Here is a 43756-nt window from a genome sequence, read left to right as displayed (position 1 = left end):
CATGCTAACGGTAAAATAACCCCCAGTTCTTTTCCCGTTAAGGTAAGAAGAACATGCTAAAGGGAGAATAACCCCTAGTTGTTTTCCCATTAAAGTAAGAAGAACATGCTAAAGGGAAAATAACCCTCAGTTGTTTTCCCATTAAAGTAAGAAGTACATGCTAACGGTAAAATAACCCTCAGTTGTTTTCCCATTAAGGTAAGAAGAACATGCTGATGGGAAAATAACCCCCAGTTGTTTTCCCATTAAGGTAAGAAGTACATGCTAAAGGTAAAATAACCCCCAGTTGTTTTCCCATTAAGGTAAGAAGAACATGCTGATGGTAAAATAACCCCCAGTTGTTTTCCCATTAAAGTAAGAAGAACATGCTAAAGGTAAAATAACCCCCAGTTCTTTTCCCGTTAAGGTAAGACGAACATGCTAAAGGGAAAACAAAATCCCATTATTCACAAAGATACGCAGGAACAATGGGATAATTTTATCCGCAAAAGGATACAATATTTTCTAGGGAGTAGTAACTCCTAATTTTATTTTTCCGCAAACAAACGTGATGAGGATGAATGGGATATGAAAGCAGCTCGATCTTTACGAAAACCAGTTATTTTATTAAATATCGATTCGTTGATGAGTGGGCCATTGGAGGTAGCTGCCCAAACAGGGCGCGCTCCCGCTTTACAGTTTTTAATGGAAAACGGTAATTACATATCCAATATGGTAACCTCGTTTCCAACGATGTCTGTAACCATAGACAGTAGCCTTTTGACAGGTACATATGCGGATAAACATCATATACCGGGGTTGAACTGGTTCGATGATTCGGAAAAGCAGTTCATTAATTACGGTACGGGCTTTCGGGAAACATTTCGGATGGGAATGCGAAAATCTGTTCATAATATGCTGTATCGCTTGAACCATGATCATTTGAGTGATGAAGTCACCACCATTTACGAAGAATTGGCTGCGCTGGGAATTCCCTCGGCTTCTATTAATTCTTTTGTCTATCGTGGAAATACCCCTAAACGTTTGCGTGTGCCACGGCTGCTTAGCACGTTGACTCATTTTGAAGATGGCAAGTGGACAGCTGAAGGCCCTTCTATTTTCTCGTTAGGGACTTTTTCAAAATTAAGGTCATGGAGTTTTCCAACCCAGATAGCTGCAGGAAATCGTAAATATACAGCAAGGGAACTTCGGTATTTAATTCGTAAAAATAAACTTCCTTTGTTTACTTTCTGTATTTTTCAGGATATGGACGCCCGTATTCATTTTAAAGGTCCGCTGGATATAAAGGGCATTACGAAAATAGATAAAGAAATACAAAAAACATTGAATTTATATTCAAGTTGGGAAGAAGCGCTTAATCAGAATGTATGGCTGATTATTGGGGATAACGGTCATGCTGCAACAGGTACCAAACATCGAGATGTTGTTATTGACTTACGTAAACTGCTGAAAAGTTACCGCATAGCGCGGATTGAACGTCCAGTACATAAAAAAGATCAGCTAGCTTTTAGTGTGAATCAGCGTATGGCTTATATTTATGTGCTGAATGAGAATCTCTTATTGGCTCCTATTATCGAAAGGTTAAAAAAGGATCACCGTATCGATATCATTGCTTGGAAGAACGACGATGGGGCTTCCGTAAACATTGAATCGGGAATGAGAAAAGGTTCCTTGCGATATAGCCGGGATGGGGAGTATAGAGATGTATATAATCAAACATGGAACGTGCACGGAAATCATGAGCTTCTTCAATTGACGTTGTCGAATGATAAAGTATTGTCCTATGGAGATTATCCGGATGCGTTAGCACGTTTATATGGTGCTTTACACTCTCATAAGGGAAGATTTATTGTGGTAAATGCGAAACCGGGCTGTGAATTTAAAGCCCAATCTACACCAGCTCATCTTTCAGGTGCAGCACATGGTTCCTTACACAGACAAGAATCGCTGGTACCATTGGTAATTGCAGGTACAAACGAAAAACCTGTCTTTCCGCGCTTTGTGGATATGAAGGAGTTTGTGCTCGGGTTAATTGTTCAATAAATTAGATAATTGGTTTCAAAGCAGCCTTGCTCCCATGTAAATATTGGGAATAAGGCTTACAGGTAATAATAACAAATGAAAACTTAAGACCGAGGGCGTGAATGATTTGGAGTTTTTTGGTGAACAAGAGTCTCTTAATTTTATACAATGGGTCCTAAGAGCAATTGTTGCGTTTTTCTTTCTGTTAATCGTGGCTAAAATAATGGGGCAACGATCCATATCCCAGTTAAGATTAATTGATTTTATGATGGCTTTATTAATTGGGAATATTATTGCACACCCTTTATCTGATGAGCAACTAGGGTTAAAAGGTTCGATGATCACGATATCTGTATTAGTAATACTGTATACGGTGGGTGTATATTTAAGTTTAAAATGGAGAGCGCTGCGGAAGTTCCTTGAACCAACCCCAATTTCGCTTATTAAAAACGGACAAATTATTTATAAAGGTTTATTAAAAGCAAGAATCTCACTCGATGTTTTATTATCAGAATTAAGAAAGCAAAAAATAGATGATATTAATAAAGTTTCTCTTGCATTATGGGAACCAGGCGGCAGTTTATCCGTGTTTTTATTTTCGCAGTATAACACAGTTACTCCAACGGACATGCAAATTGCTGTTAAACCATTATTTTTTCCCATGCCAATTGTTAAAGAAGGACAGATTGATGTTGAAACACTTAATCAATTTGGAAAAGATGAGATCTGGTTGAAGAAAAAATTCATGCATTGTTTGCAGTTGATTTAAAGGAAATTCTATTAGCAACGATCGACAGTAATGATGAGGTGAAAATTTTTACATACAAATAATATAGTGAAAGAAACTAAACTCCTAAAGGTTAGAGCAATCTCTCCTTGAGGAGTTTTTTTAAGATAAATGAAAAATGTTGTTGGATAATAGGTAATAGTTCTATATACTAGATACATAAGTTTACTTTTTTTAGAAAATTAAAAGGGAAAAAATATGAAGTGAGGGGGTTTGTAATGAATTTTATTAAACGGGGATTTTTAGGTATTACTAGAAACAAGGGGAAATCATTAATTTTATTGGCTGTTATCTTTATATTGGGAAATTTAATATCGGGGGCAATTTCCATCCAGCAAGCAACTAGTAATGTGGAGTCGAGTATCAAAGAGAGACTTGGTGCTGCTGCAACGGTTGAGATTGATTATGAAAAGCTTGATGCTCTCAGTGAAGCGGAATTGATGGAGACGGAAATTAAAGACATTGACATCGATTTGATAAAACAAATTGGTGAGCTCTCCTATGTGAAATATTATGATTATAATATGTCCACTTCTCTAGGGTCAGAGAGTATTGAGAGTTATCAGGGTGAAGATATGGAAGATTTAGTTCAATTTGGCCCGAGTATGGACTTTATGGTGAAAGGAATTAACTATGCTCCTGTTCTTGATTTTGAAGAAGAGAAGGCGAAATTAGTTGATGGACGCGTCTTTAACGAGGAAGAAGTGGAAAACGGTACTTCTGTCGCCATTATTTCGCAAAAATTAGCAGAATTAAATAATCTGCATGTGGGCGATACCTTTACGTTATCCAATATGGTCTTTACTTATGATGATGAGACCGGTGAAGAGGAAATAGTTACTTCCCGTGATGTAGTATTGGAAGTAATCGGCCTATTTGAATCTCAAACACTGAAGGAAGATGCAGGGGAAGATTCAGAAGATGGAATGTTCGATTTCATGGATATGGATTACCAAAATACAATCTACGTCCCAAATGAGATTGTCCGTAGTGAAACCGAATATTATTGGGAAGAGCTATTGAAGTCAGATGAAGAATTTGCGGAGATGATGGAGGCGGAAGGGGAAGATAGTTCCTTTGAATATTACACTCCAATGTTCGTCTTAAATAATCCGGAAGATAGTGAAGCATTTGAAGAAGAGGTAGCTCCATTACTGCCGAAGCTTTATACAGTAGTCAGTGCTACGGATCAGTATGATAGTATTGCCGGTCCGGTAGAGTCGATGTCGAAACTAGCAAAATATGTACTAGCGGCTGCCGTCATTGCAACGGTGCTGATTATTGGTTTAGTAGTTCTACTATTCTTGAGAGACCGGAAACGTGAACTAGGAATCTATTTATCTTTAGGGGAACGACGGGGTCGCGTTGTCGGGCAAATACTGATCGAAGTAATGGTTGTTGCTTTAATTGGGATTACGCTATCCCTATTCAGCGGTAACTTCATAGCCGGACAGGTATCCGATACGATGATGAAAGCTGATCATAATACATCTCAAGATGAAATGATGTATTTTAGTGAAATCCAGACGAATCTAACAACAGAAGATGTCTTGGATTCATATGAGGTAAGCCTTAATTCAAGCTATATTCTTATCTTCTATGGAATTGGACTGTTAACGATTTTAATTTCAACGGTTATTCCGCTTGTTTATATTTTACGGTTGAATCCAAAGAAAATACTGATGTAATGGAGGGGTGAAATGATGATATTAGAAGCGAAAGATTTAAATTATTATTATCAAGATGGTGACAAGCGTCGTTATATATTGAAAGACACATCTGTTTCTTTTGAAAAGGGGAAGTTCTACACGATTTTAGGGCAATCCGGTTCAGGGAAAACGACTCTTTTATCCCTACTCAGTGCTTTGGATTCACCGCATGGCGGGACCGTTTTGTTTAATGATGAAGATATTAAGAAAATAGGCTATGAAAAGTATCGCCGTAATAATGTCGGTATTATTTTTCAAAGCTATAATTTAATCCCGACCTTCACTGCGGTGGAAAATGTGTTGATTCCGATGTCAATTACAGAAAATGACATTCCGGAAGATGTAAAAACAGTTGCATATAATTTACTAGATTATATCGGGATTGTACAAAGTAAAGCCGATCGTCCGGTTAACAAGCTTTCCGGGGGAGAGCAGCAACGTGTGGCGATTGCCCGCGCGCTGGCGACGAACGTAGAGTTGATTCTTGCCGATGAACCGACGGGGAACTTGGATGAAGAGATGGAGCAGGAAATCATTGATATCTTTAAGAAAATGGCACACGAACATGATAAATGTGTCGTTGTCGTAACGCACTCCAATGAAATTGCAGTGCAATCGGATCAGGCTTACTTGCTAAGGAAAGGTGTACTATCTTCTTATGAGTGATTTTTTATCAAAATTTAATAAAGATAAGTATCAAGATATGCTGAATGAGCAAGAGGAAGATAAAGATAAACAAGTAAAAGAGGAGCAAGATAGGCAAACAGAGAATCAAGAAGAAACAGAGTTGCCGGAAAAACGAGAAAACCAGGAAAACCAAGCGCCTGCTTCGGAAATAGAAGATAACAAATCTGAACTTGAGACCGATCCTCCGCGGGCGCCTTCCCCTACACGGAACAGCCGACAGCGGGATGCCGAAGAAGAAGTGGAAATTGATCTGGACTACCGAAGAAAAAAGAGACGTCGGATGTGGCTGATTATTTCAGGATCCGTTTTAGCTTGTGGTTTGATTTTCTTCATCTATTATCTGCTTGTCCATGTGAAGGTTGAAGACTTTGTAGGAGAGTCTGTATCCGTGGCCCGGGAATGGGCAGGTGAGAATGATGTCGAAATTGAATTAAACCAGGAGTATAATATGGAATATGATGCCAATCAGGTTTTTGAGCAAAGTGTAGCTGCTGGGGATAAAATACGGAAAGGGAAGACTCTAGAGTTAACGAGCAGCTTGGGACCAGATCCAGAAGAGGTTATACCGCTCCCAGACTTTTCGGAAATGAGCCAGGAGGAAGCACGGAATTGGATTGACGAAAATAAAGCGGAAAACCTGCAATTGGTTACAGAGTATAGTGATGACCTTGAAGAAGGGGAATATATTAAGACTACGATCCGGGATAGTGGGGTCGATGAGGCGGAATATCAACGTAAACACAGTGCAGCCGTCTATTATTCAAAAGGAAAGGAAGTTTTTGAAAAGAATATAACGGTACCTGACTTTACAGGAAAGCCCAAAGAAGAAGTGGAAAAGTGGGCAGAAACGAATGAAATTGACATGACTTATGAAGAAGCTGACTCTGACAGTATCGAGCCAGAACATATTATTAGTCAAAGTGAAGCTGCAGATGAAAAGGTAGCAAAACGAGATAAGATGAAAGTGAAGGTATCTGTAGGTAAAGCTACGGTCGTTCCAAACTTTTGGGGACTGACTGCGGAGGAAGCAGTTAGCAATTACCCGGATTTAGATGTGACGGTAAAAGAGAGATACAATACAGACATACCTTATGGAAGATTCATTTCCCAATCCGTTGAGGCGGAAACCAAATTAACGGACCAAGATGATAAGGGTGTTACTGTTACGTATTCATTAGGTAAGCCGTATTTAGCTGATTTCCGTGGTCAAATGGAAGGAGATCTGCCACGGTTATTCTTTGATGAATATCAATCAAAAGGCGCTGATATTAAGTATATAGTCAAGTATGTCTATTCTCCAGAAGTAAAGGGAACAGTGGTGAATATGAGTAAATTCAATGAATTCGTACCAATGACGTATACCGTTGAAATCAGTATTAGTAATAATGCCTCCGCACCACCTAATCCGCCAGACTTTTTTGATGATGAACCGGAGGCCCCTGTAGTCGATGAAGATATTGAAGTGGACGAAGAATAAATATAATCATCATGTTTAAAAGCACTACGAAATTTAAAATGAGGAGAGAGCTTACCCTACCCGAAAGAAATGTGCTGGCTGTAGCAAATACATTTCGGTATGGTAAGCTTTTTTATTTAAATCGATTGATTGTTAACTTGTTTCATTTCTTATTATCTTCTGTACAGTGATGTAGAGCATTTTTATGAATTTAACAGTGCTAAAGTTGGGTTACTCATTAAAAAACAGTCATCTTATTATGCCTTTGTACGATATTCCGTGTTGTGCTTTTTAAGTGTTTCATCATTACCAAATAAAAAGTGTTTCTCCATGTTCGGGGAGAATTTTGAATTTATTGTTTCAACTCCGACAGCTTCTGCAACTTCTCTTAGCATTGCAGGTGAAGCACCGCAACATAAGCCGATATAATTAATACCAATTTCTTTTGCCTCTTTTGCCCATTCCGCTAATTCGAAACGATTATGGTAAAGCGGATCAAGTGCAGTCGGGAAAGTTGTTTCCGTAGGCAATGTGCAATTGCATCCGGCATCAGGCAAATTAAAGAATGTCGGATTTTCTTCCGTTGTCCGATATGGAAGTGGTAGAGCGCCCACATAGCCATCTACATTTTTTCGGATGTCCACTAAGTATGAATGCATTGTATCAGGTCCGCGGAAGCAGTTCAGACCAACTACTAATGCCCCCTTTTCAGAAAGGATTTTACATGATTCATCTGCCGTATATCCATCTCTTAAAATGTTCTCCGCAAATAAGGCTAACGTAATCACTGCAGGTAAACCTTGTTTTTGAATTTCTTCCAAGGCGATTAATGCTTCTTCATGATAATAAAATGTTTCACCAACAATGTAGTCAACGCCCTCTTCCTTACACCATTTCACCATTTCTGCAAAAATACTTCTCACTTCTTCCTTGGAAGCTGGATTATTTGGATCAAAAATATTTGTATTCGAAATATTTCCCGCAACAAGTGCTTCCTCTGTCGGGTGTTCCTTGGCTACTTCTTTTGCCAACCGAATTGCACTCCGATTTAGCGGCTCTAATAAATCTTCTTTACCAATAATGCGAAGCTTCTCTCGATGACCATTATACGTAAACGCTAAGATCACATCAGATCCAGCATTCATAAAATCTCTATAGGTTTGTTTAAGTGCTTCTGGGTTTTCTAGTGCCACTTCCGGTACAAATGACCCTGCTTGTAAATAACCCCTTCGTTCCAATTCAAACAAATACCCTTCTCCAACAATAACTGTTCCTTCTTTTAACCTTTGTTCTAGAGTACGTTTCATTTCTTCTCCTCCTGTTTTATATGTAATAAAATAATAAAAACCCCTTCTTAATATAAGAAGAGGTTTAAATCGCATTACTAGTTTCTCTTCTTATCTTCAAGCTTAACGCTACTGGAATTGGCACAGTGCTTCAAAAAGTCTGTTGCCGAGGTATCAAAGGGCCAGTCCCTCCACCTCTCTAGATAAGAAAATTACATATTTAATTTTGATAATTTTTACTCTACATAGGTTTCGTATAAATGTCAAGAGAAAATTTAATAATTATTTTAAAATTTAGTTAATGCTATTCGTGTTTTAAACCGACAATATCCGGTTCTAATTTTTCGGGTATTCGTTTTCAATTGTTATTATAATAATCTTATGAAGGAGGGAATAAGCGATGCTGAAAAATATGAATTGTTTCTGAGTGGCTCCCTTCATCAGATTATGAATTGGTTGAGGCTCCTGAAATGAAATTTCATTTACGGGGGATTTATTTGTTTATAGCGAAATTTGGATTGCTGTACAAAAGAAAAATTAACATGTAACAAAAAATGCCTTTAGTATTGGACTGGGTTGATCGCAATCCAGTCCTCTAACTGTTTAAGATTAATTCCATTAATAACTAGGAATTTAGTTTTGAAATATATGGTAAGATTAATTGAGTTAGAATAATTAATAAATATAGAATTAAGGGGAGAAAGTGATGATTATTAGAAAAGCTAGTACAACTGATGCAAAAAAATTAGCTAATCTTATAAAGGAAGTCGAAAAAAATTCAAAATATATGCTCTGGGAATCTGGTGAAAGAGAAGTTCAGGCAGAGAGCCAAGTGGAAATGATCAAAAGCATACAAGCAAGTGAAAATTCTACGATATTTGTAGCAGAAAAGGAGCAGGATTTAGTGGGTTATCTTTTTGCAATAGGTGGAAAGGCACGAAGAAATAAGCATTCCGTTTATATCGTTGTCGGCATATTACAAGCCAAGAGAGGACAAGGAATTGGTACAAAACTATTTTATCGGTTGGATCGTTGGGCACGGGATAGGAATATTCGAAGGTTGGAATTAACTGTGGTTACGAAGAATGATACAGCTCTTTCATTATATAGAAAAGCAGGGTTTGAAATAGAAGGGACCAAAAGGCATTCCTTGCTTATAGGTGATGAGTTCATGGATGAATATTATATGGCAAAATTATTATAGACAAGCTCGATTCTGCATATGTGGGATCGAGCCTTTTTAAGCTTAATTTTAGAAAATGGGATTGACATTTATCTGAAGGTGTTATATGGTTAATTACATAAGTAATTAACCAACTAAGGAATGAACTTAAATGAAGAAAAAACTAGATGACAGCAAGCCAATTTTCATGCAGATAAAGGATTTAATTGAGGATTCGATTATGGATGAATCCTATCAGACGGGGACCAGGGTACCATCAACGAATGAATTTGCTGCCTTTTATCAAATTAATCCTGCAACCGCTGGAAAAGGGATTAATGAGTTGGTCGGAGAAGGAATATTGGTTAAAAAGAGAGGGGTGGGCATGTTTGTTACCGAAACAGCAAAAGAGATTGTTATGGAGAAAAGGAAACAGACTTTTTATGACAATTACATGCTACCACTCAAAGAGGAAGCAAAAAAGCTTCAGATTAAAGATGAAGAACTTATAGAAATGCTGCAAAGGAAGGATGAAGGATATGAAGATTGAAGTGAATAATTTGAGTAAGAAGTATGGAGAAAAGTATGCATTAAATCATGTATCTTTTGCACTCGAGAAAAATAAAATCTACGGTCTGCTTGGGAGAAACGGTGCCGGGAAAACGACATTCATGAATATTCTTAGTGGCCAAATTATGCCATCGAGTGGAGAAATAAAAATTGCTGGTGAAAATCCATTCGATCAGCAAGAATTGACGGAATCGATTTGTCTGATTAAGGAATCCAATAACTTCCCCAAAGAACTGAAAATCAAAGATGTGTTAAAGATATTTTCTTACTTTTATCCGAATTGGGATTACTCCTTTGCAGAAGATTTATTAAAAGAATTTAATCTAACACCTCGATTAAAAGTAAAAGCATTATCCAAAGGGATGGAGTCTGCTTTAGGTATCACGGTTGGCTTAGCGAGCAGGGCTCCGATTACCGTTTTTGATGAACCATATATTGGAATGGACGCGCCGTCACGGAAACGATTTTATGAATTATTGTTAGAGGATTACGAGGATTATCCAAGAACAATCATCTTTTCCACCCATTTAATTGATGAGGTGAGTTTAATGTTTGAAGAGGTAATTATCTTGCAGGAAGGCTTGGTCGTTTTGCAGGAGGATTCAGAGGTGTTAAGACAACAAACGGTAGCCGTGTCTGGACCGACGGAAAAAGTAGATCAATTTTTACAAGGTAAAGATGTGATTGAACTCAAAAGTCTTGCAGGAAATTCAATGGCCTATGCCTTTGGTACTAGCGAAGAAGCGAAAGATTTCGGATTAGATGCAGAAGCGGTTCCGGTACAGGAATTAATGATTCATTTGACAGAAAAGAAAGGAGCGCACGCATGAATAATCAAGTGAAAGGACTTATTTATTATTATACACAAGACATGAAGTATCATGTGAAGATCTTTTGGACGATTCTAATTGCGATTACCGTTGCTACTAGTATTATGGCTTATTTCTTGATGGGCGTAGAAGGGAGCAGATTTTATTGGGCGTTCCCGTTTGCAACGTATACGAATGTCGCAATTATTGCTTTTCAAAGTGTTAAAAAGGACATTCCTTTTGGATTGAAAATGGGAGCGATTCGGAAAAACATTTTTCTGAGCTATGCCTATTTCTTCTTTTGCTATTCCCTATTAATGGCGATAGCGGCTAATACCTTGCAGACAATTTTAGAAGGGTTGCTTAACGTCTTCGGTGTTACAAACTATATTTTTGGACATCCGGCTATGCTGCTGACAGATACATGGTTGACAAGAACAGTTATTGATACATTCATTATGTTCTTTCTTATGGCCTTACTATTATTAGTCGGATTAATATTTTACCAATCTGGTTTACTAGGTGGAGGAATTACATTAGGAGCAATACTAGTCGTAATCTTGTATGGTCTTTTTGAGGGCTGGTTAATTGAAGCATTTGCGAATATTTTATCTGATGCATCCATGCTGACTTTTGCAACGATTTTCGTAATCGGTATTGGTTTATATCTTTTTAGTTATCTGTTTATACAGAGGGTGACTGTTGTGAGGAAGGTGTAAAGTAGAGCACAGAAACTTTAGTTTTTGGAACGCTCGAAAATTAAATGAAGGGGAACAATGAAATTATGGAGTATTTGTAAATTATAACTTGACATTTATACAATAATAAGATATTGTTTACAACAATTTAATATCCAATTTGATGACGAAAACGAGTAATTATGGAATCTTATCTACAGAGAGTTGACGAATTGCTGAGAGTCAATGGTAAGTCCGTAATGAAAATCCTTTCCGAGAAGCAAAGTTGAATGGAATTAAACTTTGACGGCATCCTACCGATAACCAGGACACGTATGATAGTACGTAGTGTATTTAGCAAGTAAAAAAACCACCACTGCGATGGTTTTTTATTTTGTTTAAAGGCGAGTTAAATAGGAGCTCGATTCTACGTAGGTGGAATCGGGCTTTTTTAATATTAAATGAGGTGATATTTTGAAGGAAACAAATGTCGAGAGGGAATTAAGAATACGTAAAAAATGGGAGCGGGAGAAAACTTTTCAACATTCAATCTCTAATCGCGAGGGGAAAGAGACGTATGTTTTTTATGAAGGGCCGCCGACAGCTAACGGATTACCCCATGCAGGTCACGCACTTGGCAGAACCATCAAAGATTTTGTAGCAAGATATAAGACGATGTCAGGATATCAAGTATTAAGAAAGGCGGGATGGGATACACATGGTTTACCTGTCGAGTTAGAAGTTGAAAAGCAGTTAAACATTCGTGGGAAGGATCAGATTGAAGCGTACGGGATTGAAAATTTTATCCAAAAGTGTAAAGAGAGTGTTTTCACTTATGAAAATGAGTGGAGAGAATTCACCGAAGAACTTGGGTATTGGGTAGATATGGATGCCCCTTATGTAACGTTGAACAATGAATATATTGAGTCTGTTTGGAATATCTTATCGATTATCCATCAGAAAGAATTGTTGTATAAAGGACACCGGGTTGTTCCGTATTGCCCAAACTGTGAGACTTCTCTAAGCTCACATGAAGTTGCACAGGGGTATAAAGATGTATCAGATCTATCTGTAACCGCAAAATTTCGTTTGAAAGGGAAGGAAAACGAATATTTTCTAGGTTGGACAACAACGCCATGGACGTTACCAGGTAATGTTGCACTTGCTGTGAATCCGAATATGAACTATGTAAGAGTCAGAGTTGAAGAAGATATATATATTTTGGCAGAGTCTTTGGCACCTATGGTTTTAAAGGGAAATTATGAGATATTGGATGTGTTAAAAGGAAAAGAATTGATTGGTCTTTCATATGAAGCCATTTTTAATTATGTCACAGTAGATAAAGGATATCGTATTATTGGAGCGGATTTTGTAACGGAAAATAGTGGAACTGGTATTGTTCATTTGGCTCCTGCACACGGGGAAGATGACTATGAGGCAATCAAGGATTATGGATTTGACTTTGTAAATGTTGTTGATACAAAGGGGCGGTATAAGGATTATGTCACTCCGCTTGCAGGGCAATTTGTGAAAGATTGTGATGTCGAGATTATAAAAATGCTTGCCAAAGAAAATCTTTTATTCGATAAGAAAAAATATGAACACAGCTATCCTCATTGTTGGCGGTGTGATAGCCCACTTCTTTATTATGCCATGGAAGGCTGGTTTATTAAAACAACTGCTGTAAAAGAAAAAATGAAAGCAAATAACCAAGAAGTGGCTTGGCACCCGCCCCATATGAGAAATGGAAGGTTTGGGAACTTTTTGGATAACATGGTTGATTGGAATATCGGACGCAACAGATACTGGGGAACTCCGTTAAACGTATGGACTTGTGAGGGTTGTGGCGCTGAAAAAGCCCCACACTCTATAAATGAATTAAGAGACCTTTCTACCGAGGAGTTACCTGAACATATTGAGTTGCATAAACCATACGTGGACCGGATATACCTCAGATGTTCTTGCGGAGGTGTAATGATTAGAACGAGCGAGGTAATCGATGTGTGGTTTGATAGTGGTTCGATGCCATTTGCTCAATATCATTATCCATTTGAAAACGAAGCATTATTTCAGAAACAATTCCCAGCGGATGTAGTTATTGAAGGAGTTGATCAAACAAGAGGCTGGTTCTACAGTCTATTAGCAGTTTCCACTTTATTTACCGGCCAGTCACCATATAAACGAGTTCTTTCTTTAGGCCATATTTTAGATGAACATGGGCAAAAGATGTCTAAAAGCAAAGGGAATGCATTGAACCCTGCTGAGCTGATACATGAATTCGGCGCTGATTCATTAAGATGGGCGTTATTAGCCGACAGTTCGCCTTGGAATAATAAACGCTTTTCTAAACAAACAGTGAGTCAGGCAAAATCTAAAGTTATCGATACACTACAAAACGTATATTCGTTTTATTCCATGTATGCCAAGATAGATCAATTTGATGCCCGAAAAGATTTCGGCGGCAAACAGAACGTGCTTGATAAGTGGATTCTTTCACGCTTAAATACGGTAATAAAGGAAGTTACTCAAAGCTTAGAAGAATATGAAATTACGAGGGGTGCAACATCGATAGCATTATTTATCGATGAGGTAAGTAATTGGTATGTGAGAAATTCCAGACAGCGTTTCTGGAGCAGTGGAATGAGTGATGATAAACGAGCGGCTTTTAGCACTTTATTTGAAGTGTTAACGAAGCTCATGCAACTCATGGCTCCTTACACTCCATTTATTACAGAAGATATTTATTCCGAGTTAGTAGAAGATAGCGTTCATTTATCTGACTATCCTTCACCAGACGGGACAAAGATCGATCAACAATTAGAGAAAGATATGGATGCGGTATTACAAATAGTTGAACTTACAAGATCGATCAGAAATACAACAGGGATAAAAACGAAATTACCTCTGGCCCAACTGGTTATCATTTTAAAAGAAGAATTTGCTTCATTACAATTGGAAAAGTACGCTTCTATTATACGGGATGAATTGAATGTGAAGGACGTCATATTTAATGTAGATGAGCGTGCATATCTACAATACAATCTAAAATTAAACTTTTCCGTGGTTGGTCCAAAGTTAGGTAAGTACGTTGGTGAGGTAAAAAATAAGGTCGAGGCGCTAACTGATAAACAGAAAGAAAAAGTTGTTGAAGAAAAAGAACTGAAGTTACCGTTAAGTACAGGAGAAATGGTAACACTTACTTTAGGTGATTTAATAATCGAGAAAAAAGGCAGATCCAGTTTTGAATTATTAGAACGAAATAATATTACTGTTTTATTAGATACGGAACTGACGCAAGCATTAAAAGAAGAAGGATTGGTTAGGGAATTTATTCGTGCTGTTCAATCGTATCGGAAAGAGTTGAATCTTCCTGTTGAGTTAAGAATAGATCTTTTTATCCAAGCTAATCCGGAACTTCAAAAAGTATTAGTTAAGTTTGATGACTTGCTGCATGAAAATCTAATCGTTCAATCGATTAATTTTGAAGAAAAGCCAAAAATGAGGCGTTTTGAAGTGGAAGGAAATGAAATTCATCTGTATATTGAATCATAATTAAAAAATATCAAAGAGACAATGCTGCTTCGTTTCTTTGGTATTTTTGTTGAAAAGAAAGATAAATTTCCTCTAAATTTAACTTTCGTAGTCTGAAACATTGAGCTATCCCTTGGTATAATCAGTGCAACCAGTAATTCATTATAGTTATGGAACGATCCCAAAACTTCAATTGAGTGATTAGAGGATTCTAATGACTCGTTTGAAGGTGATTCGAGTTCATTCGAGTGAATAGCGGGGCTCTAATCGATCGAATGCAGCAGATTCCAGTCCGCTCGGGTAAATAGAGGAGCCCCATTCCCGTTTGAACAAGATCCTAGTTCACTCGGGCTGAAAATCTTATCAGCATCTGAAAACACTTACTTTGCTTGAATTCACTACTAAAGCTGTCCGTTTATGGTATTGAACTCTTCGTACAGTGGTTAAGAGCAATTTTATGAAGTTTATCAGTGCAAAAATTGAGTTTATAATAGAATGTTGAGGGAGAAAAATGGTGAACAGATTAAATCTCATCACATTCGGCACAAAGGATATCATCAAATCCCACAATTTTTTCAAACATCCTTATATATAGACTATAAAAATGTCCTAATCTTCTTCAAGCAGTCTTCAACAATCTCTTCTGGTGCATTTTCAATAGTTTCAGAATTTCTAGCTTTGAAATCTAAATTTTTTAGTTGATCCGTTTTAACGACACCATTTACCTTTAAATCATCAGGCAATCTAACATGAAATCCCCATTTATTTACATCCTATTGAAGAGCGATAAATCCTTTGAAATCCTTCGATATATGTTGTATTTAAGTATACATTCTTTAAAGGATTGTTTATGCTCCTTAAAACCCTCTGAAGATTTTTTATAACCCGCTATGTCTAGAAACTAACTTTAAACTTATCCTCAAAACTTGACGCGTGTCAATTACTCCCTTTGGATTCTTCGATATGATAAAGGCAGAAGATAACGCAATACTAAATATACCAAAAAGGAGAGATGAAGATGTTTATACGCTGGATTAATAAAGCTAAAAAACAAATTACGTTTCTATCAGGAGCATCGTTAATTCTCGCGCTTATTATTCATTATTTTGGTCCCTACGAGCTGAGGCAAGCAATCTTAGTGTTCGCTACAGTTTTAGCAGGAATTCCAATTTTCATTAAAGCGTACCAGGCCGTAAGAATGCGGGTGTTCAGCATTGAACTTCTTGTCACGATTGCCGTCATCGGCGCTCTATTCATTGGTGAGTTTGTTGAGTCAGCTGTCGTGACGTTCTTATTTTTATTCGGGGATTACTTGGAAACACGTACACTGGAGAAGACCCGCCGCTCATTGAAAGACCTTGTCGATATGGCACCACAGGAAGCAACGGTTATCCGTAACGGCGAGACAGAGACAATTCCAGTGGAAAATGTCGTGGCAGGTGATCGCATCATCATTCGTTCCGGGGGAAAAGTGCCAGTAGACGGAAAGGTCGTTTCTGGGCAAGCCTTTCTGAATGAAGCTGCAGTCACCGGGGAATCTGTACCGGTATCAAAGCGTAACGATGATCAAGTGTTCAGTGGAACGATTGTTGATAATGGATATATTGAAATGATTGCGGAACGAGTCGGGGATGACACGACGTTTGCGAAAATCATTGAGTTAGTTGAAGAAGCTCAGGAGTCCAAATCAAAAACACAAAAATTCTTGGATAGATTCGCCAATATTTATACACCGGCAGTTGTTGTTTTATCGATACTCGTTTACCTGATAACAAGGGATCTGCATATCGCGATTACATTCTTAGTTGTCGCTTGTCCTGGTGCCCTCGTAATCGGTGCCCCGGTATCGAGCGTAGCGGGGATTGGTAATGGTGCAAGAAACGGCGTTCTCGTAAAAGGTGGAGAAATGATGGATAACCTCTCCAAAGTAGACACCCTTGTCTTTGATAAAACGGGTACACTAACGAAAGGAAAGCCGGAAGTTACGGATATTAAAACGTTCGGTAATTATGATGAAGTGACATTATTACAGCTTGTAGCTGAAGCGGAAACAATCTCTGAACATCACTTGGGTCAAACGATTGTGAAGGAGGCTCAAGCAAGAAATCTTGAATTAACAAGAGAGCCGGAAAGTAGTGAAGTCATTAAAGGGGGCGGAATCAAAGCTACCGTTGGCGATTATGGGCTTGCAATTGGTAATCGTAAATTGATGAATGCAGAAGGAATCCACATACCAGAAGAAGTGGCAATTTATCAAATTAACCAAGAAAAGGCAGGAAATACCGCTATTTTCGTAAGCATCGATGGTGCGATAGCAGGAATATTCTCCATTGCAGACCAGATTAGAGAGGATGCTAAAGCTGCACTAGCTGAAATGAGACGTAATGGTGTGAAGAAAATTATCATGCTGACGGGTGACAACAAACATGCAGCAGAACTTGTCTCCAACGAGTTGGGCATTGATGTGTTTTATGCAGAATTGTTACCAGAAGACAAAGTAAAGTATGTGAAAAAGTTGAAGGAATCCGGTCACGTTGTCGCCATGGCCGGGGACGGAATCAACGACGCACCGGCGATTGCTACTGCAGATATCGGGCTTGCGATGGGAGAAGGAGGGACGGATATATCAATGGAAACAGCAGATGTCGTCTTGATGGCAGATAAATTGTCGCAGTACTCCCACGCTTATTCTTTATCAAAAGCGACAATTCGTAATATGAAGCAAAACACATTCCTTGCTGTCGGAGTCGTGTTCCTTCTCTTAATAGGAGTACTTGCAGGAGTAATCAATCTAGCGTCAGGAATGTTCATCCATGAAGCAAGCGTACTTGCGGTAATTTTAAATGCGATGCGACTAATCCGTTTCAACAAGAAGAATCAAGAAGTCAAAGAAAGTCTTAAAGCAAAACTTGTTTAATGGGGTCAGCGAATAGAAACGATTCCCTGCGAGCACAAAATATCAAAGAAAAAATTTAAAAACTTGACGTAGGTCAAAGAAAGAATATGGGATACAGGATATGATAAAGGTAGAAAATAACAAAGGAGAGATGAATAATGACAACAGTTAAATTTCAATTGGAGCCCCTCACTTGCCCAACATGTATTAAAAAGATTGAAACAGGTTTAAGCAGAATCGATGGTATTGAAGAAGCGAAAGTGATGTTCAACTCAAGTAAAGTAAAGGCAACGTTTAATGAAGAACAGGTTAGTGCTGATGACATAAAGGAAACAATAGAAAAATTAGGTTACGCTGTACTGTAATAAAGTAAAATACAAGCAACTCACCTGGTTTCGTTAGGTGGGTTGCTATTTTAGTTGCTGGAAAACCTTTCTAATGGTATAGTTAAATTATAATTACTATAAAGTAATAACGTATATAGTTTGTTTTATTAAATTCTCCTCAAGAAAGGATACTTAATATGTTCAACTATCTAATCAAAAGCCGTCCTGGCCAGTTTCTTCTCGTTGGTATTTTCTTTATTATTCTTGGATTTATATTCGCGCCGTTTATTGAAATCGTGAGTCGACTATCATTTTATGCAGCGATATTCTTTTTAGGATTCTTTGCTGCGAAAAGTGCAGTAGTAGATACCATTCAATCGAAATCTCCCAATGTTGACTTACTTATGATTTTAGCTGCGCTTGGTGCGGTTCTTATTAATTATGAATCGGAAGGAGCGATTCTTTTACTCATTTTCGCCGGAGCAGAGGCGCTTGAAGATTATGCATCAGCTAAATCGACCAATGCTATTTCCGAGCTTATGTCACAAGTTCCATCAACTGCGCAAGTTTTAAGAGATAATGGGGAAGTTGTTGAGATTCCGACAGACGATTTAAACATAGGAGATATGGTTGTTGTATCAAAAGGAGAGCTTATTCCCATTGATGGCATCACGGACCGGCAAACAATGGTGAACGAAGCTGCGTTGACTGGAGAATCTGTTCCTGTTAGTAAAGAAAAAGGAGATGAAGTATTTGCAGGAACAATTAATGAAGGTCATGCTTTTCATCTTGAAGTGAACAAATTAAGTAATGAGACAGTATTTTCCAATATTATACGGATGGTTGAAGAAGCACAAAATCGGCCGTCTAATGTATCCAAATTTATTGACCGGATTGAATCGAAATATGTGATCAGTGTGTTGGTTGGGGTTCCAATTTTTATTTTTATCCTTTACGCATTTAATGATTTTACCTTCCAAGAAGCATTTTATCGTGGGATGGTTATGTTGACGGTAGCAAGTCCATGTGCACTTGTAGCATCCGCCACTCCGGCTACCCTCAGTGCGATCAGTAATGGGGCAAGGAATGGTGTGTTATTTAAAGGTGGAGCGGCAATGGAAGCACTGAGCACGATGGATGTGCTCTATAGTGATAAAACTGGTACGCTTACACATGGCGAATTTGAAGTTGTTGATTATGCAGCACAAGAGGATATATTAAGTGAAGTCGTATATATGGAGCAACAGTCCAGTCACCCGATTGCACGGGCGATTGTAGACACGTTCAATTATTTGGATTTAGACCAGATTGATCGGAATGAACCGGTTGAAGAAGTAGCTGGTTCCGGAATGAAAAAAGGTGAAATTCAAATCGGAAAGCCTTCTGTATTTGATCAGTATGAAGATATTCATAATTACCGGAAGAAAGCGATTGACGGAAATACGAATATTTTTGTAGGAAAAAATAACAAAATCGTCGGCTACTTCTCTCTTGCTGATCGCGTGCGGAAAGAATCTGCCGAAGCGGTGGCGGGATTCCAAAAGGAAGGGATCCGTGTTGCCTTGCTTACAGGAGATAACGAAACGGTTGCGAAGAAAGTCGCAGATGAAGTTGGTGGAGTTGATTATGTTGCATCGTGTCTACCGGAAGACAAAATTAAATACATTCATGAGAGCCAGCAAGCAGGTAAGATTGTCGGAATGATTGGGGATGGGATCAACGATGCGCCAGCACTTGCGAATGCAGATATTGGTATCGCGATGGGAAACGGTTCATCTGTTGCAATGGAATCATCCGATGTCGTTATTGTAAAAAATAACTTAGCCAAACTATTTTATAGCTTCAAGCTAAGTCACAGACTAAATCGAATTATTGTTGGGAACGTTGCTTTTTCCATTGGGGTGATTCTCGCCTTGGTTATCTTGAATTTATTTGGATTATTGAATTTACCAATGGCAGTGTTATTCCATGAAGGTTCCACTATTCTAGTAATCTTAAATGGATTACGCTTATTAAGACAAGGAAAGCAGAAAAAATAGAGCTGGAAGCACGGCTTGCTTATTAGTATGAAATAGGGTTAAGGAATTAATTTTTCTTGACTCTTTTTTCTTGCTTTCCAGTATGAATTCCAAGTTGATAAAGTGAAACTTCATTCAGTGGGGGTTTCCTTACCTCCGCCACTGAATGTTAGTTGAACAGAATCAGGGATTTACGGACTATCTATCCCCCACCTTCACATGTTGGGCTTCCCTCCTGTTTAGAGGTGGGGGTATTATAGACCGTTAATGCGTGATAAACATCATAATAAAAAAGAAAGCAGAATGGTTTCTTCTGACCATCCGCTTTCTTATATTATTGTAATACCCAATGTCCGTCCGATACTTCTTTTAAAACACCCCCCTTAATATGGAAATTGCGTCGTTCAATATTTCTGTTCAATCTAACCGATTCGATTGCAGGATTCGGAACAGGGACAGCGTCTAAAAGAGATTTCGTATATGGATGGATAGGATTACTGTATAACTCCTCACTCTCGGCAAGTTCGATAATTTTTCCAGCATTCATGACTGCTATTCGGTCACTTATATGTTTAACAACTGACAAGTCGTGGGCGATAAATACATAAGTAAGTCCGAATTTTTTCTGTAAATCCTTCAGCAAGCTGACAATTTGAGCTTGGATCGATACATCAAGCGCAGATAAGGGTTCATCACATACAATGAATTTGGGCTCAACTGCCAGTGCACGGGCAATCCCGATTCTTTGTCGCTGTCCGCCGGAGAACTCATGTGGATAACGCATCGCATGTTCCTTTTGTAACCCTACGAGCTGTAATAATTCCTCCACACGTTCTCTCCGTTCTTTTTTTGTGTTATATAATTTATGGATATCCATTGGTTGACCGATAATATCCAATATCTTCATTCTTGGATTGAGAGACGCATATGGATCCTGAAAAATAATCTGAATTTCCTTTCGAAGCTGTTTCATTTCTTTCGTGTTCATCCGATTAAGTGACATGCCCCTGTATAAAATATCGCCGCCAATCCCTTTTTGTAATTGTAATAAAAGTCTACCTGTAGTCGATTTACCTGAACCGGATTCTCCTACCAAACCTAGTGTTTCACCGGGATGAATCGAAAAGCTAATAGAATCAACCGCTTTTATTGAGCGACCTGCTCCCATGGGAAATTCTTGTGTTAAATCCTGCACTTCGATTAGTGGTTGATCGGGCTGGATATCTTTAGGTAACGTAATATGTCCTTTAGGTTCTTTTTTAGCATTAATTTGTGGTAATGCATTTAAAAGCTTTTTCGTATATGGATGCTTCGGAGCGGAAAATACTTTCTCAATCGTATTTTGCTCCACAACTTCTCCATCTTTCATAACGATGACCCTGTCACACATTCCAGCGACAACCCCAAGGTCATGTGTAATCAATATAATAGAAGTGTCAAATTGCTGTTGCATTCTTTTCATTAATCGTAAAATCTGCGCTTGAATTGTCACATCAAGTGCTGTTGTCGGTTCGTCAGCGATTAGTAACTTTGGCTGACAAGAGAGTGCCATTGCTATCATGACACGTTGTCTCATCCCGCCGGAAAATTCATGAGGATATTGATTGTAGCGTTCCTCTGCATTGGTAATGCCAACCATTTTCAGCATATCAATCGTTCTTTTCTTTGCTTCAGCAGATGAAAGTTTTTGGTGCTTCCGAAGGGTTTCATCAATCTGTTTTCCAATCCTTATCGTTGGGTTCAAGGAAGTCATTGGGTCTTGGTAAATCATGCTAATATCATTTCCTCTAATGGTGTCCATCTGCTGAACTGTATACTCGGAAATTGGCTTATCGAAAAATTGAATATTACCAGCGGTCATTAGAGAAGGAGGAGATGGCAATAGCTTCATAATTGAACGGGCAGTAACACTTTTACCAGACCCTGATTCTCCAACGATTCCTAGAGTCTCTCCCTTATGTACATCAAATGTTATTCCTTTAACAGCCTCCGTTACTTTATTTTGGGTTATAAAGGAAACGTGTAAATCATCTACCTGTAAAATTTTCTCCATTATGATTACCCTCATTTTTAAATAATTATAATTGAAATTATGTAGTCTTAATATATTGACTTCTTGTAGATTACATTTTATGCTATTGAATAGTATACTAAATCTCTAGGGATAATCAAGATTAATGCAAAGAGGGTGATTTGACTGCCTAAACTTAAAGAGAACGGCATTGCTGTAACTTACCGCAATTTGAGTGAAAGTACTTTCTTTAGTAGTTTGCTATTTTTGTCAGGTTTGCTTATTCATATATTTACCGGGATTGCTTATTTGACAGGGGCAAGAAATAAGGAGTATGAACAAGCCCTGCAAAAGAAAATTAACATAAAGAAAGAATCTTCTACATATCTTAGTTTGTTGGAACGTTATAAACAACAATATAAAAATAAACAACAATTTTTCCATCGCCCGGTGAATGAAAAAGAAATGGACGATGAAGCGGCTAATTTGGCAAATGAACGGATCCAAGAGATGGCGGAAAAAGAATTAGCTACTGAAAATCTAACGAGAGAAAATTACGCTACCTTTTTTGGAAAATGTCTTGAAAAACCACTTTTCGTTATAGTTACTTTCATCCCGGGAATTTTAATGTATTTATTGTTATTGGTTTATCCGAGACCAATGATTCGATACATTGCGGAACGACTCGTACAAACCCTTTTTGTAATTATTTCTGTGATTATTTTTGTGTTTACCATCTTACACTTTTCACCAACGGATCCGGCCGCGAACATATTGGGAGAAGCAGCAACAATGGAACAACGTGAGGCTTTTAATCAACAATACGGATTGGATCAACCATACATTGTGCAACTGTGGGATGCAATAAAAGGAATTCTTACATTTGATTTGGGCAGTTCTTATACCGGAAATGAAAATGTCATAAAAACCATTAGTGATCGTTTTCCGATCACGCTAACTATTGCAACATGGTCACTATTAATGTCAGTCATTATAGCTTTACCGGTTGGAATAATATCTGCAGCCAAACGGAATTCATTTTGGGATTATAGCTTTATGTTTATTGCCTTGATAGGTTTATCGATTCCAAACTTTTGGCAAGGACTTATTTTCATCTTAACGTTTGCTATAAAGTGGAATATACTACCTGCAACCTATTATCCAGGTGATATGGCTTCGATTATCATGCCAGTTATTGTACTTGGTACAGGATTGACTGCTTCCGTTGCGCGGATGACTCGTTCATCTATTTTAGAGGTCATTAGTGAGGACTATATTGTGACAGCAAAGTCAAAGGGACTATTGCCGAGAAGTATTTTTATGAACCACGCTCTTCGAAATGCGATGATTCCGATCATAACAATTATCGGTCTTCAGTTTGGTGGGATGCTTGGGGGGGCGGCAGTCACAGAGAAGGTCTTCAATATTAGTGGGTTAGGTAGTTATATTGTGGATAAACAATTCATCCCGGACATTCCTTCTGTTCTTGGAGGAGTCGTCTATATTGCGATTGTTATATCGATCGTGAATTTAGTTGTTGATATTTTATATGCTTTCCTGGATCCAAGAATCCGTTCGGAAATGAAGAAAACGTAACGAGGTGGAAAAAGTGACATTGCCAAAAACTTTTATACTTAAAAACTCACAAGAATACAAGCATGCTCATTTTGCCTTTGTTCTCTCTCTAGCATTGACAATCGTTTTCTTCTTTAATGCGTATGATTATCAGGAAGGGAGTGTGTCTTGGAGTATTGTTACACTTGCCTATTTAATTGGAACAGTCTTGCAAGGTGTACTTATTCAATTGTTAAAGAAAGATTTGCGGGACAAAGGCGAAATTCAAAAAAGGACGAGGGTTCTGAGTACCCTTCAGTTGCTGGGGATAACAGTTGGAAATGTTTTTATCACTGCATTTGCTTTTAGAGTGCTAAGAAAGGAAGAATCTATTGAATATACATTGGCATATTATATGCTCTTGACGAACATTTTAATATTTACTGTGTCACTATTCAATATTTTTAAACCTTATGTATCTAATACATTTTTGCCATCGATGAGTATTTTGGCGCTCTTCATTATATTTTCTTTAATTACAGTAATCATTTTTGGGAAAATTGATTTGATTCAAGGTGGTTATTCGAAATTAAAATGGTTAGGTGGTGTGATATTATTAGCCGGGTTTACAGGAAATTTGTTTGGTTTTGTTTTAGGTTATAGCATTCTATTAAAAACAGTGATTAGAGATGATTCAAAAATTGATAGGTGGAATAAATTCTGGTTAAGTATTACTAAAAACTTCACAGCCATGCTTGGATTATTGTTTGTTATTTTTACATTTTCCATTTCAGTAATAAGTTATGGAACATTTGTAGACAGATTTGCCACGGAAAATAACTACGCATCCATGCTAATGGAGCCAAGTTTAGCCTATCCATTTGGAACAGATGACTTTGGCAGGGATGTATTCTCAAGAATTATCTATGGGGCTAGAATTTCATTAACCGTAGGAGTCATAACGACGATTATTCCGTTAGTTATTGGCGGATTCCTAGGAGCCCTGGCCGGATATTATAAAAATACACTCGACAATGTACTAATGCGTATTTTGGATGTAATTTATGCAGTTCCAGGTATTCTGCTTGCTATTGCGATTATTGCAGCATTTGGTTCAAGCACGACTAATTTAATCATTGCGTTAAGTGTGGGATCGATTCCGACCTATGCCAGAACAATGCGTGCTAATGTGCTATCGGTTTCCAACCTGGAATTTGTAGAGGCATCTAAGGCATTAGGAGAATCAGAGTGGAAGATTATTTTTAAGCAGGTCGTTCCTAATTCTTTTGCTCCTATGATTGTGAAGGCATCTTTAACGATTGGAACTGCAGTGATTGCGACAAGTAGTTTGAGCTTCCTCGGCTTAGGGGTTGAACCGCATATTCCAGAGTGGGGGAATATATTAAAAGTAGGAAGCATGTATCTGGAGACAAATCCCTATTTAGCTATTTTTCCGGGTATCGCGATAATTTTACTCGTCTTGTCCTTTAACTTTTTAGGTGATGGGTTAAGGGATGCATTAGATCCAAAGCTAGATTAATATATTTACTAAATTTGGGGGGTTAATACATTGAAAAGATTATATGTCTTGTTAGGCGCTTTTTTGCTCATTTTAACGGGTTGCCTAAATACGGAGTCAGATGTAAATGAGGGTGGAAGCGGAGAAATAGATTCAGGGGATAATACGGTTGAAATTTTAGGAATGGGTTCAAATGAGGATGATTTAAATATTCTGCGTGATCAGCTGACGAAAAATGGATTCAATGTTAAGCTGAATATACAACCAGATTACGGTAGCTTTACAACGCAGAAAGAAGCAGGAAATTATGATTTAGCATTAAACAGCTGGACGACAGTAACTGGCAATCCGGATTATGCGGTACGCTCGTTATTTACTTCAGAAGGAGATAACAGCTTGTTTGCGGATGAACGGGCAGATGAGTTGATCAATCAAGCAAGTACAGAGTTAGCAGACGAATATGTGGAAACATATAAAGAATTAGAGCAGCATATTGTATTTGACCAGGCGTATATCGTACCGCTTTACACATCTTACAAAGCACAAGGGGTAAATCACGAAATAATTGATGAGTCTTCTGTGCGCCTGCCAAAATCAAGGGCAGCAGTTTGGGAGGCCATAGATTTTACAGATACTTCTAAGCGGGATACAGAGCCTCTGATTTTACAACAAGCAATTGGAACGCTGACGTCATTGGATCCTATTAAAGGAAACGATGGTTCTATCAATACATTAAATACGAATCTGTACGTGCGTCTTGTTAATTTAACTGATGATGATGAAATTGTTTCAGACGGTTCATTGTCTTTAAACCATACAATTGCAGAGGGAAATGAGGAGTATTATTTCTTATTGCGTGACGATATTGAATTTGCTGCAGTAGAAGACGGCACAGCTGTAAATACAGGGGAACTTGTTGGGGCTGAAGATGTTGTATTCTCGCTAGAACGTGCAAAAAACCCAAATTCAGTTCCAGACCATCGGACATACAGCCTTCATGAAAATATGGAAGAGATTTCGATTGTCAGTGATTTAAGTGAGCTTGATGGCGATACAGCTGATGGTAGAACGATCCGAGAAGCATTAGAAGACGGAATCGATCAAGAGATTGAAGCATTAACGTCGGATAAAACTGAAGTTGATAACTCATCGGGAGTTTATCAAGTTGTGAAAGTAACAACAACGAATCCTTTCCCGCAAGTTCTTAATTATCTCGCTCATCAATCTGGCGGAATTGTCTCTAAAGAGCAAGTTGAAAAGATCAATACGTATGAAGTAGAAGATTATGATGTGAATACACATATTGCTTACGGTGATCAATCTACTGTTCTAGAAGACAGTGATCAAGAGAATACCCTCTATGCAAGCGGGCCTTATATAATGACCTATAAAAATGATTATGAAGCCCATTTTGTGGAAAATCCGGGGTATATGCCTGGTACGGATTATGAGCCTAACATATCAGAAGTTATTGTAAGATTTATAGAAGACTCTGATAGTGCTCTATCGGCGCTGCGGAATGGGGAAATTCATATCTTAAACGGTGTTCCGGAAAACAAATACGATATTGTTGAAGAGGATGCTAAATTAACACTTCAGCAAAATGAAAGTAATGGCGTTACCTATCTTGCTTTCAATATGGAAGACAAAGACCGTGAAATAGCTACAAATACAGAATTACGCCAAGCTGTACTTTATTCTATTAATCAAGACGATATAATTGAGTATTACCATGGTAATAAAATGCCTGCAGTTTCTACTATTAGTCCATTAGTTGATACTGGATTGAAACTAGAAGCTGATAGTGATAAAGTCAAAGAATTATTACAATAAAGTGAAACTTCATTCAGTGGGGCATCCTTACCCCCCACTGAATGTTAGTTGAACAGAATCAGGGATTTACGGACTGTTTATCCCCGGCCTTCACATATTGGTTTTCCCTCATGTTTAGAGGAGGGGTATTACAGACCGTTAATACGTGAAAAGTTTGAGTAAACAAAGACAGTTCTAAGTGTTTAACATCTAAAGAACTGTCTTTGCTGTGCATATTATCAGGATGTTAATAGCTGGACTTATGATTGGGATACTTACTGGTACGATTATTCCGCTTATTTTGTATATGTTTAAAAAAGACATTGAGATGCTAAAACATGTTACATATGAATTTGGTATGGAAAATGGAAGTGAAGATGTGAAGCAGCTCGCCGATTATATTGCCCCAGCGAATAATCAAAATGGGGTGTTAAAGATAATCGATCAATACTTTGCAAAGGAAGGACCATTTAATAGTATTTGCTAAAAGGAATGAGTAAATGAATTTACAAAAAGAATTAACGATACAACATAACCCGACCGGCGCAACCCGGTTGGGCTTAGCTTTGCTGCTAGGAATGCTAGCGTTTTTAGGACCGCTTAACATTGATATGTATTTGCCGAGTTTTCCTGGGATTGCTGCGGATTTCAATACAAGTGCTTCGCTTGTACAAGCAAGTTTAACTGCATGTTTATTAGGGCTTGCTGTCGGTCAATTAGTTGTTGGCCCGATTAGTGATGCCCAAGGGAGACGGAAGCCTTTACTAATTGCTACAGCGCTGTTTGCTTTCGCTTCGCTTCTCTGTGCGCTCGCGCCGAATATAATAATATTGATTAGTGCTCGATTTATACAAGGGCTCACTGCTTCAGCGGGTGTTGTTCTTTCGCGTGCCGTTGTGCGCGATGTATTCAGTGGCCCAGAGCTTACAAAGTTCTTTTCATTGCTAATGGTGATAAACGCTGTTGCTCCGATGATGGCTCCAATGATTGGCGGCTTTATTTTATCGTTTGAGTCAACAAATTGGAAGAGTATTTTTTATTCTTTAGCTTTAATTGGCCTTATCATGGTTGTAATTGTGGCTTTCAACCTTAGAGAAACCTTGCCGCCTGAAAATCGAATCCCAAGCTCAGTAGGTGCCTCGTTAAAAACGATGGGGAGTTTATTTACGGATCGCTCGTTTATCGGTTATGCTTTAGTTGTTGGATTTATCCATGGTGGGAGTTTTGCTTATGTGTCGGGGACTCCATTTGTCTACCAGGGAATTTATGGGGTCTCTCCACAAGTATTTAGTGTGCTATTTGGAATCAATGGATTGGCAATCATTACGGGGAGCTTTCTTATCGGACGCTTTAGCGGGATTATTCCCGTGAAAAAGATGCTCCAGACTGCAGTCATCGTTGCGCTTTCTGCAACATCATTATTGCTCGTCATGACGATTATTGAAGGTCCTTTAGCTGCCATTGTCATTTTGATTTTTGTTTATATGATTACAATGGGAATGATTACGACAAGTACATTCACATTAGGGATGGCGAAACAAGGACATCGTGCGGGAAGTGCGAGCGCTGTTCTTGGTATGCTGCCGTTACTTCTCGGATCTCTTTGTTCCCCGCTTGCGGGTATTAATGAAGCGTCGGCAGTTCCAATGGGAACGATTATGTTTACAACGACTCTGATTGGTTTTACAGTATTTTTTACAGTTGCGAGAAAAGATAAGGCAGATGAATAAAAATTAGCGCTCAATAACAGGAGATTAATTGTAAATGAGATATGAAGTAGCGCGCCGATACTGATGTATGTTTTTATGTGAAAAAACGTCCACGATTTTTTAAAAATCGTGGAAATGAAATAATGGAACAGAGACTATACAAAAAAGGAAATGATCGAATGAAAACAGAAAAAGAGAAAATGATAGCTGGAGAAATATACAATCCTGAAGATCCATTGTTAGTAAAAGAGCGGAAGGAAGCAAGGCGAAGGGTTAGAAAATATAATCAAACTTTAGAAACGGATGAGGAAAAACGAGTTGAAATTTTAAAGGAATTACTTGGCTCTACAGGGGAAAATATATATATGGAACCGAATATACGGTTTGACTACGGATATAACACCCATGTAGGTGAAAATTTCTATGCGAACTTTGATTGTACAATTTTGGATGTATGTGAAGTGAGAATTGGTGATCATTGTATGCTCGGGCCGGGTGTGCAACTTTATACAGCGACACACCCACTTGATCCGGTAAAACGCAATTCGGGTATAGAATATGCGAAACCGATTAAGATTGGAAATAATGTCTGGATTGGTGGTAGTGCAATAGTAAATCCGGGTGTAACGATTGGTCATAATGTTGTTGTGGCTTCAGGAGCAGTAGTGACGAGAGATGTGCCAGATAATGTTGTAGTCGGAGGTAATCCAGCTAGAATTATTAAACATATTGAGGTAAATGGGTAATCGGATGTAAAAGAAATGATGTCTAATAATTCAAATATAGAAGGGATTTGCAAGATTTTCGACCATAAGCCCACTGAACTTTACGGATTCATTAATATGGCGGAAAATCACGATATAAGCACTTTGCGGTAAACGATAATCTAGTATACTATCGCCTTGTTAAATGAAATAAATCTAAAAAGAGAGAGGGCTTGCCGAAACGATGAAATGGATAGGAAAGAAAAGTATTATTTTTATAAGCATACTTACTTTACTTTTATTAGTAGCTTGTCAGGGAGGATCTGATGATAGTGACTCTGCTTCCGGGGAAAAAGAGGAAAACGATGCATCTGAACTGACAGAAATTGTCGGGATTGATCCCGGTTCTGGAACAATGAATATAGCAGCGGAAACGGTAGAAGCGTACAATTTGGATCTAGAATTGCTGCCGAGTTCAGAACCAGCGATGTTAACGGAACTTCAAGGTGCAATTGCGAATGAAGAACCGATTGTTGTTACACTTTGGGAGCCGCATTGGATGTTCAGTGAATATGATTTGAAATTCTTAGAGGATCCACAAGGTACTTTAGGTGAATCGGAAAATATTCATACAATGGTAAGACACGGTCTTGAGGAGGAGCAGCCAGCAGCTTTCAAGCTCCTAGATAACTTTTACTGGGAAGTAGAAGACATGAATGAAGTAATGTCCAAGTTTGGTCAAAGCGATGAAGTAGAGCCACGCGAGGAAGCGGAAGAATGGATTGCAGATAACCGGGACAAAGTCGAAGTTTGGACGGAAGGAATAGAGCCAGTTGATGGAGAGACTATTGAATTAGGCTATGTGAATTGGGATACGGAACTATCATCAACGAATGTTGTTGCTTTAATGCTTGAAGAATTAGGTTACACGGTCGAATTGACTCCACTTGATATGGGGATCGCATTCGAAAGTCTTTCAGAGGGAGAAATCGATGGCATGCTTATCGCTTGGCTTCCAGTAGGGGCTGCTACTTATGCCGAACAATATAAAGATGACATTGTTGACCTCGGACCAAATTTAGAAGGTGCCCAGCAAGGATTTGTCGTCCCGGCGTATATGGATATTGATAGTATTGAAGAATTGCCGACGAAATAAGGGGCTTGTCACCTTATTGGATTTTGGTGAATGATGTTGAAGGTCAGATAAGCTATCTGGCCTTTTTTCAAGACTTATTTTGCTACCCTAAATGATTTGGAGGTTAATACATAATGGATGTTGAACAATTATGGTCAGAGGTTTTAGAAAGGATTCAAAAAAGAATTCAAAAGGCAAGCTATGATACATGGTTTAAGAATACAAAAGCCGTTGAAATGAAGGACAATCTCTTAATGATAGAAACAGCTAATGAGTTTCAAAGGGATTGGTTGGAGAATCGATATAAGGAGCAAGTTGAGGAACTATTGTATGTACTAACTGGTGAAAGATTAAAGGCTTCCTTTACTATTGGGGAAAAATGATGATGACAAGTTCTACAACTGAAGCACATTCTCAAACGAAGTATATTGATGTATCAGACCTGCTAAAGAAAATTGAAAACCTTGAAAGAAGAGTAAGTGAATTAGAGAAAAAATGAAGTTTTTTGGAACGTTCTAATTTTGAGTTAATAATAAGGGATTTTAAAACGCACTTTTTTCGTCTTAACAGACTGAAGAAAGTGCGTTTTTGTAGGATTATAACAGTTCCTTATTTTTCTTATAGGAACGCTTTAAGGAAATATAACTCGATAAAAACGATACTACACTGACACTTATCAATAAGCCTAAAATTTCAACCCAATTGTTGAGACTCGAAGGTATATTAATGAAAATCAAATACAGTGCCATAAAAATAATAACAAATCCAATTGTTCTAATGCATATCACTCTTAACTCTTTTTTGTACGCATGTTTTGTGGCAATATCTGTATATTCCATCCCGGCTAGTATATATCTTCCTGTTACATAAAAGAGGAAGATGGCAATGGCTGCCAATAAGACAGTTTCCGTGTCCAGATTAAAAAACTTGTTGCAGATCATCATTACAATAAGGGAAAGAAAAAGGATAATTGCTCCTTCCGTGAAAAAGTAAAGCATCTTTTTTTCCTTATATTCATCATCCGGTAATAGAAAGGATATCCAAGATTTCATTGCGTATCGACCTCCCAGAATAATTCGTCCAATGTTTTGTTAAGTGACTTTGCTAAATTAATACAGAGCTGGAGACTAGGATTATATTCCCCTTTTTCAATGAGCCCAATTGTTTGCCTGGTGACACCAACCTGGCGCGCTAGCTGCTCTTGTGTCATGGAATTTTTAATTCGAGTAATTTTTACGTTGTTTTTCATTTGTCACCCTACTTACGAAATGTAAGATATAGATTTCTTTTGTAATTTATATCTTACATCAGAGAGGAGGGTAAAGTCAACTGTGAAATAAAAAATGTACGAATTAGACCAACATTCAGGGAGGGCTGACATTCAATAAATCGCGTTATAAAATTAAAGAACCCTCCAAATCAAAAATTGGAGAGTTCTTCATGCAAGCTGTTATGAAATCTGCTTCATCAAATTCGCCATCTCAATAGCTGCTGTTGCAGCATCCCAACCTTTATTTCCGGCTTTCGTTCCAGCCCGCTCAATGGCCTCTTCAATTGTATCGGTCGTTATGACACCGAAAATAACAGGAATACCATCTTGCATATTAATCGCAGCCACACCTTTAGAAACTTCACTACATACATAATCAAAATGTGGGGTAGAGCCGCGGATTACTGTACCAAGTGTAATAACTGCATCATATTTTTTAGATGTTGCTAACTTTTTTGCGACGATTGGAATTTCAAAAGCTCCTGGCACCCACGCAACATCAATATCATCTTCATTTACACCGTGTCTGCGTAAGGCATCTTCAGCTCCTGCGAGTAGCTTACCGGTAATAAAATCATTAAACCTTCCAACGACAATCCCGATTTTTAAATCGGTTCCTACTAAATGACCTTCGAAAATATTACTCATTTTTCTTCTCCTTCAATGTTTTTCCTATTTATTATCAAACGAAACTTCATTCAGTAGAAGTTTCGACGCACAGAACATGTTAGTGTCGACGTTGCGAAACGAATCGCGTTTTTAGTCGACTGCTCCTCCCCCACTGAATTCGCTTTCGTGAATCAGTGTGTTAGTGTCTGTTATCCCCCGACTAGATAGATTTGATTACTCTCTCTATTTTGAGACGGAGCTTTACGAACGATTTCACCGTGATAAAAGAACCTTGCTCGATTTGCGGTATTCTACTAAATCCTTAATTGTCAAAATAACTAAATTAAAGTGCTCTGCAACTTTTTTCAGTTCCGCACCGCGCGCCATTGTTCCATCTGGGCTCATAATCTCGCAAATTACCCCAACTGGTTCTGCACCAGCAAGCTTAGCTAGATCAACTGCAGCTTCGGTATGACCAGGTCGTTCCACAACACCGCCACTCTTTGCAATCAGCGGAAAAATATGCCCAGGTTTATTAAAATCACTAGCTTTGGCTTCAGGATCCAACATATTTAAGATTGTTGTTGAACGCTCAAAAGCTGAGATCCCGGTATGTGTTGAAACATGGTCAATCGACACGGTGAATGCAGTCCGGTAAGGGTCCGTATTCTCCGGCGCCATTAGGGTTAAGGAAAGCTGCTTTGCTTTTTCTTCTTCAATAGGAACGCAAATCAACCCTTTTCCTTCGTTTGCCATAAAGTTAATCATTTTTGGTGTTGCAAATTTTCCTAATGCGAGAAAATCGCCTTCATTTTCCCTGTCCTCATCATCTACTACAATAATTGCTTTCCCTTCTTTTAACTCCTCGATTGCTTGCTCTACGGTTGCGTACAATTTATTCACCTCATCCATTTAAAAATCCACTTTCAGCTAGGGTTGCCTTCGTAATTCCATTTGTTGCTGGTTGTTCTGATCTTTTAGAAAGTAAATTCTCCATATACTTCGCGAGCATGTCACATTCGATATTCACGAAATCACCAAGCTGTTTCTCGCCAATAATCGAGTCTGCTTGCGTGACAGGGATTAGGGAAATGACAAATCCATTACCTGTAATTTCAAATATCGTTAGTGAAGTGCCATCGACCGTGACAGATCCTTTATCAATAGAATATTTCAGCAATTGTTGATCTGTCTTGATTTCCATGTATTTCGCATTTTCATGACGGCGAACAGAAATGATTTCTCCAGTCCCATCGACATGGCCACTGACAAAATGACCGCCAAATCGACCATTCGCTGCCATTGCCCGCTCTAAATTAACAGGGCTCCCGATCTGTAACATATGGAGCGTTGTCGCTTTAACCGTTTCGGGCATAACGTCAGCCGTGAAAAAGCCTGGTCCATGTTCATGGACAGTTAGACAGACACCGTTCACCGAGATACTGTCCCCGAGATTCACATCGGACAGAACTGTCGTACATGCGATTTTAAATTGTAATGAATTGGGATTTCGTTTAATGGATTGGATTGTTCCAATTTCTTCCACAATTCCAGTGAACAATGAAATAAAACCTCCTTCTAGAGATCACGTGTAATCTTCTGTTTTTGTAAAATAATGTATTTGAATTCTTTCCACCGCGGGGCGTTTGGGTGGTAAGGAAAGAGTTTGATTGGAGTACGGTTTTTATAAACATGCATACATTTAAGAAATACGGAAATATGCGAGGATGCATAAAAGAATTCCGTTTGTTCTTGCATATGCCATTAGGAGTAAGGCTTCTGTTGTAACCGTATCAATTAAAATGCGCGATTGAAGCTATTTCTCTATATTAATTTACTCTCTGCAGCTCCTTTCTGTTTTAAAAGAGAGAATACTAGAATCGGCATCGCATAAATTTTCGCAACAACTTCTCCCATCCAGACTGTAACTGTCGGTGCTGGAATTACACCAGCTCCACCGTCTCCTAAAGAGTACGGGTCACGGACTTACAAGCATAACACTTGAACACCGCCGGTAAGGAGTTTCACCTTGCCCCGAAGTTATTGGAAAATATTATACTACTATTAAAGTATCATGTTCAATAAAATGTGGCAACTGGATGTACCTATTTGGCGAAATGGAAATACGTTTATCCCTAACTCTATGATATTCATTTATTCCTCATTTTCCTTATACAATGCCTCCATTTCCTCGCCAATTTTCATTAAATAGGATTCTTGTTCAGAGGTAAGCATGGTAGGGAACTGAAAATCCATTGTCTCCTGATCCATTAACTCCTGTGCCTTTTCCAGTTCCATCGCAAAGGCTTCTTTATCCTCAACATGTCTTGTTGCCAGTTCGGTTAGTCCCATTAGTAATTCAAAAGCTTCTGGTGAATTTGCAGGGACATTATCTTGCATCAATTTTTCTAACTTAGCTAGCCAATCAAGCATTTCCACGTCCAGTAGTTGCTGGTATTCTTTTGGCAGGGAAAAGTATTCTTTAGCAACCGATTCCGGGAGATACTCTTTCGCCCATTCCTTCAGATCTTCCTCATGTTCCATTTGAAAAAGTAAAGAACTTAACACTGTCCAATTGATTGATTTTCCTGCCTTGAGTAAGTTTTGTACTCGCTCGACAGCTTCGATTGCCTGATTTAATTCATCCCGCTTTTCGGTTAAAAGTTTATGCTGCAAAGGTAATGATTTCTCGAGCTGCACAGCACAATCCATTTCATCTTTTATGAAATCTTTGATCTCTTGTAATGGATAGCCCAAAAACTTTAGTGATTGAATTTGTTGCAGCTTCGCAAGTTCATTTAATCCGTAAAGTCTGTGGCCTGATTCATTTCTTTCAGTTGGTACGAGTAAACCTAACTCTTCATAAAAACGTAAGGTGCGTACGGTTATTCTGGCCTGTTTGCTGAATTCACTGATTGAAACCTAGGTGCTTCATGATTCATAAAAAATCCCTCCATTTTATCAGATATTAAGGGTCTGTAATCCCCCACTGAATGAGTTCCGCTTTATTGTTAATTATAAGTTATCATGTATCGTAACGGAGGGGGCAAGGGGGAAAGGCTAATTTGTTTGGAAAATCGAGAGTAATTCTGAAATTGCTATAGATTTAATACTAAAAAAACCTTAAATAAATGAGTACTGTAGAAATCCAAACTACTTGAGATGGCATTCTTTGCAAAAAAAGGTGTCTTCGCCTGAACGACTCCGAATTCGTTAATTTCGTGTACATAGAAGGCGCCTAATCGGATGAACGACTCCGGTTCCGTTAATTTCGTGTATTTAGAAGGCGCCTAATCGGATGAACGATTCCGGTTCCGTTAATTTCGTGTATTTAGAAGGCGCCTAATTGCGTGAACGACTCCGAATTCGTTAATTTCGTATACATAGAAGGCGCCTAATCGCGTGAACGATTCCGATTCCGTTAATTTCGTGTAATTAGAATTCATCTAATTGCCTGAACGAATTGGATTCCGTTAATTTCATGTACATAGAAGGTGCCTAATTAATTCCGTCATGCTCGTACAATTAAAAGATGGTCTAACCACCTAAAAGAATCCAATACCTAACGTTTAGGTCGATTATAAAGCATCTAAAAAAGGAAAAGGACATGCAAATTAGCGCACGTCCAACTATCATTCTACAAATTCATGTCCTGCTAGCATCGTTACAATTTCATTCTCAATTTCCTGCATCGCTTCACTAGGACCTAAATGATTATTAATCAGAATGGAAAAAATAAGTTTTTCTCCGTCTAGACTCGTCACATAGCCAGATAATGTAGACACTCCCGTGATCAAGCCTGTTTTTGCTTTTACATTTCCTTTGGCGGGTTCTGTAGTCAAACGATTACGTAATGTCCCACCCACAAGTCTATCTTCTTCTCCAGCAACAGGCAGGGAGTCCTCAAACGCGTCAAACCAGCTCTTATTCTGGATTTCATATAAAATTTGCGCGATATTATTTGCTGAAATCAGTGTCTTATGTGACATTCCCGAACCATCACGAAGGAGGAAGGATTCTCGTTCCACACCAAGTTCCGTCACGACATCTTCCATTACTTCAAGACCTTTATCCCAAGTCCCTGCCCCGTGGATTTGCTTCCCCATTTCCTTCGTTAAAGTTTCCCCAATTCCATTGTTACTTAATTTCATAAAGGGTACGAGTAACTCGGAAAGTGGAATGGATTTTTTACTAGTAATGATCTTGGCTTGTTCGGGAGTCGCTCCCGTCACATCACGGGATTCATCGTTAAATTGAATTCCCTCTTCAGCTAGAACATCACGGAATACAGTAAGTACATACCCGGCTGGTTCCCACACCGAGACCCAAGAACGTGATACTGTTCCGTCTACAGGCATTGTTCCTTCCACGATTATGTTATTCGTCCCATGCTCCCGCTCAATGGAAATCTCTTGAGCCTCTCCTGCTTGCACGAGTTTTGTCTGATTGACAATTGTGACATAATCGGTTTCGGGAATTACCCTGACTTGGGCTTTTCCTTCTGCATTTTTGGAAGACATCACCTCAACAATCACTGTTCCCGCATCATAATCTTCATTAGGTGAAAGGGTTAGAGCAGAAACTTGGGAGCCCGTATGAAACGGCTCATCCGACCAGTTTAAATCCTGGGAAAGTCGTATATTATCATACCACGTATCATCGCCAACAAGGTCGCCATCAATGGTTTCAATTCCTTGGGCTTTTAGTTCCCTAGCAAATTGATCGAGATCAGACTTTAATAATGTCGGGTCACCTTTTCCTTTTATATACAAATTACCATGTAATATGTTCCCTTTCAGCTCTCCATCTGATAAAATTTCAGTTTGGAACCGGTAATCAGCCCCAAGTGTTTCTAAGGCAGCAGCTCCAGTAAGTAATTTCATATTGGATGCCGGGTGAAGACGAATGTTTCCATTATGGGAAAATAAGAGATCTCCAGTTGCAGCATGTTTCACAGTGACTCCAACGACGGCTCCTTCAAGCTGTTCATTTTCTAAAATGGCATTGATTTTTTCCTCCAATGGTTTACTTTCGGTACGTGTCATTGAACTTTCCTCCTTAGATGCTTCTAAGAATAAGGGTTCCTCCGGGAATACTGACGGGAGGCTTGCAACAATTAGAATTACGATAAAAAACAGCATCGTTTTAAGAAAGGGTTTTGATTTCATGTATCCACATCCTATTTCAATATCGAACGAGTAAAAAGAAGTATGTCCATTATTGAATTATATCCGGCCGGAGTAAAAATTATGAATGATGGGAAGAGTGGCTAAAAAAAGTTTGAGTTCTGTAGTAAAATTAATGAATGCATAGAAAAATAACAACGCAGATAAAGGAGCAGCAAGATGAATGGTACAGCACATGCAACAGTTGGCGGAGCAATAGGCTTCGCTGCAGCAAATATAGTTCAAGCAGATCCAACGGTAACTTTTCTGTTAGTCGGCTTAGGAACCGTATCTGCTTTAGTTCCAGACCTGGACATTGACGGGAAGTTACGTGGGAAAATTACATTGTCCCATAAATTAGTTCGGTCCGTCGCGCAATTTATTGGACTCTTAATGATTATTTATAGTTTTTTTGAAGGAGAAGATAACCGGCAATACCTCGGGATGGGGATAGGACTTGCCATGCTGGCAAGTTCTTCACGATTAAAACAAAAACATATGCTGACTCTAACAAGTGTCGGAGTCATTGCTGGAGGTGCTTCACTTCAGGAGATTTGGTTGATTCTCTTTGGAATCTATATGCTCATCGCATCCTTTGTTCCTCATCGAAGTTATACCCATTCGATAATTGGAGTGATATTCTTTAGTTTTATTACATTGAAGCTGGAAGAATCATTAGCAATTCAAGGCGTTCATTATACATGTCTTGCCGGATATATTAGTCATTTGGTTACAGATAGTAAATTTCTTCCGTTCAATGACCGGGGGATAAAGTTGTTTCTGCCATTATCATCGAAGGATTTTTAACAGATACATAGTAAGTTATTGCACCCCATATCGGATGATTCGGGGTGCAATATATGAAACAACTTTTCTATGTTTAGATGTTAGTCATGTGGAGATTTTAGCCGCAATTCTTCTGTTACTTGAATGCTGCCAGCTACAGATTGTAGCATTGCACAGTTTTTGCGTGTAAGCTCTATCGCTTTTTCAGCTTTTTTCTGAGAAATATCCTCTGCTTTTATCGTGTAAATCAAGTGAATCTTTTCAATCCGATTTGCTATTTCTTCATTTCGTGTTACTTCCGCTTCAATCGTAATATCCTCATATGGTAAGCGCATTTTCTTGAGTATATTTCTTAATACACCTCCACTGCACCCCGCGATGGAGGAGATCATTAATTGAAACGGCCGATACCCATATTCACTCTGACCCGAAATTTTTAGCTCGCCAAATTCAAAGTTTGACTCAAATCCATGTTCATTCATTTTAAACTTCAAATTTATCCCCTACCTTTAATATATAGTCATACGTCAATTATAATATAGAAATATGAAAATTTAGTGAAAATATATTCCCATCCTTAAATGAAAGCTTTTTTCTTGGTAGATCATCTCCTCTTCGGTCACTGATCCACCTTAGCATCACCCTAAACCAACAGCATTTCCCAACTAATCAACGAAACATAATCATTGCTCCACGAAAAGGCATGCATTATAATGTTCCTAATGAATTTTTAGAAAAGTATTGTTTTTTTAAAATTCATAAATACCATAGAAGGAGTGCTAAAATGACAAACAAAGTACAAATTGGCAGAACAGATCTAGTTGTAAATCCGGTTGGTATGGGGACAAACAAAATTGGTGGTCATAATCTTTTTCCGAACTTAGATGAAGAAGCAGGGAAAAATGCAGTCCGTTATGCAATTGATCATGGTATTGACTTTATCGACACGGCTTATCTATACGGGAAAGGCCGTTCAGAAGAATTAATTGGTGAAGTAGTGGAAGAAACGGGAAAACGTTCTGAACTTGTACTGGCAACGAAGATTTCACCAGTTTTTACTGAAGATGGAATGATAAATAATAACAATCCCGACTTTTTAAAGCAAGAAGTTGAAAAGAGCTTGAAACGATTAAAAACAGATTATATTGATTTAATGTATATTCATTATCCAGACGAGGATACGCCAAAGGCTGAGGCAGTCGGGGCGTTGCAAGAATTGAAGGATTAAAAGTGGGTTTGATGTGATTGGCACTTATACGGATAAAGTAGGGGAAGCGAAAATAATTCTTGAGAAAGAGTTGTGATTAGGCTTGCCAGTCCAATATTACAATAGGAATCATGTCAAAAAGAATTAACATATCAAAGAGACAATCGCTCAAGAAGATTGTCTTTTTTAATTTCCTATAGACATCTATATTACATTATGATATATTAAATTCTGATATAAGTATCACTTTATGATATATCATGAATAGATATAGGAGATGATTGCTTGAAAAAAACAGAGCAATTAACGGATACGATGTTTTACATTATGGCTGCTTTAACGAAACCGAGACACGGTTACGCTATTATGAATTTAATTGAAGAAACTACAAATGGGGTAATTACAATAGGTCCAGCATCCATGTATACGATTATTAAAAGGTTATTAAAACAAGAGTGGATTTATTTGTATGACGGAGAAGATTCAAGGCGCAAAACATACGAGCTTACCGAATATGGAAGAAAGGTACTGGAAGAAGATTTGCAAGTGAGAAAACAAATGATTGAATTAGCAGAAAGTGGATTAAAGGGAGAGTGAAAAATGAGTAAAACAAAATATATTACATCAGGTGGACTAGCTTTCTCTGAGTAGGAAGATATGGATAAATTACGTCGATATTCTCTAAAAGGCTGGCATGTCAGTGATTTTAGCTTTATGGGCTATACGCTCGAAAAAGGAGAAAACAAAGATTACATTTACACGATAGACTATCGCTCATTACATGCTGACGAACAAGATGAATACTTTGATTTCTTTTTTAACTCTTCAGCAGATATTCATTTATTCCGAGCTCGTCCTGGTACAAAACCGATATATACGGATCCGGATACAACGATTGATAAGTATGAACATTTAAGTGGCTCGATGGTAAAATTTGCAGCTTCACTATTTATACTTACAGCACTTAGTTGGGGCGGAGCATTGCTAAGTTCCGGTATTTTACATTCCATATTTTTAGTACTAGCTGTTATTCTAACTGTATTTGTAATTCCAGCAGCATGGACTCTGCTTAAATCGTTCGGTAACAAGTGGAGGGTAGAAGGTAAAAGAAACTTGGTTCAGCTAGTTAAAATAGCACCATTTCTATTTTTAACAATAACGATCATTATTTTGTTATTTGTTAGAGGTACGGGCACTACAATTAAAATTCTAACATCCATGGTGATCGGAGGGGTCGCATTTCCAACTGTAGTTTGGATTGTTATGACTCTTTACCATAAAATTAGAAGAAACCATGAATACACGAATAGTTGAATGAAAAAAATGGAGGGAATCAAATGGAAATAGAAATATCAGGTCTAGGAATCGGGTTAGTTTTGTTAGCTGTCGGGTTAAGCCTTATGGGATATTTTATAGGGAAAGGCCTACAAAATATGGGGCATCCCGAGAAAGGTCATCATTATCATTTCTTTATCAAAGAAAGCGAGTTGGAATATTACTCCAATCTAGACAAAAATGAGATTGAAGAATTATTGAGAAAGTATCCTAATGCCCCTAAGATTGAATTAAACGGAACAAATTATTATCCATACAAAAAATTGATGGAGTGGTTTTCTTCACATGATTATTAATGAATAGTGGAGAGATTCACTAGAAGAACTAATTAGAAAAATGAGGGTGAAGAATTATACCGTGAACAAGATAATGAGGAAACGTTGTAAATCAAATGCATTGAAGTAGAATGGATTGGTAGGGGATAAAATGGTTCATGTATGGAAGTCTTATTTATTGTTGGTTGCAGGTGTTCTGACAGGAATTATGATTGTGAGTATACTCCGAAACGGGGAAATTAATTGGACCGTAGTTGGTGCTACATTTATTTTATCGCTTTACTTATTCCTTTCTTTATTATTTATTCGCCGGGAATTAAAAAATAATTAGTAAAAAATGTTCTTTTCAATTAGTGGATACAAAAACTTGTAATGAATGATGTAGTCGATTTTACAACGATAGGGGTGGCTACAATTTTCATACTGTTCCTAACATGATTTGTAAATTCCGGGATATACATATATATAGGGGGGGATTTTTATCGCGAAAAAAATTCTGCTATTTTGTGATCCTGGAATAGATGATTCGTTTGCAATTATGTATATGATGATGGATCCCGAGATTGAAATTGTCGGTATTGTAACAAGTTACGGGAATGTACCGAAAGAGCAAGCAACGGCTAATGCAGCCTATCTAATGCAACTTGCTGGGAGAACGGATATCCCGATTATTCCTGGAGTTTCCCAACCGATGGAGGATGATTATTTAGCATTTTATCCCGAAATTCATGGAAAAGGAATTGGTCCAATCCAGCCGCCACATCCGTTGCAATATCAAACGTATCCATTTGATACAATCAGGCTTATCATAGAAAAATATAAAAATGAACTTATTCTTGTTGATACAGGGCGATCAACAGCACTTGCTACAACATTTATTTTATTCCCGGAACATGCAAAATTGGTTCATTCCTATTATGTAATGGGTGGGGCATTTTTTATGCCGGGGAACGCAACAGCGCTCGCTGAAGCTAACTTCTATGGCGATCCGAATTCTTCTGATTTTGTCGTCAAGTCTGCACACAATTTAACAATCACGCCTTTAAATGCAACACAATTTGCCGTTATTACAGAAGAAATGGTTCAAGCTGTATCTAAGAATGAGAAACAATATTATGCTGCGCTGATTGTCCCTGTTTTTGAATATTACTATGATTTTTATCAAAAGTTGATGCCAGGTATTCAAGGTGCACCAGTGCACGATCTGCTCACCGTCATGATTATTAATCATCCCTCCCTCTGTGATTACATATATTACGATGTGCATGTCGCTCGCTGTGATGAAGTAAAGGGGATGTCGTATATTGATTACCGGCCGACGAGTAAAAGAGGAAAGACAAGGATTGCAGTGAGTCTTGATTATGCAGCGTTTGTGGAGCAATTTAATAAGGTAATGTTGCCGGAGTGAATTGTGTTTTGTTTAAAAAAGAGAATATGCGTGAAGGATCGGAAGCAATCATTTGTTGATTGTCTTTTTTTGTGCAATTATGTTGGAAGAATTATGTTAATATTAAATCATAATTAATGCGGTATATTGCTCGAATATACTTCGGGGGGAATTCGGATGGTAAAAATAATGGGATTAACCAATGACGAACAATTTCAGCAGGCAGCAACACTTTACGAAGAGATTTGGAAAGATAATGACCATTCCATAGAAGAACGGATTCAAAAACATAGCTCCTATAGCGGTTTTAGAGGACTTGCTATTTTGTCAAATGAAGGAAGTATGATAGGTTTTTCGTATGGATACACCTCATTGCCTACACAATTCTATCATAATTTGCTGGCTGAGGAATTAAATGCTCTGGAATATCAACGGTGGCTAAAAGATTGTTTTGAATTTGTTGAATTAGCAATTCATCCATCTTATAGAAACCGGGGGTTTGCAAGATTGTTAGCTACAAAACTAGTCGAAGCAGTTGAAAATAAGACAGCTATTTTAACAACACAAGTTGATAATCATCCTGCTCGCACATTATATAAGTCATTGGGCTGGAAGGGTATTAAAGAACCTTTTTTTCCAGGTAACTCGAAACAAGCTTATGTGATAATGGGGAAGGAATTATAATTCATTTCAATTATTTGGCAGCATAAATTAAAGTTGTTCATTTTAGAGATTCTTGAGGTTTGTTTTAACGAAAAGAACATATAGGGGAGTTTTATCATGAAAGATAAAAAAGATATTATATCCTTGATAAGGGAAGATCAATGGATGATGGAGTTATTACGTTTAACGAGTTCACTGAATCTTCCGGATTGGTGGATTTGTGCTGGCTTTATTCGTTCAAAAATATGGGATACCTTACATCATTTTAATGATCGAACACCCTTATCAGATATTGATGTAATTTATTTCGATCCTTTAAATAGTACGGAAATGGAAGAGAAGATATATGAGGAAAAGCTTAGACGTCTTATGCCAAATATACCCTGGTCTGTGAAGAACCAAGCAAGAATGCATATACATAGTAAAATGCCGCCATATACATCATCTGTTGATGCTATTTCTAAGTTTCCAGAAACAGCAACAGCTCTTAGGGTGAAATTAGACGGGAATGGTAATCTAGTATTAACTGCCCCATGGGATATTACAGATGTTGTTCATTTAGAGGTAAAACCTACACCCCATTTTAAAAATGATAAGCAACGGGTAAAAATCTATGAAGAACGTGTTATGAAAAAGAATTGGCAGGTAACCTGGCAGAAATTAAAAATTTATCCTGCTG

General features: G+C 38.1%; 38 protein-coding genes, 3 pseudogenes and 2 riboswitches. Of the genes and pseudogenes, 30 read left to right on the top strand and 11 right to left on the bottom strand.

The genetic code is table 11. The features are described from left to right. Positions 1–567 precede the first annotated feature (567 nt). The 5 genes from SPD53_RS13920 (at position 568) to SPD53_RS13900 (ending at position 6682) form a co-directional block, all read left to right on the top strand. Positions 568–2043 carry an alkaline phosphatase family protein gene (locus tag SPD53_RS13920; RefSeq protein ID WP_336252931.1) on the top strand — a complete coding sequence of 492 codons (1476 nt, stop codon included), beginning with the start codon at positions 568–570 and terminating at the stop codon, positions 2041–2043. 97 nt (positions 2044–2140) lie between these two features. Further along, positions 2141–2791 (top strand): DUF421 domain-containing protein, encoded by a 651-nt coding sequence (locus tag SPD53_RS13915; protein WP_336252930.1) that lies wholly within the window; start codon positions 2141–2143, stop codon positions 2789–2791. A 236-nt stretch (positions 2792–3027) separates the two neighbouring features. Next, the gene (locus SPD53_RS13910) at positions 3028–4497 is read left to right on the top strand and encodes an ABC transporter permease (protein ID WP_336252929.1); all 1470 of its coding nucleotides are present in this window, start codon (positions 3028–3030) and stop codon (positions 4495–4497) included. Positions 4498–4512: 15 nt separating this feature from the next. Beyond that, the gene (locus tag SPD53_RS13905) at positions 4513–5184 is read left to right on the top strand and encodes an ABC transporter ATP-binding protein (RefSeq protein WP_198042698.1); all 672 of its coding nucleotides are present in this window, start codon (positions 4513–4515) and stop codon (positions 5182–5184) included. After that, positions 5177–6682 carry a PASTA domain-containing protein gene (locus SPD53_RS13900; protein ID WP_336252928.1) on the top strand — a complete coding sequence of 502 codons (1506 nt, stop codon included), beginning with the start codon at positions 5177–5179 and terminating at the stop codon, positions 6680–6682. The genes SPD53_RS13905 and SPD53_RS13900 overlap by 8 nt, the downstream gene beginning before the upstream one ends. A 236-nt stretch (positions 6683–6918) precedes the next feature. Here SPD53_RS13900 and SPD53_RS13895 read toward each other — a convergent pair whose 3' ends face one another. Beyond that, positions 6919–7968, bottom strand: coding sequence for a homocysteine S-methyltransferase family protein (locus SPD53_RS13895; protein WP_156857692.1), 1050 nt, complete (start codon positions 7966–7968; stop codon positions 6919–6921). A gap of 87 nt (positions 7969–8055) precedes the next feature. After that, positions 8056–8157, bottom strand: a riboswitch (SAM riboswitch). A gap of 496 nt (positions 8158–8653) precedes the next feature. Here SPD53_RS13895 and SPD53_RS13885 point away from each other — a divergent pair. The 5 genes from SPD53_RS13885 to ileS all read left to right on the top strand — a co-directional run bounded on the left by SPD53_RS13885 (position 8654) and on the right by ileS (position 14717). Further along, positions 8654–9151: a GNAT family N-acetyltransferase gene (locus tag SPD53_RS13885; RefSeq protein ID WP_188856433.1), complete on the top strand. Its 498-nt coding sequence runs from the start codon at positions 8654–8656 to the stop codon at positions 9149–9151. 130 nt (positions 9152–9281) lie between these two features. Continuing rightward, a complete protein-coding gene (locus SPD53_RS13880) occupies positions 9282–9659 on the top strand; it encodes a GntR family transcriptional regulator (protein ID WP_156857841.1) in 378 nt (125 codons plus the stop codon). After that, entirely contained in the window at positions 9649–10509 is an 861-nt protein-coding gene (locus SPD53_RS13875; RefSeq protein ID WP_188856432.1) for an ABC transporter ATP-binding protein, read from the top strand. The genes SPD53_RS13880 and SPD53_RS13875 overlap by 11 nt, the downstream gene beginning before the upstream one ends. Beyond that, entirely contained in the window at positions 10506–11207 is a 702-nt protein-coding gene (locus SPD53_RS13870) for a hypothetical protein (RefSeq protein WP_336252927.1), read from the top strand. The genes SPD53_RS13875 and SPD53_RS13870 overlap by 4 nt, the downstream gene beginning before the upstream one ends. 432 nt (positions 11208–11639) lie before the next feature. Then, the gene (gene ileS, locus SPD53_RS13865) at positions 11640–14717 is read left to right on the top strand and encodes an isoleucine--tRNA ligase (protein WP_336252926.1); all 3078 of its coding nucleotides are present in this window, start codon (positions 11640–11642) and stop codon (positions 14715–14717) included. Positions 14718–15292: 575 nt separating this feature from the next. Here ileS and SPD53_RS13860 read toward each other — a convergent pair. Next, positions 15293–15451: pseudogene (locus SPD53_RS13860) on the bottom strand (type II toxin-antitoxin system PemK/MazF family toxin); the annotation flags it as partial. A 263-nt stretch (positions 15452–15714) separates the two neighbouring features. Between SPD53_RS13860 and SPD53_RS13855 the strand changes: the two are divergent. From SPD53_RS13855 to SPD53_RS13845, 3 genes are all read left to right on the top strand, one after another. Further along, positions 15715–17613 carry a heavy metal translocating P-type ATPase gene (locus SPD53_RS13855; protein ID WP_188856430.1) on the top strand — a complete coding sequence of 633 codons (1899 nt, stop codon included), beginning with the start codon at positions 15715–15717 and terminating at the stop codon, positions 17611–17613. A 137-nt stretch (positions 17614–17750) separates the two neighbouring features. Beyond that, a complete protein-coding gene (locus SPD53_RS13850; protein WP_188856429.1) occupies positions 17751–17957 on the top strand; it encodes a heavy-metal-associated domain-containing protein in 207 nt (68 codons plus the stop codon). 158 nt (positions 17958–18115) lie between these two features. Beyond that, positions 18116–19957, top strand: coding sequence for a heavy metal translocating P-type ATPase (locus SPD53_RS13845; protein ID WP_336252925.1), 1842 nt, complete (start codon positions 18116–18118; stop codon positions 19955–19957). A 313-nt stretch (positions 19958–20270) separates the two neighbouring features. On the opposite strand, the gene SPD53_RS13840 is transcribed toward SPD53_RS13845, so the two are convergent. Further along, on the bottom strand, positions 20271–21989 hold the full coding sequence (locus SPD53_RS13840; RefSeq protein ID WP_336252924.1) for an ABC transporter ATP-binding protein: 1719 nt from the start codon (positions 21987–21989) through the stop codon (positions 20271–20273). Between the two features lie 216 nt (positions 21990–22205). On the opposite strand from SPD53_RS13840, the gene SPD53_RS13835 reads away from it, so the two are divergent. From SPD53_RS13835 to SPD53_RS13800, 8 genes are all read left to right on the top strand, one after another. Further along, the gene (locus SPD53_RS13835; RefSeq protein WP_336252923.1) at positions 22206–23543 is read left to right on the top strand and encodes an ABC transporter permease; all 1338 of its coding nucleotides are present in this window, start codon (positions 22206–22208) and stop codon (positions 23541–23543) included. A gap of 4 nt (positions 23544–23547) precedes the next feature. Continuing rightward, a complete protein-coding gene (locus tag SPD53_RS13830) occupies positions 23548–25041 on the top strand; it encodes an ABC transporter permease (RefSeq protein ID WP_442946274.1) in 1494 nt (497 codons plus the stop codon). Positions 25042–25071: 30 nt separating this feature from the next. Further along, on the top strand, positions 25072–26853 hold the full coding sequence (locus SPD53_RS13825) for an ABC transporter substrate-binding protein (protein ID WP_336252922.1): 1782 nt from the start codon (positions 25072–25074) through the stop codon (positions 26851–26853). Positions 26854–27094: 241 nt separating this feature from the next. Then, on the top strand, positions 27095–27319 hold the full coding sequence (locus SPD53_RS13820) for an HAD hydrolase family protein (protein WP_229782585.1): 225 nt from the start codon (positions 27095–27097) through the stop codon (positions 27317–27319). Positions 27320–27356: 37 nt separating this feature from the next. Continuing rightward, positions 27357–28562 carry a Bcr/CflA family efflux MFS transporter gene (locus SPD53_RS13815; RefSeq protein WP_336252934.1) on the top strand — a complete coding sequence of 402 codons (1206 nt, stop codon included), beginning with the start codon at positions 27357–27359 and terminating at the stop codon, positions 28560–28562. A 158-nt stretch (positions 28563–28720) separates the two neighbouring features. Beyond that, positions 28721–29287, top strand: a complete 567-nt coding sequence (locus tag SPD53_RS13810; protein ID WP_188856424.1) for a sugar O-acetyltransferase — start codon at positions 28721–28723, stop codon at positions 29285–29287. A gap of 202 nt (positions 29288–29489) precedes the next feature. Then, entirely contained in the window at positions 29490–30401 is a 912-nt protein-coding gene (locus SPD53_RS13805; RefSeq protein ID WP_336252921.1) for a glycine betaine ABC transporter substrate-binding protein, read from the top strand. 113 nt (positions 30402–30514) lie between these two features. Further along, positions 30515–30763, top strand: coding sequence for a DnaA N-terminal domain-containing protein (locus SPD53_RS13800; RefSeq protein WP_336252920.1), 249 nt, complete (start codon positions 30515–30517; stop codon positions 30761–30763). A 213-nt stretch (positions 30764–30976) separates the two neighbouring features. On the opposite strand, the gene SPD53_RS13795 is transcribed toward SPD53_RS13800, so the two are convergent. The 7 genes and pseudogenes from SPD53_RS13795 to dacB form a co-directional block, all read right to left on the bottom strand. Continuing rightward, the gene (locus SPD53_RS13795; protein WP_156857827.1) at positions 30977–31432 is read right to left on the bottom strand and encodes a DUF3278 domain-containing protein; all 456 of its coding nucleotides are present in this window, start codon (positions 31430–31432) and stop codon (positions 30977–30979) included. Then, complete coding sequence (locus SPD53_RS13790; RefSeq protein WP_156857826.1) at positions 31429–31629, bottom strand: helix-turn-helix transcriptional regulator; 201 nt, start codon at positions 31627–31629, stop codon at positions 31429–31431. Before SPD53_RS13790 ends, SPD53_RS13795 begins: the two co-directional genes overlap by 4 nt. A gap of 201 nt (positions 31630–31830) precedes the next feature. Then, on the bottom strand, positions 31831–32298 hold the full coding sequence (ribH, locus tag SPD53_RS13785; protein ID WP_336252919.1) for a 6,7-dimethyl-8-ribityllumazine synthase: 468 nt from the start codon (positions 32296–32298) through the stop codon (positions 31831–31833). Between the two features lie 237 nt (positions 32299–32535). Beyond that, a pseudogene (gene ribB / locus SPD53_RS13780) lies at positions 32536–33153 on the bottom strand (3,4-dihydroxy-2-butanone-4-phosphate synthase); the annotation flags it as partial. Between the two features lie 10 nt (positions 33154–33163). Further along, positions 33164–33820: a riboflavin synthase gene (ribE, locus tag SPD53_RS13775; protein WP_336252918.1), complete on the bottom strand. Its 657-nt coding sequence runs from the start codon at positions 33818–33820 to the stop codon at positions 33164–33166. 340 nt (positions 33821–34160) lie between these two features. Continuing rightward, a riboswitch (FMN riboswitch) is annotated at positions 34161–34305 on the bottom strand. Positions 34306–34413: 108 nt separating this feature from the next. Then, the gene (locus tag SPD53_RS13770) at positions 34414–35175 is read right to left on the bottom strand and encodes a MerR family transcriptional regulator (RefSeq protein WP_336252933.1); all 762 of its coding nucleotides are present in this window, start codon (positions 35173–35175) and stop codon (positions 34414–34416) included. Between the two features lie 716 nt (positions 35176–35891). Further along, positions 35892–37304 carry a D-alanyl-D-alanine carboxypeptidase/D-alanyl-D-alanine endopeptidase gene (dacB, locus tag SPD53_RS13765; protein ID WP_336252917.1) on the bottom strand — a complete coding sequence of 471 codons (1413 nt, stop codon included), beginning with the start codon at positions 37302–37304 and terminating at the stop codon, positions 35892–35894. A gap of 300 nt (positions 37305–37604) precedes the next feature. Here dacB and SPD53_RS13760 point away from each other — a divergent pair, with 300 nt between their 5' ends. Further along, the gene (locus tag SPD53_RS13760) at positions 37605–38231 is read left to right on the top strand and encodes a metal-dependent hydrolase (RefSeq protein ID WP_336252916.1); all 627 of its coding nucleotides are present in this window, start codon (positions 37605–37607) and stop codon (positions 38229–38231) included. Positions 38232–38311: 80 nt separating this feature from the next. On the opposite strand, the gene SPD53_RS13755 is transcribed toward SPD53_RS13760, so the two are convergent. Then, positions 38312–38704, bottom strand: coding sequence for an OsmC family protein (locus SPD53_RS13755; RefSeq protein WP_156857820.1), 393 nt, complete (start codon positions 38702–38704; stop codon positions 38312–38314). 290 nt (positions 38705–38994) lie between these two features. Between SPD53_RS13755 and SPD53_RS13750 the strand changes: the two are divergent. The 8 genes and pseudogenes from SPD53_RS13750 to SPD53_RS13715 all read left to right on the top strand — a co-directional run. Further along, a pseudogene (locus SPD53_RS13750) lies at positions 38995–39435 on the top strand (aldo/keto reductase); the annotation flags it as partial. Positions 39436–39702: 267 nt separating this feature from the next. Further along, positions 39703–40014, top strand: coding sequence for a PadR family transcriptional regulator (locus SPD53_RS13745; protein ID WP_156856676.1), 312 nt, complete (start codon positions 39703–39705; stop codon positions 40012–40014). A 60-nt stretch (positions 40015–40074) separates the two neighbouring features. Next, positions 40075–40731 carry a DUF2812 domain-containing protein gene (locus SPD53_RS13740; protein WP_336252915.1) on the top strand — a complete coding sequence of 219 codons (657 nt, stop codon included), beginning with the start codon at positions 40075–40077 and terminating at the stop codon, positions 40729–40731. Positions 40732–40754: 23 nt separating this feature from the next. Then, positions 40755–41048, top strand: coding sequence for a DNA-binding protein (locus tag SPD53_RS13735; protein WP_156856674.1), 294 nt, complete (start codon positions 40755–40757; stop codon positions 41046–41048). Positions 41049–41178: 130 nt separating this feature from the next. After that, entirely contained in the window at positions 41179–41358 is a 180-nt protein-coding gene (locus SPD53_RS13730) for a hypothetical protein (RefSeq protein WP_336252914.1), read from the top strand. A gap of 144 nt (positions 41359–41502) precedes the next feature. Continuing rightward, complete coding sequence (locus tag SPD53_RS13725; protein ID WP_336252932.1) at positions 41503–42435, top strand: nucleoside hydrolase; 933 nt, start codon at positions 41503–41505, stop codon at positions 42433–42435. A 156-nt stretch (positions 42436–42591) separates the two neighbouring features. Continuing rightward, entirely contained in the window at positions 42592–43098 is a 507-nt protein-coding gene (locus tag SPD53_RS13720) for a GNAT family N-acetyltransferase (RefSeq protein ID WP_336252913.1), read from the top strand. 96 nt (positions 43099–43194) lie between these two features. After that, a partial coding sequence (locus tag SPD53_RS13715) for a nucleotidyltransferase family protein (protein WP_336252912.1) occupies positions 43195–43756 on the top strand: 562 nt, incomplete at its 3' end.

The sequence above is a fragment of the Oceanobacillus sp. MO10714A genome (assembly GCF_037072045.1).
GTDB classification, from domain to species: Bacteria; Bacillota; Bacilli; order Bacillales; family Amphibacillaceae; genus Oceanobacillus; species Oceanobacillus indicireducens.
Note: the sequence above shows the minus strand (reverse complement) of the source record. Positions and strands in the feature narration are given on the sequence as shown.

Bases quoted from the DNA above. Each gene is read 5' to 3' on its own strand.
- SPD53_RS13920 (WP_336252931.1), top strand. From the start codon at position 568: ATGAAAGCAGCTCGATCTTTACGAAAACCAGTTATTTTATTAAATATC.
- SPD53_RS13910 (WP_336252929.1), top strand. From the start codon at position 3,028: ATGAATTTTATTAAACGGGGATTTTTAGGTATTACTAGAAACAAGGGG.
- SPD53_RS13905 (WP_198042698.1), top strand. From the start codon at position 4,513: ATGATATTAGAAGCGAAAGATTTAAATTATTATTATCAAGATGGTGAC.
- SPD53_RS13900 (WP_336252928.1), top strand. From the start codon at position 5,177: ATGAGTGATTTTTTATCAAAATTTAATAAAGATAAGTATCAAGATATG.
- SPD53_RS13895 (WP_156857692.1), bottom strand. From the start codon at position 7,968: ATGAAACGTACTCTAGAACAAAGGTTAAAAGAAGGAACAGTTATTGTT.
- SPD53_RS13885 (WP_188856433.1), top strand. From the start codon at position 8,654: ATGATTATTAGAAAAGCTAGTACAACTGATGCAAAAAAATTAGCTAAT.
- SPD53_RS13880 (WP_156857841.1), top strand. From the start codon at position 9,282: ATGAAGAAAAAACTAGATGACAGCAAGCCAATTTTCATGCAGATAAAG.
- SPD53_RS13875 (WP_188856432.1), top strand. From the start codon at position 9,649: ATGAAGATTGAAGTGAATAATTTGAGTAAGAAGTATGGAGAAAAGTAT.
- SPD53_RS13870 (WP_336252927.1), top strand. From the start codon at position 10,506: ATGAATAATCAAGTGAAAGGACTTATTTATTATTATACACAAGACATG.
- SPD53_RS13855 (WP_188856430.1), top strand. From the start codon at position 15,715: ATGTTTATACGCTGGATTAATAAAGCTAAAAAACAAATTACGTTTCTA.
- SPD53_RS13850 (WP_188856429.1), top strand. From the start codon at position 17,751: ATGACAACAGTTAAATTTCAATTGGAGCCCCTCACTTGCCCAACATGT.
- SPD53_RS13845 (WP_336252925.1), top strand. From the start codon at position 18,116: ATGTTCAACTATCTAATCAAAAGCCGTCCTGGCCAGTTTCTTCTCGTT.
- SPD53_RS13840 (WP_336252924.1), bottom strand. From the start codon at position 21,989: ATGGAGAAAATTTTACAGGTAGATGATTTACACGTTTCCTTTATAACC.
- SPD53_RS13820 (WP_229782585.1), top strand. From the start codon at position 27,095: ATGATTGGGATACTTACTGGTACGATTATTCCGCTTATTTTGTATATG.
- SPD53_RS13810 (WP_188856424.1), top strand. From the start codon at position 28,721: ATGAAAACAGAAAAAGAGAAAATGATAGCTGGAGAAATATACAATCCT.
- SPD53_RS13805 (WP_336252921.1), top strand. From the start codon at position 29,490: ATGAAATGGATAGGAAAGAAAAGTATTATTTTTATAAGCATACTTACT.
- SPD53_RS13800 (WP_336252920.1), top strand. From the start codon at position 30,515: ATGGATGTTGAACAATTATGGTCAGAGGTTTTAGAAAGGATTCAAAAA.
- SPD53_RS13795 (WP_156857827.1), bottom strand. From the start codon at position 31,432: ATGAAATCTTGGATATCCTTTCTATTACCGGATGATGAATATAAGGAA.
- SPD53_RS13790 (WP_156857826.1), bottom strand. From the start codon at position 31,629: ATGAAAAACAACGTAAAAATTACTCGAATTAAAAATTCCATGACACAA.
- ribH (WP_336252919.1), bottom strand. From the start codon at position 32,298: ATGAGTAATATTTTCGAAGGTCATTTAGTAGGAACCGATTTAAAAATC.
- dacB (WP_336252917.1), bottom strand. From the start codon at position 37,304: ATGACACGTACCGAAAGTAAACCATTGGAGGAAAAAATCAATGCCATT.
- SPD53_RS13760 (WP_336252916.1), top strand. From the start codon at position 37,605: ATGAATGGTACAGCACATGCAACAGTTGGCGGAGCAATAGGCTTCGCT.
- SPD53_RS13740 (WP_336252915.1), top strand. From the start codon at position 40,075: ATGGATAAATTACGTCGATATTCTCTAAAAGGCTGGCATGTCAGTGAT.
- SPD53_RS13735 (WP_156856674.1), top strand. From the start codon at position 40,755: ATGGAAATAGAAATATCAGGTCTAGGAATCGGGTTAGTTTTGTTAGCT.
- SPD53_RS13730 (WP_336252914.1), top strand. From the start codon at position 41,179: ATGGTTCATGTATGGAAGTCTTATTTATTGTTGGTTGCAGGTGTTCTG.
- SPD53_RS13720 (WP_336252913.1), top strand. From the start codon at position 42,592: ATGGTAAAAATAATGGGATTAACCAATGACGAACAATTTCAGCAGGCA.